Origin of the sequence: Spirosoma oryzae (assembly GCF_003002825.1) — a bacterium.
In the GTDB taxonomy this organism is placed as follows: Bacteria; Bacteroidota; Bacteroidia; order Cytophagales; family Spirosomataceae; genus Spirosoma; species Spirosoma oryzae.
The window spans coordinates 1-53,580 of sequence record NZ_PVTE01000035.1; the positions used below are offsets into that span (position 1 = coordinate 1).

Here is a 53,580-nt window from a genome sequence, read left to right on the forward strand (position 1 = left end):
CAGTATGAGGTTAGCCTGACGCCCCAGTACAGCGGCCTGAGCGGTTCACCCATCCGCTTCGGTATTACCAACGAGCTGGCTGTTACCACCGCTCCTGGTCCCTACACCATCCGGCTCTACACCGATAATCCGGCCATTACCCTGACGGCCAGCCAGGACGCCCAGCAGGCCAGCTACCGCTACAGCTGGCTGGCGGCTTGTACAACGCCAGCGAACGGTCGTCAGGCGGTGGTAGAAGCAGGCAGTCCGCTGTCGGTCGTCGTGCTGGGCAACCCGGTCGTTGGTGAATCGGTCGATGCGTTGATTGGTGGAGTGGCCGGTCAGGCGGTGGAATTGATTCTGACTGATCTGGCGGGCAAGCGGCTGCATCAGCAGTCGATTCCGCAGGTGTCTGGTACGGAGCGGGTGGTGGTTCCGGTCCCGGCTGGTCAGGCTATGACCATCCTGAAGGTGAGCACGGCCACGCAGCAGCAGACCGTCAAGCTGATCCGGCAGTAGCCAGCTGATTTGCCCAGGATGATACATAGCTCAAGGCTCAACTAATCGATAGTTGGGCCTTGAGCTTTTTGGTGGCAACTGCCCAAAGATGATGTAGGGTTGCCGTTCTGATCGCTCGGAGATCGTATTTCATTGATCGCCCGTTTTTTGAAGCAGACACTGAATACTTTTTTATCCCTTCGAGGAAGATTTTAGAAAACGCTGCTTGATCGGGCTACTTAGCCAAATTGGCTTACCTAATTTGTATTTACGCCAAATGGCATATATATTCGTGTCAAATAGCACACACTGTGGAACTAGTTGTCGAAACAGGCAGGGAAGATAACGGCTTTGGACTAGTCGAGCAGGCCCGTGCGGGTCTTAATCGCCATAAGGTGGACGAGGTCGCTCAGCTGATTGGCCTAACCGACAAAGAGATGGCCCCTATCCTCAACCTCTCCGAGCGAACACTGCACCGACTACGCCCCGATGTGCGGCTCGATAGTAATGCCTCCGAACGGCTCTTGTTGCTGGAAGCCCTGATTCGTCATGGCCTGGACGTATTTGATGAGCGAGCCGATGTGTTGAGCCGCTGGTTGAGAGTGCCCCTGGCCGAACTCCACCGCCAAACCCCACTGGCGTTGTTGGACACGTTGGTTGGCTTTGGGATGGTTCACACCGTGCTAGGCCGGATTGAGTACGGCATCTACGCGTAAAGTCAGCAATGAGTCATACCGTTTATCGCTTGATTAAAGAGCGGTTCCTAAGCACACCCTTGTCTGCGGAAGGCGCCCGTCTTCATAGTGGCCGCTGGCACCCCGCAGGTCGGGGGATTCTCTACACTTCAGCCAGCCCTGAGTTGGCCTTGCTCGAACAACTCGTTCACTTGCCAACGTTGGCTTATGAAGATCTGCCCCGACTGATACTATTAACATTGGCTATTCCCGATAATCGACGAGTGCTCAGCCTGGAAGAGCTACCCGTTAATTGGCGCGATGAAGCTAGCTTTACCGACAACCACCGTTTCATGGCTAGCTGGCTAGCCACCCCGGATGTGGTGGCCCTGGGTGTCCCTTCAGCGGTAGTGGCCGAATCCCATAACTACCTCTTGCATCTCGCTCATGGGTTGTTTACGGAAGTTGAGGTTATCAGTGCCAAGCCATTCCCCATCGATCCCCGGCTTTGGCGAAGCTCATAATGCCGTAAGCCTATCAAGGAAACCTATCGATAAATACTCCTTTGTCTCACGAGCGAGTGTTTGAAGAGACGGGTATACATGCGTATTTAATCAAAGTACAAAACTTCAGGCTAAATACGGTTTCTGAAAACGCCCGTGGCGGGTGTACCCCCTCAAATGATTACTTTTTAAACCATTCCTTAATGGTTTTAGGATGCGTTGCCTGGTAGCTATAACTGATCCCCAGTAGCACAAGCAGACTAAGACCAATGAGCCAGCCCGCTCGTCGACCATGAGCGTGGGTGGCAAAGGTTCCCATAAAGATGGTCCATCCCCAAACCAAGACCATACCGATGGTTAGCAGTATTTTAATGAGTTTAGCCATCTACTTGGTTGGGTTTACTTGTTGGGCGTTCTGGGGTCCTAACTAAATTGAAAACGGCATTAACTGAATCTTACTCGTCCAGGTTGTCTTTTTTTATTCGAGTGGAAAAAGCCTATGAGCCAATAACCTTGTGCAACAGCCAGGCTCGTTTTTCGGAGCAGATGCATGAACACTCTTTCGTATCACGGGCGAGCGTTTTGTGAGACGGATGATAGAAGGTATTTGTACTTTGAGGTAACTCAACAATTCAATAAACACTCCTCTATGAGACGAAGGAGCTTTCCTGAATATACTTCATAAACCGAGCGTTTTCGTCGATACGTTGACTCTTTGATAGGCAAAGCTCAAAGTGTGTGACACGCTTCCCAACTATAATTAACCAAGGGGACTGTAGCAAGAACTATTGATGGCTTGTCAGCCGCTACACTGATTGCCAATAACCAACCAATTATACCAGAGGCTAGATTAACGTTCGGAAATGGTGTTCCATGTGCAGGACGTAGTCGTTCACTAAGCAGGCCAACGTTTGTGTAGGGGCGTCAACTTCGCCAACGCGAATGGGTTGGTTGCGAAGCTGTAAGGACATGGCCTTAGTTACATAGACAATTTGGCGATTAAGGCTACTCCATAACCCTAGTAAATGATCTAATGGAAGGGTTTGATAAGTATTGGCAATCACGAGTTGATTTTGATTATAGCCTTGTACTTGATACAGCTGTCCGGCAAATTGAGCCTCGGTAAACCGCTTCAAGTTATGCAGCGCGGAATCAATCAAATGGCCTAGAATCTGTTTCCTCGACCACTTTTCAGGCAAATGTTCAGTTAGTTGATCTTCGGAGAGGGCCATCAACTGCCGGGGAACTTCGTCAATATAGCGCTCAAGTTTGTCGAGAACATTCATAAGTGGTTAGGCGACATAGCTGGTTGGCGGACGCCGGCACAATATAGCTTATTTGGGTTAAGTTCTTTTTTGCAGTAGAGCAAAAAGACCCTTCCCCCGTAAGCTGGACTAGGTCTAGGTAACAAAAACGAGCGATTTTCTAGTTTTCTTATTTCGCTGTAATACACTAATATACATTGGCTTACTGATTTAGTGTTGACTAAATTCAGTAGCATACGGGGAGAGAAAAGCCCCGGATTATGTTTAGCGATTATTCATATACCGCTCTGTTCATTTCCTTAAAAAGAGGGTAAGCCGTCCAGGGCCTGACGTTTCCACCGGGACGCCGGAGCGTTCGGTAATCATCTGAGCGTGAATACCAAATTCGCTGCTCAATTGAGCAAGCGTCTTTTGGCCCTTGAGAACTTCGAGGACAACTTTTGTTTCGAAGTGAGCATCGTGGATGCGCCGGGCGGGATTGGCCACTATTGGCCATTTTGTAGGTATGAAATTAACTGTTTCAAGTTATCATCCCTGTCCAGGTTTTGGGGAGCACTATAGTTCCCGTTAAAAAAGTAGGCCCGACTAGCGGGCCTACACAGGATCAAGCTGCCTTAGCAGGATTGTCCTTTGGTTAATTCAAAGATATTGAAAAAATACAAACCCAAAAGTTGTTTCTCACGACAGTACCAGCGGTCGTACTGCCTTCTGGTGGTTTTCATGGCTCACTAAGTTAGATCGTTCTTAACTTAATGTCCAGTCAACTGTAGCAGCTCCAAAAATCCGTGCAACATAATCCTAAACAACCTCGTAAGGCAGTTGAGAAGCTATCAACTAAAATTTCTTTAGATAAAAATCATGGCTTACGGCCGGTTCTCCTGATTCCATACGGTGAAACAGCTGGCCGGCCGGCATGGATCGAGAATCACGGATTCGCACTACCTGACGAACCGACGGTTTTTTGTATCGGACCGGTCAATAATGGCCAGCCAACTGAGCCCCTGCACGGTCAGTTGGTCCGAGTTTCGCTACTAGCCAATGCAGCGTTTCAGGGAACCTCCGTGATGGCACCCCGACGCTGCTCTAGCTGTTTTTCAACCAAAAAAGATTAATCCGGTAGCGTGCAGAAACAACTGCTGAGTTTTGGGCAGGCTTTATCATAGAGTGGTGGAACTGGGGCATGCTTCTGACATAGACAAGACTGGTAGCCCGGCTTCGCGCTTCACCAGCGCCGAGATATACATTAGTTGAGTCAGCCCGTAAACAACCCCGCAAATACTGGTTACATTTTTGTCTAAAGGCATTCTCAATGTTCAGCAGCCGGCACTGATACGCTTATGACCAATACGATCCAATTTATCGCTATTGATGACACCGGGCGTTATCAACAACGCCGCTGGGTCATGCCCAGTGTTGATACTAGTTTCAGTGTATTAAACATACTGGTCAACCAGGGATGGCAATTACGAGCTATTACGCTGACTGACGTGCAGGGGCACTCAATCGATCTACCCACCGATGCATTTGATGGTGCCCCTATGAGCTGGCATCTCGATCAACTCCAGCGACAATGGCAGGCCGTTTTAGGGCTGTAAATAACTAAGCTGACCACTCGGATCTTTTGGGTGATATACACTCAAGGTCAACAGGCAGGATTCTGTTGGAGCGTCCAGACAGGCTAATAGCTGGCCTGGCTAACAACGTAGCACTACTCCCACAAATTAACCTAACGTTTCTTAGCGGTACCAAAACGAAAAAACAGGACGTGAAATCACATCCTGTTTTCCAGATTATGCTTTATTCAACTGTAAGAAGCTGTTTGAGTTAGCGAAAAACACGTTTGATCGTTCGTCGAATGTGAGCAATCCAAATAAAGCTGCGAGCCGACAAAAGCGTACGTTCATAGTCCTTGGCCAACCGCCGATTGTTGCCTAACCAACTGATAGTCCGCTCAACAACCCACCGCCATTTGTGAATAACCAGCTTACCATCAGCCAAGTGATTACTAACCGGATTCGTCCAAATCACCACCCGCATGTCATAAATAGTCTCTAACTGCTCTTTAAAATGGCCTCCTAACGTCTTATCGGCGTACATCAGCACTAGGTCGTCCAGTAACGGATTGATATGCTCAGCTTCTTCCCAACAAACCACCCCCGCTTTACCATCAGCGACGTTAGCCGGTCGCACATGCGTCCCAGCAGGTGCCCCATTGTGTCCACAATCGGAAACCGTTTGCGGCCGTTACTGAGCTTGCCTCCATCAAAGCCAATCTGCTGGGTGGCAGTGGCCGAATTCTTCACACTCTGGGCGTCAATGATGGCCACCGTCGGCAGCGGATTTTTACCTGCTTTCTGGCGGTGCAGCATACTCAATTCATTGGCAATCAAAAGACATGTATCGTCCTTGCTCCACTTGCGGAAGTAGTAATAGACGGTTTGCCAGGGCGGAAAGCCTTCGGGCAAGTCTCGCCGGATGAGGCCATTTTTGGTCAGATAGAAGATGGCTTCCACAATCCGTTGAAGGGGCCAAATACTCTTGCGTTGGACGCAAATGAGTTTTTCAATACCGCTCCGGCGGTCCGGCTTGCCACTGAGAGGCCGTTAAGTCGGAGGAATAAGGTTGCTGCACACAATCTAACCCCGATTGGCGGCTTTCTCGTTTCCACCTGATCTAACTCAAACAGCTTCTAAGCTAATTAAGCCAAGGGCATGGCATTTTACTTTTTTTTAAAACTGTGTATACCAGTAGGGTCTATGGACCCGGCAGCGGTAAAAAATAATAATCATGAGACCGCGACGGTACATTCCTCGCAATTGGCCGGTACTTTCCTCGCAGATGCAGTATAGAGTAGCCGGACTAGCTGTACCATTGACCATATAGAATAGGGACCCACGCCTTTGTAGTCCGTTCAATCCGGCATGATTAGCCAATCTGATAGCACTGCTGGTAGTGATCAGGTTGCCCAGCGACGTACTTGCCGTACACATAGCTGAAAATCAGCTGCCTGTTGGTCATACGGCATACATGCTCGGTTTACCAATGGTTAGATACCCGGTATTACCTATGACTTTATACGATTGACCGTACCAATGGTTTAGAATTGATGTGGGCCTATATGTAGTTAGCTATGAAGACAACCGCAGACCGGTCAGTTTATCGGTCGCAAGCGTAGGATCGATAGATCCTGGACTTAGCATTGTACCGCTGTTCTGCGTCGCACCAATCAGATCAGGCGAAGAATAACGGCAGTAGTAAAGTAGTGAGCCCGGGGCCATGCACCCCCAGTACCGGATCGGATGTTCTCCAACCCGGTACTGGGGGTGTTTTCGGGTAGCTGAAAACACTGAAGATAGCCTACGGTTCATCGATACGATGAGGCCTCGGGTGGATGGCCTGATGAGCGTAATCAAGGTATAATTTCATCGTCACCAAGCGGGGTTTCCAGTTGGATAGTAAGGAAACCGGGCATTGCGTACGGCTCCCTTGTGCGCAACGGTTTATGAATGCGGACGGCCAATAGCTGGGTGAAACTCCGGGTTAATTCACTATACAGCTCTTGCAACTGGTACCGGCTGGTGCAAACAAACGTGCATTTCCGGTCAGGACTGATAACAAACAACGCTCCTGAATAGGTTATCGTGGAACTGCGGATACGCTGATCAGTGGAGAGTCGGCGGCATAGTGCCAGCAGCGTTTCCAACGCTACCATGCCCTGGCTGAGCAGATAACCTGCCTGCGTAGTGAACCAGATTTCGGTGCCGCATATAAGCATACTTGTCAAAAAGTCGGCCTTGCCAGGGTAAGTAGACAGAAAAATGGCGTTGAAAGGATTAAACAGATGGATGCGGGTCTGGTGAAGAGACTGCTTGTCCAGTACCAGGTTGGTGAGCACGCTGAGGCATTGATCCCGGAGATTGGCATGCATGTCATGAAGGTTGTTTACGCGGTATGGCATTGATAAATTGATTAGGCTATTGGTGGTGCGGTAAAGCGGACTAGGCTGAGGTAGCTTCTTGGGCTGTGAGTCATTCGTTATATTGCTGTATCTGTAGAATGCCGGGAAAACGAATACGGCTATTTCCCCGGCATTCTACAGATAGGGGACAGGGTTAGCCAGAGTTGCCAGTTACCGATCAGTTGGTCAATAGGGAGTAGATTGTCAACTGAGCCGGATTCATTGTTAAGCCGTTTCTATGCATTGACCGGCCCGACTCTGCGCAACCAGTAAGCATGCAGTGGTTATCAGTCATTCTGTACAGGTTCGGTCTTTGACGGTTTGCAGCGGCGGTTGTTTACCGGGTCCCTGCCGGATCAGTATAGGCTAAAATGTACACTAGAAGCAATGTAGAAGGTTAGTGCCAACCCATCGGACCGACCGTTGCGAAGACGGACGGAATCGGGTTGGGGGCCGCTGCGCAGCCGCTGGAAGAGAATCAAGCCAGTGTAGTCGTCAGATTTCAATCAATGTTTTCGTCATTTCGAAAAGAAAAGCTCCCGTTTTATAGGTTACGCATGCACAGCACAAGAGCGGAGTAGTGTAGCGTGCGAAACAGCCTGCTACGCTTACTGTACCTGTTAGACCACTGGACTCTTTCTTATCGGTTCGAGAAAAACGGTCTTCTTCGACTGACTAGCTGCCCGTCGACATAGACTGATCTGTCTTTAGATCAACTAACAGGTAGTAATTCATACGCTTCTTGTTCATATCATTGGCTACATCGAATGTGCTATAGTTGACCGTATTGTACCCAGTCAAGCAGTATAGTTTATAATTCATAAATTGGTAGATCATGACTTAATAGTTAGTATAGTCCGGATTACAGCAGTAGTTCAGCCGCGTTAGTTACACCAAATGACTACTGTAGCTGATCAGATTGTGGTAAAGGGGGAAGTTCAAAGTCAAACAAGTCCCTCAATGGAATATCCATTCTGCGCGCTATGAGAAAAATTATACTGAGGCTGGTATTGGTTTCCCCGCGTTCAATGTTGGTAATCTGATTCTGACCAAAGCCGCACAAAAAGGCTAGTTCAGACTGGGTTAACCCTCTCTGTTTACGAAGATTACGCAGTCTGTTTCCAAAGTAGACTAGTCCTTCTCCATCCTTGAAGTATTTCACACCCCAAAGAATTTAAAAGAATCTGCCATATAATAACCACAATTATGGTTATTGACAGCCGTGTAGCTAATGTTCCCGCGACGCGTGATTACGAATTATACCAGCTAAATAACTTGGTGTATCGTATAGTATGGGCGACTATTCATTTGAAAACTTAGCGCTGGTAGGGTATCTGACCTGCACAATAACCACTGGTTATGGCTGGCTACAGTACCGGTAGCGTGTATGTCATCATAGCGATCCGACTGGTCGGATAAGCCGGTTACAGAAATTTTCCTGTATCCCCCCATACCCTGAACGGATAGGATTACGTACGTGGCTGTAGCGTACAAACTGTCCCTGCATTCGTAGCAGGAACCTGCTTGCCTGCCCGTAACCTGCTACGAATGCAGGGACAGTTTAGTTATCCGTCGAGAGCGCATGACTAAGGCTAAACGACCAGCTGACGGCTTCGTTGGCAGTGCTCTTGTCTATGCACCTGTTCCTTCCCCCGTCAATGCCACTACCTTTTTAATAGTAGCTGTTGGTACTGATGTATCGGTTCACTTGTCCGGCGCGCGCTGGTATGGTACCAAGAGCAACACACTGATTCGATAAAAGCGTCAACAACACGATCAGTTTGTTACCCCGCTGGTAAGTCGTCGATGTATGCTTCACCAGTTGAAAAGCCGTTTGTGTATTAGCGTAAGGGTACAGGCAGCAAGCCTATGACCTGAGTCATTCAGCTGACTGACAGATAAAGGGCTGACTTTATCGCCGGTTCGTCGTCTCACGCTGATCAGTAGTTCTGTTTGTCATACCGGCTCAAGCCTTACCTGGCAGGTAGCCATATCCAGACATGATAAAAATTCTTACCCACATACTACGCGTTTCAATCGTCATTCTGTACACCCGATCGATGCTACTCGTTACCGCCATTCTAGCGCTTGTTCTGGAAGTGAATTGCCAATCCACTCGGTCGGTCAATCCAGCTAAACTGCTGCTGAACATTCTGCTGTGGCCAGTCGGTCAGATGCCTGATAGTAGCGGTGCACATGGACCCTTACAAATCAGTTCAACCGGGGACCTCAGGCTCACACTTAAGGGCTCAGGATAGTTTATGGGCGCGTTTTTGTCTTTGTAAAAGCCCTCCAAGGACGTCAGCGCAGTTAGGAATGGTAAATCCCACACCCGACTGGCCCAGGGAATGTGCAGGAGTACCATGACACTCATCCAGCAAAGTCCACTGCATTTTACGAAGTGATTGTCACTACTACGGACAGGGTCTCGATAGATGGCTCGTGCGGTGAGGTTGGCTCCCCATCGTCGTTTCAACGTCTCGTTAATACCGATCACCAGCGGTCTATCGCCCACTGAAGCAACAAGTATTTGCTGGAGAACAATCCGACCGGCTTCCAGTGCCGACCAGTTGGCGTGACTCAACACGCGGTGATACTTGTGGAAAGCCTTGTGGTCTTACAAGCCCAGAATGCGCAGGGCTGTTGTAATCGTCCGTTTGGCTGGCGTGAGGATAGCATCCACCAGCAAGAATTGGGCATGGACGAAAACACGTTTGGAAAACAGGGTGGCGTAGGGCGAAATTAGAGCGAGGAACTCGCTGGGCAGTGTTGGCTTGGTAGACTCAAGTTTGGCGACTCAAATCTACAGGCTACCAGTGAGTTCCTCTTCAAACAGCTAAAGCCAAGATCAGTTTTTAGTTACCACAAAACTGATTTGTTGTGAATGCGGACTGCCGGTCAACTAAACGGGTTAGCGGACAGCCTAAAAGACGTATCAAAGTCAGGAAACACGGAGCGCAGGGCTGTCAGCGGCTCGTTGGCGAACAAGATTGTATGCGTAGCATCCGACTCCAACCATTGGAAAAATACGTCGTTAATCGAGTGCAAATACTGAAGCGTTTGATTCAGCTGGTCCACCTGCGCCTCCTCCTGCACCCCATAGTCGCTGGCGGTGGGGAGTGGGTCGCCCATCGACAGAAACGACAATTGAACTGGCTGATTGGTCGCCAGGGCAACACGTCCGGTTGGTGGGGCTGAAATAGTCGTGCGTAGCTTCACTGCCCGTTGGTTAGTTGTCATCGCTAGTGTGTTTTAACTAAAGCCTGGATTACCACCTAGTTGAAGGGACACGTTCAGGCTGGCATAGGTTAAACTAAAGTCGGAACTGGCTGTCCACTTGATCGGCGCGACCGCATTGATCAGCAGCAGATCAATGGATGGTGATGTATCCGTATTAACGTCCTGAATCACGTCGGGCACAATCATGTCCGCGCCCAGTATCAACCCGATAATTAAGCCGCCAACCACTAGAGCCGCTCCTGCCGTGACTACCGTCAGAATGATCAGCGCAATGGCGGCAACGATGGCGATCACCAACTGCGTAATAATGGACCCTTCAGATTGATGAATAACGTGTTGTACATCGGCGGGTTGGGCTTCCACAAACTGCAACGTTTGCCCTTTGCTGGACGTACCCAGCTGCACTTTGTACCAGTTGGTAGTCGTGCACTGTGCCGTGATGCCCGCCACGATCTCCGTCTCGGTGTAACTCTGCAGCGTCAGGATGCTGCCGGTAGACTCCACGCTCAGCTGCTTCAGGACGGGATAGTACGTCGAGCCATCGTGATCGACGGGTTTCAGGTTGACGGTGACCCCGTCTTTCAGGTACAGCTCGGTTCCGGCATCGTTCAGCAGGAAGTTTTGGGCAGTCAAACCAGGATAAGCCAGTTCAATAGCGGGTCGTACCAGATCCGCCAGCGTCCGTTGCTGCGACACCAGAAAGCCCGCTCGGCTCTGGGCCGGAATAATGTCATTTGACAGCTGATTAGCCAGTTGGTCGCCGGTTCGATCACCTGTCATGGTGAGCACACCCAGCAGACTGCCCGCCAGATCGGTGCCGTCCAGGTAGGCGTAGCTGGTGTAGTTGGGCGTTACAAACCCCCACTGCCCCTGATCGATTTTCCGGTTCAGATCGACTACACTAAAAATATGATTGAACGTATCCAGGTGCCCATTCAGCCAAGTTTTCAACCCCTCCTGCATAACAGCCTGCGAGACCGTTCCCACATCGCGGCTGAGCGTCAGCGACACGACGACGGCGGCGGGTTGCGACGGCGAACTACTGGTGGCCTGGACAATCAGCGCGTGCGGATCACTGTCCACATCCTTCACCGCCGCCGTTGTATGAGGCACATAATGCATGTTTACCTCCATGACGGCCGTACCCGCCTCGCACGAGACCGACGTCCCGCTGGCGGTATAAGTCAGCACAATATTCTTTAGGGGGATGGCGAACCGGACGTTTTTGCCGGAACCGCCCTGGCAGATCTGCCAGTCCCCAAAGTCGCTGGCCAGCGTAAAGCTGCTTTCGGCGTAGGCGAACGAAGGCGGTGAAGACTTCTTGTCGACAATGGCCTTGTTGGCATCTGGCACTGGGATACCAAACGCGGTATCCCAGCCAAATGTATAGACGGCCTGCTCATTGGTTGAGGTCACGGCGCATCAATGTTTAGTTTGCAAACCAATCTGTAGCGACGAGGCCAGAGCCGCATTCTTTAAATCATACCCGCTGACGCCGGGCCAGCTGTAGGGCTCAATGGCGTCGTTGGCGAACTCGTCGAAGCCCGGCACTTTTTCCCATTCATCCTTAGCCATCGCTTCCATGATGGCTTCGACGGCCGTCTGCACGCCCACAGCGGCCCCGATCACGGCGGCGATGCCACCCAGGACTTTCCAGCGCGTGGCCGTGAACGCGTTCTTAAAGGCAGGCCAGCGGCCACCGGCCTGCTCGACGCCATTAGCCAGACCATTCGCTTCGTTCATCTGCTGCTCTACCAATGGCGTATTTTCGGTTGCCTCGGCGATTCCCTCCGCTGAGATCGCTGCCGAGCCTGCATCTTCAACGACTTCGCCAACCGCTACGGCGGCTCGGATGCCATCGATTAAGGGCGCTACTACGGCCAGCAGACCGATGACGGCGACGACGCAGTCTTCGACAATGGCCACGGTGATCGCCGTCTTCGTTTTGGTGACGTTGACCACTAAGTCTTTTGTGACCTGATCAAACCAGAAAATCTGTTTGCCGCCTAACGTTTTCAGGCCCAAAGCTACCTGTTCCGTATAGTTGATGTGTACATCATACTCCCAGCTCTCCGGGTAGAGCAGGTCGATAAACTGAATCTCCAGATAGCTGTTGTCCAGGCTCATCTTGAACTGCTGGGCCTGGATGGTAAACACCATCGAGTCAAACATGTTGATCTGGCTCGCATTGCTCTCGTTTACCTCAAGCAGGTATTCGGTTTGGCCGTCCGGGCTGGACAAGTACCAGTGACTCCCCTGGTTAGTCACGTGCGCGCTGTAGCCTGCCACCATGATTCCTGGATCCCAGTAACCACCGCCCTGTCCGTCTGAAATCCATTGCCCTTTCAGATCCGCCACCAGTTGATCCGGCAGTTGATTGTTGTCCAGCTGCGCTGCGTACGAAGCCGACACGGTGGCTTTTGCCGTATCATCTTTTTTAAAGCGGCCCCAGGTCAGTTGCTTGTTATTGGTTACGGTCAAGCCATCGTTGGTAATAGTAAAGGAGGTGTCGGGTTCATTGCTGAAGATAGTTCGGGCCCCGCCCAGCATCATCTCTTTCATGAATGCAGTACCACTGATGAGGAACCCGGCATTGGCACCATCCCTGTCGGGAATCGCATTTGGTGAGACCTGGTGGCTGGCCGGAGCCGTCCGCCCCCGGGTCATGGTCAGCACGCCAAATACGCTATTGTCTAGCGTACCATTGTCCGTCACCGCGTAACTGGTACCGGTCGGTTTGATCCATTTGTAATTGTCTTTCGTGTCCAGGTTCGGGCTTAAATCCAGCGAGCTGAACACGTGATTTAGCTCGCCGATATGGGTATTGAACCATTCGCTAAGCAATTCAGGCAACACCGCCGCTGCGATCCCCTGCGTCTGATCGTTTTTTATGGTGATGAGCACGACGGCAGGCTGATCCCCGCTCACCGCATCCTTGAGTAGCTGGAGGTTATTTTTCCAGGCATCCTCAAACTGATACACCTGCAGAAACTCATTCTGGTATTTGTCCGCGTTGTAAAATAGATAGTAGTTGGCCTTGCCATCGGTGATGAGCCAGTCCTGATCCGTCGTGATGAGCGTGACAGTCGCCGACGTCGATAGCGATTTGCCGTTTTTCTGGAACTCGCCGACCAGCGCCGCATTCAGAACGCTCTTGTTGAGATCCGTCTTGATCGTGTTAATCTCATCGTTACCGCTGATGGTAAAAGCGAACTGATCCGGATCGGGTACCCATTGCATGCCCACTTCGATGATCACCTGGTAGTTAGTGACGTCATAGCTTTTAGCGGCCCCGGCCTGGTAGGTACCGCTGATAAACGGACAGTTCAGGCGGATGTTTTTCCCGTCTCCGCCAACCGTCAGTTGCCAGGGTCCCAGCGTGCCGTTGAGTTGATAGGATGGATCGTCGCTGGCCGTCTGCGCTACATTTTTAGCTTTGTCACTGACGGTGGACCAGCTATTGGCGATAGCGGTGTTAGCATCATTAAAACGAATGGCAAACACCGTATCCCAGTCGTTGGTATCGGCAGTCTTGTTGACCGGCAGTTGCGCAACGACCTCCGGTACGGGCAGTTCAGTCGGGTTTTCTATAGTAAGCATAGTTGGGGAAGGTTAACCTGGTTATTAATTTATTTATTGATTTAGATTACCGTATACATACAGCACGCCGTTTAGCCCGGCAGCTGTGGCTGAAAAATGCTGTGCATCTTTTGTCGACCAGTTGACCAGATTAGCCAGATTGACCACCGAACCCGAGACGGCACCGCCCAGATTGGCGTTGATGTTGCCAATACCGACATTGTTAACCCCGTCCGAAAAGTCGTTGATGCTGTCCACGATCACCGAAATCAACCCCGGTAAGGAGGTGATGCCCACCGCCACCAGGATCACCCAGTCGTACCAATAGATGGTCTGGTCATGGTGCGTCACTGGTTGGGGATCGCTCAGAAAAGTCACGTTGTTGTTGGCGAACTGGAGCGCATTGGTGTTCTGGCAGCTCCACGAATAGCTGGCATCGGGCAGGTTGCCCAGTCCAAAGAAAAACTTAAGCGGTCCCCCACCTGAAGCGATTGTCTTCAGGCCATTGCCGCTGTCACTCGTGGTGAGCTTGAATGAATTAGCCGTAATGGTGCCGGCACTGGTCGCCACGGAGAAGTCTCCTGAATTACTGATGATACAGCTTTCATCCGCCTGAACGGTGAGCGAGAACGTCCCGCCGGGGAATGCCTTCCGGATGGCAGGTAGTACCACCTGGTCAAAAAACGACGCCTGAGAGATCAGAATGACGGCGTTGTTGCCGGGCATCAGCGCGCTGGAATCAAACGCAGGATTGGTTGGCCAGGGCTTATCGCTTAGCTGGCACAGAAAGCATAGCGCATCGTAGGTTGCCCCAGTGGCGTAGAAGTAAATCCATTTATAGGGGGTTAACCAAGAGCTGACCCCACTTGGCTTGGGGAAAACGTCCGCAAAGATGTAATTGATCTTAGCCCGGTTTTCAACCAGAATGGCAGCGGTGTAGCTGCGCAACAATCCCGTGGCAACGGTGTCCAGGTGTTTATCAGGATCCAGGATGGTGACCACCGCGACGTATCCTGACTGCGACGAATCTTGAGTCCCCGTGGGCGAGAAAACCAGTTGGGTAAGGCCGCCACTTCCCTGGGTCTCCTGCGTGTCACTGGTACCGAGCCAGCCCAGCGTTACCTCGACCAGCACCGACACACGGGTCAGATCGTACTGACCGGCCAGTGGTCCCTGAATGGTCAACTGGCCGGATAAAAAGGGCATCGCAAACCGTAGCAGCGAGTTTTGGCCACCTTTGATGATTTGCCAGGGGGCCATGGTTGCCGCCAGGTGAATAGTCGAACCGCTTTGCGGGTCACTCCCATTATAGACTATCTGCAGGTCAACGTTTTTGAGGTTATCCGTTAAAATCTTGTTAACCTCGTCCACAGAAACAGCAAAAGCGTAATCGTAACCATATGTTCTCATAATTGGTTAGTCTGTTTAGTAGCGATCGATTGACTTACTCTAGTGTCGAATCAGCTTGATGGTCTACTGTTGCGTCGACGCGCTCAATTTCAAGATGGTGATGCCCGACGAGACTGGTACCTCTACCCGTTCTGATCCAGCCGCCTGCAGAATCAGTTGCTGAAGCAGGTTGCCCGCCGGATCGAACAGACTTAGCGCTATGAATTTTCCTTTCACAACACCAATCAACATCTCGATCGATCAACCGACCACCGGATTACGCAGCACGACGATAAATAGTCGACTACCATCTTCAACGATGGTCTGATGCCCGTTCAGACTGCTTGCACAAGCCGTCAGCCAGCCATGGCGATAGCCGACAGAGTTCCAACCCCTACGTCGCCCTCAGGGCGATACTTGTCGGCGTAGCGCTTGAGCGAATATGGGTCTCGCGCGATGGTAGTGGTCGATACTACTGATGTACTCGTGCATAAAAACAGATAGAAAAAAGTGGAAAGGTTGTGGAGCGCGGCATTGGCAGGTGAAGTGGGGTCAGCATAAACACCTGGATGAACGTCGTGTCGGTATCGTCAACTGACGATCATTGATACTGGCTGATACATAGTAATCACGTTCGACTTCAGCATTGAAAATGATCCGTTTACTTGATGCGAATGTCTTCGTATATGTCATCTAATCATAGCCATATTTCTTAAATGGTATATAAAACTCACTTTTTAGTATGTGATTGTTCTTTGACTAGGCTATTCGTATACACGTTTGTAGACAACTATAAGAAGATTGGTAATTTGATGTTGGTTTGAATCAGATAAGATTTCATCCTGCGTAAACTGGTAGAAGAACCCCACTTACTCGGTGAGTTCATCCAGTATCAGCCCACTTACAATCCTGACTTCGAGAGTATTAGATCAAGTGTGTCAAGTTAAGTACTTGGACAAAAAAGATTATTTACTATACTAGCTTTGTGCCATGAGCCCTCGCTTTATCACATTGACGCCCGATGAAGAGCGTACCTTGTGGGACGCTCTTCAACATGGACCTCAGTACCAGTTTCGTAACCGGTGCTTGTGCCTATTACTAAGCCATCAGGGCCAACCGGTTGGCTGGCTGAAAGACCACCGCACGGGCGGCCCCGTTCAAGGTCTCACGACTGACCAACTACAACTGGTTGGACGCTTGGCAGGAGCAGGGCCTACGCGGCTTATACAATCAACCTGGTCGAGGTCATAAGCCCATTCTAACTCTAGCTGATGAAGCGTTTGTCAACCAGCACGTGGCGGCCAATGCCCAGCAGTTGAAAGTAGCCCGAACCGCTTCGCGCCAGGAATTACAGCGTGAGTTTAGCCACAAAACCTGCAACGGTTTTTAAAAAGCATCGTTGGCGCTGGAAGCGCATCCGGCGCAGCACCCGCTGCTTTCGGCCCGCTGACAAGGAGCAGCGGCTCGAGTTGCTGACGGAATTGCAGAGCTTGGAGCGGGAGGGCCTGATTGAATGGTCCGCCGTCGCGGCTGTTTTATGGCGATGAGTCGGGTTTTAGCCAGTTGCCGGTGGTGCCTTACGGCTGGCAGCAGACGGCTCGTGCGCTGGAGCGGCCGAGTCAGCACAGCCCCCGGTTGAACGTACTGGCCTGGCTCAGCGAAGCGGGAAAACTGGTTAGTTTCACCCACCCGCGCAGCATCAACAGTGAATTCGTCATCGCTTGTATTAATAGCTGGGTCGGTGGTCTTAGCCGGGAGACGGTACTGGTGCTGGACAACGCGCCCATGCACCGCTCGAAAGCATTCAGGGCGTGTTTGGCTGGTTGGCAGCAGCAGAGGTTGTATGTGTTTCAGTTGCCAGCCTACAGTCCCCACCTCAATAAGGTTGACTGTTTGTTGCGTAAGATGAAGTATGACCGGGTCGCCGGTGCGATGGCTGAGCACAGCGGCTTATGCCAGCTATCAAGCCCTGCGTGATGCCGTTGAGGACATTCTGGCTCGGTTTGGTCAGCGGTTCACGATTCAGTTTACACCCAAACATTGTCAAATTAATTCTGTCTGATTACTTACAAGGAACTAGTAGTGTCTAACACTGTCGATTATACCTTGTTAAGGGTAGAGGCAGGGCAAACGAATTGCCTTTTATTGGCAACACGCTTGGCTGTCGGTCTTTGGGAAGTAAGGGAGATATGCTTAGGGCCAGTACAGTAGGCAATACCTTCGATCAGGCTAGCTCAAAGGCTTGGGAAGCGGTGCGGTATGAAGTTTATGAGCGTAACGATGTCGCTTTCGATAAGCTTAGCTGAGCAGGCTGATTCATACGTATCCCTTAATGGTCGACAAGGCTTCCGGGCGGTAAAGCACCTGAGCCATATCACACACGAAACCACCATGCAGCGCTACCACTGCCAGACAATGTCCGGGTTAAAAAAATCGGCCAATTTTGTTGATAGCCTACAACTGTGACGACTGGTTGAAAACCTGGTTAAAGATAGCTCCGCATGTATCCGGCTGTACTAAGTAGCAAGCAAAGCAAACTACGTTTACTTAAGCCCCGACTCATTTTACGTTGGAACTACGTTTCTAAAAATGACAAGTGAGAATCTTCAAGTAGTCCTGTAAATACGGACACATATTAATCAATAGATCCATTTTTTAACTTTATACAATAAAATAGATAAAAAAAATTATATCAATTAACTACGTATGGCTTTTTGTTGTACTGTCCCTCTTTTGCGTAAACAATTTTATTGATGCATGCTCGATAGAAAGTTTATACATGAAAGAATATAAGTAAAGAATTCTATACGATTGTACAGGTTATACGGTAAAACGCTAGTAATATTGTTACTCCATATCGTAGGTACACTTATTTAATTTTCTCTCGCAAATTAGCTTCCAGGCAAGTACCTGGTCAGTTGGTTTGTGCGGACGATTCATTGCGAATGTGTCATCGCAATTTTAGTTAATTAGTCATTTTATTAAAGTCCCTATGAAACGCAGTCAATTTCTTATCATTGATGACAATGAGGCTGATGCCAAGCGCCTGCATGAAGCGCTCGAAAAGCTGCTTCTTTTCAAATCGATCGATGTAACGGCCACCTTGGAAGAAGCTACATCGATACTGGAAAACCAGTCTATCGACCTGATTTTTCTGGATATTTTACTGACCGATCAATCAGGACTGAAGCTATTAAGAAGTAATACCGATCTTCCCCCCGTTATCATCGTCAGTTCCTATCCAGATTACGCTATCGAAAGTTACCGGATAGGGAAAGCAGCTGATTTTATTGTTAAGCCGTTTACGGAAGAACGACTACTCATGGCGGTTAACCGCGCTATGAATTTCGAAGCCACACCGAATCATATAACTGGGGCTCATTTTACGTTTTTGAAAGTAGGGTATAAAGTTCAGCGTTTCGATTTTAACGCGATCGATTATGTAGAAGCATTTGGTTCGTACAGCAAGATCTTTGTTGACGGCCAATATACATTAATAAACGATCGTATCTCGGTGGTGAAGAAGCTACTGCCCGATCAACATTTTATTCAGGTTCATAAGTCCTATATCATAAACACGGATAAAATAGCAATGTTCGATCGTAATAATTTTTGGATACAGAAAACAAAAATACCGATAGGCATTTCCTATAGATCCAGTTTGGAAAGCTTTTTAGCAGTATTCGGGAAGGAAGAGGAAGAAAAAGAAAAATAACGTTTAATGATTTTTTGTACACCGTACCTTGACTTATAATGAAATCACTTTTACCGAAAAAACAACAAAAATCGCGTTGCTATGCGATCGTAGTTTGCGGGCTGCTTATGTTTATGGCTCAGGCGCAAGTTTCTCAGGCGCAGGAGGTTGCGATATGGCGAAAACAGTTTGCTCAGGCTAAAAACGATTCGGTACGAGCCGAGTTTGGTAATCGGCTTCAGCAGGCTTACCAGCCCTATGATAACGACTCATGTCGTTATTTTGCCGAGCTTACCATGCGGTACGCGAAGAACTTGAAAAATAAAGATATATACGTCAAGGCCTGCTCGGAACTGGCCGATACCTATGACAGGCAAGGTAATACGAAAAAGGCTTTCGAGATACTATCGTCGGCCGAAAAACTGCCCTTTTCCACCTCCCCGCCCGATACAGCACTTATCTATCTGAAGTATCGCATGGCGATTTTGCATCTTAGACGCAACGACATGGTGACATCGTTACCTTTGGCACTTCAGGCGTACCGGCTCTTTGAGCGCGTGCCGAATCGAGCGGCTGTTCCGATTCTTGATTTTAATCTTGCCAAGACGTTAGGTGTCCTATACAGTGAACTGAAAGATTATCCTAAAAGTAACAGTTATTACCTGCACGCCTACGAAGTGGCCAAAAGGATTAAACGAAAGACCGGACAGATTTTGGCGCTAAATAATATAGCTACCAATTATGTGAATGCCAACGACTATGATAAGGCAGAAGAATTGGTGCTGCAAGCACTTGCGTTGACGAAAGGTACGTATGACTTGCCCCGGATGCATGTGATGCCTGCTTACGTTGGTATTCTGATCTATAAAAAGCAGTTTGCCAAGGCGCTTGAATTTGCCCGGGAAAACCTGGCTCTTCAGAAAACACTGAGCGACGTCGTCAGAATCGCAGACGCTTACAATATGTTGTCCGAAATTCATCTGAACCTTAAAAATTACGACAAGGCGCTTATCTGCGCGAACGAGGCCGTTTGTTACATGGAAAACACGGCCTTTACTCGTAAAAAGGGCCAGAGTTACAAAGCCCAGGCCAATGTATTTGAGCAGACGGGGCGTTTTCAGGAAGCGCTGGCTGCTTTCAAGGTATCTAAAGCGATTGAAGATAGCCTGGCCGATATCGACAGAGCCAAGGAAGTGGCCCGCATTCAGGCCGGTTTCGATCTGGAACGCAAACAGAATCAGATCACACTGCTCAACAAAAACGTTGCGATACAACTCCTCCAGAAGCAGAAACAGCAAAGACAACTGCGGTCGTTGGCGCAACTCAAGCTGACGACCGAACTCAAAAACAAACTGCTGACCGAACAGCAGCTTGTCGATCAGCATCAGCTGGGTATTCAGAAACTGAACACCAAACGGCAACAGAGTCAAATTATGATTCAGCAGCAGCAGCTTGACTTCGCCCGGCAACGCCAGCTGCTTTACCTGACTATCCTGGCCATGCTGGCGATTCTGGTTATTCTTATCGGTTACTTCCTGCAACGACAACGCCGGGCCCGGCGTTTGCTGGCAACCCAGAAGGAAGAAATCCAGCAGCAGGCTCAGCAACTGGGTGAGCTTAACACCACTAAAGATAAGCTCTTTTCGCTGATCAGCCACGACCTGCGCTCGCCACTGGCTGCGCTCAAAACAAATGTCGATCAGTTGCATACGCTGCCTCAGAGTCAGAACCCGCTACTGGCTCAGGTGACGCAGCAGGTAGAGTACCAGCTGGACCGGGTGCTCGATCTGCTGACAAATTTGCTGACCTGGTCGCACTCCCAGCTTAAGGGGTTTCGAAGTATGACACAGCCACTGGCAGTGCGTGAGATTCTGGCGCAGGAGCTTGCTCAGCTTAGCCAGCAACTGGTTCGTAAGCAGGTACGGGTCATGAACCATGTGGATGCTGATTTACTGGTGGATGCCGATCGGCATCAGCTGGGAGCAGTGATACGGAATTTACTGATGAATGCCTTAAAATTCAGTTCACCGGGCGGGTTTATCCGGGTAAGCACTACTAGGCATGAATCGCAGGTGGAAATCCAGATACGGGATGGTGGTACAGGCATGAGCCAGGCGCAACTGTCGGTTTTATTTAGCCAGCCTCAGGTAAGCGTAGGTACGAACGGAGAGCAGGGAACCGGCCTGGGATTACGGCTATGTAAGGATTTGCTGACCCAGCAGGGGGGAAGCCTGGCCATCGAGAGCGAACTGGGGCGCGGTACTACCGCCCGGATCAGACTACCGCTTGCCCAAACGGAATTGCTTCCGGAATCACTGAACGTAACAACCGGCTGACCATCATAAATCATTATACCGGTACTGACGGGCAACCGACGGCTACGGCCTGTCAGTACCGGAAAATTCCGCTCAGGCTGCCCCTGACGTATACATCGCCCGGACAACCCATAAACAGGGGTCGTTCGGGCGATACATGCTTTACAGGTGTATGCAGACCAATAAACCCTGACTAACTCAACACAAAACGGCTCACCATAGCTGGTACCGCCCTCCATAAGCCTTGCCAGCATTTCCCGGAAATCGCGAAAAATGCCCGAATTTGGTGAGTCTAGAATCTTATTTTGGGCAATCAGAACGAAAATTGGAGTAATCAGAACACAAATTGGCGTGTTCAGCGGAAACAAAAATGACTCCCGCCAACCTTTTCGCGGACGTTTACAGCACAGATGGCGAATTCGTGTGTTTAAACGTACAGTTGGAGTGTACTACTCCGGAATTGGAGCATAGCCTGCTTAATCCGTAAGGTTTGTCACAACATTTGTTCGACTAGAAGCGTAGATGCGCATTTCCGTATCTGGCTCCTAACCGCTACTCCTGATGACAACTGACTACGCTACCCCCAAACTGCTTGCTGTTTACGTCACCGTCAGACGACGCCGGGCCAACCGCCCGATTCGGCGTGCGTGCGAATATGGTCGGCTGAATCTGCACCTGCCCAGTCTTATCGGTCATCGCGTGTGCGTCGATCTGACGACGTATATAGGGTAGCGTTAGCTATTGTCTGACGTTTAGTTACAGACCTGCCAGCCCGGCTTTTCGATTCTGTCCATTCCTGTTAACCTACACGTAACTTGCGCTTGTATCCAATGCAATCTCGTCTGCGCGCTGGCCATCTGCTCTGGCCGGTCTGGCTAGCGCCGGGCTGGATTGCGTTGTGGCTGGCGGTGAGTGTGCCCGTTGATGGGCAGGCCCCGCTGGAACGGACAACCGATGCCCAGCGGATGGATACCAGCCGGACCAGCCAGTTGCGTGGGCTCGGGATTTTTGGCAAGGCGCTGGGTATTCACGGGCAGGATAGCCTGCTGGTAGCGGGTGATCTGGTACTCGACCGGGCCGAGGTAGTGGGGGAGGGGGTACTGCTGCTCAAAAGCCGCGCTCCGCAGCAGCTGATTGCCCGCCATAGTACGCTCATCAACCTGGCCATCGACAACCCGACGCAGGTGACACTGCGGGGTGATTTACGCGTAAAACAAAGCCTGACCGTTAAGGAGGGCACATTGATCGATCGTGACGGCAACCTCACGCTCGATCCCACCTGCCAGACAACGTTGCTGGCAGGTGGTCAACTCAGGACCGGGCCGATCGTGCGCCCGGCCGTACCGCTAACCCGTCTGTTAATTGGTTACCCGGACAATGGCCTGACAGCGCAGACGCCTTCGCTGCCCGTTCCGCTTAGCCGAACCGGCAAACGGGGAGCCTACGCCAGACTGAATACAATTCGGTATGCCAGTCTGGCCGGTGAAAAGCCGGTTCCTCCGCCGGAAATGGCCGCGCTGTACCGGCATCGATAGCCGCGCACCATGCACAGCGCAGATGCCGGTAAAGTTAGAAGAGTAAGCGGGGTACGGGCGTGTATCGACGCATCGAAGCCACTACTGCTGCCCCGCTGCTTACGCTGAAAGTTACCCACCGACTCAATACCCACCGTTTCTTGTAATTAACAGGCGATTCTGCGGCATACGGATGCCGGAAAGACCACCGCTTGCGCTAGTAAAACAATGTGTACGAGTACGTACACCCAATCATTCACATTTTTTGAAACGAAGATTATGAAACTGAAACCTTTATTTTATTCCCTGCTGATCGCTTCGCTGACATCGACGGCCTATGCGCAGGTGAAAGTTGGAGCCAATCCAGGTACAATTTCGACAAACGCCGTGTTGGATGTAGAAGGCACCAGTGGTGCGCGTACCGTTATCCTTCAGAATGGGAACATGGGTATAGGTACAGCGACGCCCAATGCACCCTTGCAATTCCCTTCTACGATAGGGTCAAGAAAAGTTGTGTTGTATGATTTAAATAATAACGATCATCAATTTTGGGGCTTTGGTATAAATAGTAATACGCTACGATACCAAACTTCGTCATCAGTAGATGACCACGTTTTCTTCTCTGGAGCTAGTAGTACCTCTTCCACTGAACTTATGCGGATAAAGGGTAACGGTAATGTCGGCATTGGTACGAATGCTCCTGATGCAAAACTGGAAGTGGCTGGTCAAGTAAAAATTACGGGTGGCAGTCCAGGTGCGGGAAAAATACTCTCTTCAGATGCGAATGGATTAGCCTCTTGGGCCACACCTGCTGCTGTAACGAATATTTATAATGCAGATGGATCATTGACTGGAAGCCGTACTGTCACATTAGGGGCCAACGCATTGAACTTTTCGAGTACAACTGGTGGAATAAAAATTGTACAAACTACTGCTGGAAACCAGGCCTTTGGTATTGGTGGCTTAGGGATTTTTGGAATTGATGCAGCTGGTGTTGTTAATGGTCGATTTGCCGTTTTAGAGAATGGCAATGTTGGCATTGGTGTAGCAACTCCATCGCAGTCCTTGGATATCTCCGGTACAGCTCGGCTACGCAACATTCCCACGAACACAAGCAACAACCTTATTTTAACGGTTGATGCGAATGGTCTTATTGCGAAACAGAATGCCCAGGCAGCTCAACTTCCAACTGTTAGAGCTTCACTAGGGGCAGGCGTTGATCTTACATTTGCTGGAAATGCTGCTTACACAGGCACGACGATTACTTTACCTGCAAATTCACAATATCTTGTCTCCGCAACTATGCTACTATCTTCTAGTGCTGCAACTGCGGGCAACATGTGGGTAAGAGCTTATTTGTCTGATTCGCCTACAACTCTTAATAATACATCTGATATTGTAGGAACCACTAGTTTGCTTAGTGGTGCTCAAAGTATCAATCAGACTTTTAGCTTATTGACTGGAAGTGTCGCCCTGAAAAACACTAGCAGTTCACCCAAAACGTATTATTTCTGTGCAATTGCATCTTCTAACGGTATTGATCCCCCCGCTGGCACCACAATAGTAAGGTTTGGTGGGTCTGCTTGGTCGGAAAATCAGCTCTATGCTATTCCGTACAATTAAAGTAACCTTTAGCGAAAAGCCCTAGAAAGTGATCAAAAACCAATTCTACTACCCTACGCTTAACGGGGTAGTGGACCTATCGCAGGCAGGCGCCTGCCTGCAACCCGTTCTTTTTCGGCGCTTATTCACTGATTTCATCTGGCAACAAATTTTCCTTTTCAACACAATTAATATTTATGAGACGAACACTCTACCTCATTCCTCTGCTCGTATGCCTGGCGCTGCTGGCGCGGGCGCAGAGCCAGATCAATGGGACTGTCCAAATCAATTCTGGGGGCGATATAGGTATTTATAATGCCCTGACGTTCAATACAGGCTACGTGATAACCCCCCGCAATGCGCCCGCCAGCAACATTAGTTTTCAGGCAGGGTCGAGCTATGCAGGGGCCTCCAATACCAGTCACGTTAACGGCTACGCTGAGAAAGTAGGCAACACGGCTTTTACTTTCCCGGTCGGTGACGGCACCACGCTGCGGCCCATGGGTATATCGCCCCCCCCAACGCCATCGTCAGTTTACCAGGCAGCTTATTTTGGCGTTAATCCGGCCTCAGCTACCCTGCCCGCCGGAGCCCCGTTCAGCACCAGCTCCCTCGGGACGGGTGTAGCGCGCGTGGGTACCAGTGAGTACTGGGATGTGAATGGTAGCAGTGCTGTCGATCTTACCTTCACCTGGAATGCAGCCAGTAACCTGTCCACCGTTGTGCCCACGGGCATTATGAGCAACCTGATCGTGGTTGGCTGGAATGGGACGCAGTGGGTCAAGGTGGGTACCGGTACCCCCACTACTACCGGTACCCTGAGCGGTGCGGGCACCATTACCGTTAGCAGCGTTACCCCCGATACCTACACGGCCTATACGTTTGGTACCACCACGCTGCAACTGGCCGTAACAACCAACCCAAGCCCGGTAACCGTAACCAGCGGAACCGGCAACACGGTCTCGCTGCCGTCAGTCCTCAACCCAACGGGCGGTACGGGCCCTTACACGTATACGTCTGTCGATCCCACCACAGGAGTTGCCTCCAACACCACCGCGCACGGTATCGTCAACGTCAACCCCACCACCGGGGTAATGTCGTATACCTCCACCCCCGGCTATTCGGGGCCAGATCAGGCCACGATTAAAGTCTGCGACAGCAGTTCGCCAGCCCTGTGTAACACGGTTACCGTGCCGATAAGTGCCACCTTACCGGTAGGCAGCGGCTCACTCGACTGTTCAACGGCCCAGATCCTTGGGGTTACGCCGGGTACGGCCGGTACGGGCAATCTCAAACTGACCGTCAACGTCTCGGGCATCGGAACGTTCCCGGTCACTATCTCGGGTTCGGGTATGGCGGTCACTACCTCGCCCTACGTGCTCAACGTGACGGCCTCCGGCTTACAGACCTTCTTTATTCCCATTACCTACAGCGGGGCCGCTTTCGGGGCCACCACCATCACGGTTGGCAGTTCGACCTGTTCGCCGAACCTGACCGCCGTAACGCCCACGCCCCTCATCACCTCGGTGCTGAATCTGGGACCGGCCTGTGCGCCCATTACAGCGGCCACTTTATCTAAATAAGACTGTCTGGATTTAACCCCATCGCATCAACTATGATGAGTTATCTCACTTCCCGAATCCGGGCAGGCTCAATCGTCGTATCCGTACTATTCCTGTTGCTGCTCCTGCCGGGGTGGGCGCAGGCCCAGTTTCCGACGCTGCCCGCCGTGCCCACCACGTGTAGTTACACAACGGCACCGGCTACGGTTTCCCTTACGGCCAGCGCAGCATCGGCTGGCTTCAGTACGACCTACCTGCTGGTCGATATGAACTCGGGCGTCATCGTCAGGGCCAATACGTCGGCCCCGGTTTTCACGACCGTTCCGGCGGGTATCTACTACGCCGTCGCGGCTCACTACACGGGTGGCCTCAACAACGCATCGGCGGGTAACCTGATTTCACAGGTTTTCTCCTCGAACCAATGCCTGAGCTACGGCACGCCCCTGGCCCTGAAAGTCTGCGCTGCCGCCGGTAGCTGCGACTACCAGACGGCTCCCGCCAGTTTCTCCTTTACGGCGGCTAACGTACCGTCGGGCGTCAATACGACCTACGTGCTGGTCGATCAGAGTACCGGCAAGATTGCGCAGACCAGTGCAACGACCTCCTTCAGCGGGGTTGCCGTTGGCGACTATACCATCACGTCGATTCACTACTCCGGTTCGCTGACGGCCCTGGCCGCTGGCAACCGGTTATACGACGTGGTTAACAATGCGGCCAATTGCAGGGCTGTATCGCAGCCCCTGCCTTTGAAAGTCTGTAATGCGCCCTTGCTGATCACCGGCCCGGCAGCGGGCACGACGGTTGCCAGCCTGAACCCACCCATTAGCGGCACGTCTACACCGGGCAGCAGCGTCACCGTAACGGGTAGTGCTGGCAGCACGGGTGGCCCCTGTATTACAACGGCCAATGCGAGCGGTAACTGGACCTGTACAAGTCTGGTTTTCCCGGCTGGCCCCGCCAGCGTGACGGCAACCAATGGCGTGACAAGCGCCGTCAGTAGTTTCACGGCGGCTACGCCAACTACAATGACGGTGAACCCACCGGTACCTGGCCCCATCACCCAGCCCGTGAGTGGTACGACCACTCCCGGTAATCTGGTAACGATTACGGGCCCGGGCAACACCACGCTTTGTTCGACGACGGCCAGCGCCAGCGGAGCCTTCAGCTGCTCGGTAACCCTGCCCACGGGGCCATCCAGCATCACCGTGACGACGACGGGGCCGGGCGGCACCACCAGCACCCCCCTGACCGTGACGGCAGTAGCCGCCCCGACAGTAGCCATCAACGGTCCATCGGGTACGCAGACCTCGACCTCGCCAACGGTGTCGGGTACGGCCACGCCGGGTTCTGTGGTAAGCATCACCGGTCCGGGCAACGCGACGCTTTGTTCGACCACCGCCACGGCGGGGGGTAGCTTCTCGTGTACGGTAAGCGTGCCGACAGGTCCGGCTACCCTGACGGCAACCGCCAGCAACCCCGGCGGTACAGCGACGGCCACCACCAGCTTCACGGCTACCAGTGTGCCCAGCCTGACCGTCGCTACCAACAACACGCTGGCCAGTACCACACCCACCATCAGCGGTACGGCCACGCCGGGCTCGCAGGTGGTCATCACAGGCCCTGGCCCAACTACGCTCTGCTCGACCACGGCCAGCGCCAATGGTACGTTTGCCTGCTCACTGACCAGTCCGCTCCCGACAGGCCCAACGGCCATGACGGTAACGGCGAGCAATCCCGGCGGCACAACGACCCAGGCCGTAGCCCTGACGCTGGTCAACCCGACTCCGACGCTCAGCGCGCAGCCCGTTGCCAGCCAGACCGCCTGTATCGGCGGTATCGCTACCCTGTCGGTTTCGGCCAGCGCAGCTGTCGGAACAATGCTCTACCAGTGGCAGACGGCAACGTCGTCGACCGGTACATTTAGCAATATAACCGGTGCCACATCGGCCACCTATACCGCCCCGACCACCACTGCCGGTCAGTTGTACTACCGCGTCGTGGTCAGCAATAGCGAATCGGGTACGGCAACCTCCAGCACTGCCACGGTGACGACCGTCGGCGCACCCGCGATCAGCGTGCAGCCCACGGCCACCCAGACAGTATGTGCCGGTAGCCCGGTATCGCTGTCGGTAGCCACCAGCGGAGGCATTGCCCCCCTGACCTACCAGTGGCAGAGTGCTTCGTCGGCCGGTGGCACCTTTACGCCGATCAACGGGGCTACACAGCTTGCCTACAGCGTACCCACCGCCACCGCTGCGACTACCTACTACCGTGTATTGGTTAGCTCCGGCGGAGCGGGTTGCGGTACGGTAAACTCGTCGGTTGCCGCTGTCACTGTGAATGCCCAGCCCGTGATTGCCGGCGCTTCGCCCGCTAACCCGGCGACCTGCGCCACTACGACCGGGTCGATCACGCTGAGTGGCCTGGTGCCATCGGTGGCGCACACCATCAGCTACAGCAAAAATGGTGGCACAGCCATTACGGCCACACTGACCGCCAACGGATCGGGTAATGTCGTGCTGAACGGCCTGGGGGCTGGTACCTATACCGGCATCACTGCCACCGTCGGCAGCTGCGTGTCGGCTCCGTATGCCGCAACGATCACCCTGACCGACCCGGTTCCGGCGGCACTGACGGCTAGTCAGCTGACGGCGTACAGCCCCACCTCCTGCGGTACCAGTACGGGCCGGATCGAGATCACGGGCCTGCCCGCCAATACGGGTGGTATCGTGGTCGGTTACAGTAAAAACGGGACGGCCACAACCGTTACGGTAGCGACCGATGGTAGTGGTAAAGCGATCCTCTCATCGCTGTCAGCCGGAACGTATTCAGCCTTTACGGTACAAACCGGCAGCTGCACAACCGCACCGTTTGCCGGACCGGTCAATATCGCCGATCCCGGTCTGACAGCCCTGTCAGGTAATAACGTGTCGAGTACCAGCCCGACCGCCTGCGGAGCGACGGACGGATCGATAACGCTGTCGGGCTTACCCGCCAATACGGCTTTGGTGATCTCCTACCAGAAAAATGGTACGGCCATGACGGCCAGCGTAACGACCAGCAATGCCGGACAGGTAACGCTGGCGGGCCAGAGTGCAGGCGTGTATACGCAGATAACCTATGCGCAGGGTGCCTGTACGTCGACACCCTTCAGTGGTACGGTAACGATCGCCGATCCGGGCGTGACGCCCCTGACGGCGGCCAACGTAAGCAGTAAAGCACCCACCTTCTGTGGCGGCACCAACGGGCATATCGACATCACGGGTCTGGCATCGAACCAGGCGATCACCATCAACTACAAGAAAGATGGTGTAGCCCAATCGCCGATCAACGGTATCACCGACGCCACGGGTAAAATCGTTATCGGCAGTCTGGCGCAGGCCAACTATACGGACATCACCTACACGCTGGGTGCCTGTACGTCGGCGGCTTATACCGGAACGATCAACATGCAGCAGCCGGAACTATCCTCGTCGCAGGTGACGGGCTACAACCCGGCCGTCTGTGGAGCCAACACGGGTCGGATCGAACTGACGGGGCTGGGTAGCAATCAGTCGCTCAATGTCAACTACGTTTACAACGGAACAACGCAGGTCGTTGCCGTGTCGAGCGATGCCACGGGTAAAGCCACTATAACCGGTCTGTTTTCGGGTACGTACACCGCCATCAGCTACGCGCAGGGTGCCTGTACATCGACGGTATACGCCGGACCTCTGTACCTGGCTAATCCATCACCGACGGCGTTGAGCAGCAGCAACGTGCTGGGCATCAACCCAACGCAGTGCGGGCAGACAAACGGCCGTATCGAGATTACGGGACTGGCCGGTAGCGCGTCGACGACGATTACCTACAAGCGAAACGGGGTTGTTCAGTCGGCGAGTGTTACGGCTGATGCAAGCGGAAAAGCCACGATTGCCTCGCTGCTGGCGGGTACCTATTCGGACTTTACCTATTCGCAGGGTGCCTGTACGTCGGCTCCCTACATCGGACCCGTTACGCTGACGGACCCCACACCGACAGCCCTCTCGCAGGGTAACGTAGCGTCGTTCAACCCGACGAGCTGCACCGCAACGGATGGCCGCATCGAAATCACCGGTCTGGCATCGAACGTATCGACGACGCTGACCTACGCCAAGAACGGCGTATCGACAACGGCCGTGGTGACCACCGATAACAGTGGTAAAGCGACCCTCGCGGTTGGCGTCGGCAACTACTCGAACTTCAGCTACTTACAGGGTACCTGCGTCTCGAACCCGTATACCGCAACCCTGACCGTCAGTGCCACCGGTTGTGGTCGTCTTTACGTGAATGCTTATCTCCAGGGTGCTCTGATCGCCAACGGCGGTAGCGTCAGCTCGACGGGTAAACCGCTTATGCGCGATAACCTCCGCGCCGGTGGCTACCTGCCGCTCAGTGATCCGTATCGCACGGCGACCTACAGTAGTCTGTTCCCGCAGGTCAACAACGCGCAGAGCCAGTCGATTCCGGCTTCGCTGACGGCGGTAACCGGTGAGAAAGCCATCGTGGACTGGGTATTGGTCGAACTGCGGGATAAGCTGAATCCGGCGACCGTAAGCTACACCCGCTCGGGTCTGCTGCTGCGCGACGGAACGGTACTCGACACGGACGGACAAGCCGGTCTGACCTTCAGCAGCGCACTGGCCGACAACTACTACGTCGCCATTCGCCACCGCAACCACCTGGGTGCGATGACCCTGCAACCCATTTCATATGCCGGTACCAGTGCTGCCACAACCGTCGACTTTATTACGATGACCGATGCCCAGCTCTGGAATGCGAGCGGCTACGACGGTATGGAGCGGAGCACGACGACGGCCAGCAGCCAGACGGTTCGGGCGCTATGGGCCGGTAGTACGGCGGCCAGCGGTAAGGTCAAGTACAGCGGAGCAGGCTCTGGCCTGCCGACGCTGCTGAGCAACATCGTCAACTATCCGGGCGGTACGGCTGCGTTCAACTACACCAATGCCTACGGGTATCTGAACGGGGACGTTAACCTGGACGGTCGGTCGCTCTACATTGGCAACGGCAACGACGGGGCGATCATTCTGGGGAACATCCTGGCCTATCCGCTCAACAGCTCTGGTGTGTACAACTACAACCTGATGCTCCAACAGCTTCCATAATCCACCCACAGGTTGAACGCATAACTGGATAACCTCCGGCCACCCGGCCCTTGTTACACCGGACTTCCCACCGCAGCCAGTAGCTGCGGTGGCGATAGACCGGTCTGGTAACGGCGGCTGACGAACTCCGGGCGTGCGTTCAACCTGCCTCACGGACTAAACAAGTGCAATGATGAAAATAAGACTTACAGACTTGCTGATGTTCTTGCTGTTACTGGTGGGTTGGACCAGTCAGAAAGCCGTCGCCCAGAGCATCAACCTTACCCTCAAGTACAACACGTCGTCCAGCGTGTACGAAGTATATGGGCGGCCAACGTTTACCAATGTTAAATTTGGTATAGGTGCCGGGAGCCAGATCTCGATTGTCGTACCGGCTAGTGTACCGGACAATGCGCTGACTATCACTGCGGTCAATGGCGGTCCCTGGAGTGATGGCTCCCGAATCTATGCGCCGACGGCCGATCCTGCGCATGACTTCCACGGGATTGCCACGACGGGGGATTACGCGTCGCTTACCAGCGGTCAGGAGCTTCTGCTCTTCACCTTCAACATAGCGGGTGGTTGTATGCCCGGCATTCGCCTGTTCGAAAACAGCACCGATCCCAGCTCGAACGCAGCCGGTATGGGCGGAGGAGACTTTGCCAACTACCTGGGTGATGCGGTTGGTTTTGGTACGGATGTCTATGGCAGTAACTACGTAAGCCCCGGTGGCCTGTGCGGAACACCACCAACGCTGGCGATTACGGGACCATCGGGCACGCAGACCTCCACGAGTCCGACGGTGTCGGGTACGGCGACACCGGGCAGTGTGGTGAGCATCACGGGGCCCAACAACGCGACGCTTTGCTCGACGACGGCCACGGCTGGCGGCAGCTTCTCCTGCGTGGTGAGTGTAACGACGGGTCCGGCTACGGTTACCGTAACGGCGTCGAACGCCAGCGGGACAACGACGGCCACCACCAGCTTCACGGCGGTACCGGCTCCAACGTTGGCAGTCACCCCAACGGCACCGGGTCCGCTTACGCAACCGGTTAGTGGTACTACTACACCGGGCGATTTGATTGCTATTACCGATCCGACGGGTGCCACGCTGTGTTCAACGACGGCTAGCGCCAACGGTACCTTCGCCTGTACGGTTACACTGCCTCCGGGTTCGTCAACCCTAACCGTCGCATCAACGGGGCCGGGCGGTACGACTGCGGTAGCCCTGCCGGTAACGGCGGTGCTGCAACCGACGGTGGGGATTACGGGACCATCGGGCACGCAGACCTCCACGAGTCCGACGGTGTCGGGTACGGCGACACCGGGCAGTGTCGTAACCATCACGGGGCCGAACAACGCGACGCTGTGCTCGACCACCGCTACGGCCGGCGGTACTTTCTCCTGCGTGGTAAGTGTGCCGACTGGTCCAGTTACGGTTACGGCGACTGCTACGAACTTTGGTGGGACAGTCTCCAGCACGACCAGCTTCACAGCACTGTCGACGCCGGTCATAGCAATCAACCCAACGGTGCCGGGACCACTCACGCAGCCGATCAGTGGGACCACCACGCCGGGTTCAGTCGTGACGATTACCGGGCCCGGAGGTATAACAGCCTGCTCGACGACGGCCAGTGCCAATGGTAGTTTCAGTTGTTCGATCACCGTTCCTACGGGACCAACTACCTACACAGTTACAACTTCGGGTCCTGGTGGTACAACAACGGTCCCGGTTACAACAACGGGGGTAGCCGCTCCGACGCTGGCCATCAACGGTCCATCGAATACGCAGACCTCCACTTCGCCAACCGTGTCGGGTACAGCCACGCCAGGCTCTGTGGTGAGCATCACGGGACCGGGCAACGCGACGCTGTGCTCGACCACCGCTACGGCGGGGGGTAGCTTCTCGTGTACGGTAAGCGTAGCGACGGGGCCAGCCACCCTGACAGTGACAGCCAGCAATCCCGGCGGTACAGCAACCAGCACCACCAGCTTCACGGCCGCAGGTGCGCCAACGGTAGCGGTGAACCCACCGGTACCGGGCCCCATCACCCAGCCCATCGCGGGTACAGCCACGCCAGGTAGTGTGGTGACCATCACCGGACCGGGCAACACCACGCTGTGTTCGACGACGGCCAGCGCCAGCGGAGCCTTCAGTTGCTCGGTGACCCTGCCCACGGGGCCAACCAGCATCACCGTGACGACGACGGGACCGGGCGGCACCACCAGTGTACCGTTAACCGTGACGGCAGTAGCCGCCCCGACAGTAGCCATCAACGGTCCTGCTACCGGTAGCCAGACCTCCACTTCGCCAACGGTATCGGGTACGGCTACGCCGGGCAGTCAGGTGACCATCACGGGTCCGGGCAACGCGACGTTGTGCTCGACCACTGCTACGGCGGGGGGCAGCTTCTCCTGCGTGGTAAGCGTGGCGACGGGGCCAGTCACCGTTACGGTGACAGCCGCTAACGCTGGTGGTACCGTAACGGCCACCACCAGCTTCGTCGCAGCCGCCACCGCGCAGCTGTCGATGCGCGTACTGTTGCAGGGCGCGTTGACCAACAGTACCACGGCAGGCCGCATGCGCGACGATCTACGGAGCAAAAACCTGATTCCGACAACCGAACCCTATACCGCCCTGGGCTTTGCGCAGGCAGGTGGTGGTGGCGGTGAGGCTATCAGCAGCCCCGCAACAGTACTGGCGGTAACGGGGGCCAACGCGATCGTCGACTGGATTTTCGTCGAATTGCGGAGCGCAGCGAACCCGGCTCAGGTACTGGCAACCCGTTCAGCCCTGTTACAGGCTGATGGTGACATCGTCGGTGTCGATGGCGTGTCGGCGCTCAACTTTACCAGCAACGTTCTCAACAATGTGGCGACCTGCTACGTCGCGGTTCGCCACCGGAACCACCTCGGTGTAATGACGGCGAGTCCGGTATCGACGTCGGCCCTCTCGTCGGTTGATTTCACGAATGCGGCCACCGCTTACCAGTTGCCGGTTGGTAACGCCCTGCGTACGACGGCTCCTCAAGCGAAAGAAAGCGGGTACTATGCCCTTTGGGCGGGCAATACCTTAGCCGACAATCAGATTGTCCTGCAAGGGCCTGACAACGATGCCGATCCGGTCTTCTTCGATATCCTCTCCGATACGGGCAACACGGCTGGCTTCACCAATTTCATCCGCAATAACGTCTACTCGGGCAATGACATCGACATGGACGGCCGGGTGATCTTCCAGGGGCCGAACAACGAGATCGACTACATTTTCTTCAATGCATTAAACCACCCTGATAACGTAAAAGCCTATGCCAATTTCATAATCAAGCAACAACTTCCGTAACGCCTGTGCCCCCGCCTGAATAGGGTGGGGGCACATCTTCACGATTTTCCCACACGCCCACATGTACACGAAAATTCTACGAACCTGGCTAGCAATAGCCCTGCTGGTTGTTTTATGCCAGACCATCGCCCAGGCGGCCACCCCTGTAGTCAGCTACAAGCTGACCAGGGACGCTGGCGGGACTTATAAGGTTTACATGAGTTCCGTAACGTCGTATACCGGCGCGTCGGCCCGTATCGGCTCGGCGCAGGTAACCCTGCGGCTACCAACCGGTTCACTGTCCAATCTCAGCCAGGGGACCGGTTCTCCCACCGTAACCAGCTACCAGAACATGGGCTGGTCGGTCGCCACACGGGTCAATGCGCCCAGCGAGAATCCTGCGTTCGATTATCTCTCGTTCAACTTCAGCCAGAGCGCAACGCCCACCCTGTTCGACATTCCCGCTAACCAGGATATCCTGCTGTTTTCCTTCACGGACAATGGCGCTTGTCCGGGCTCACTGGCACTCTGGTCGACGTCCGATGCCTTTCAGGGTACCTCTACCAGTACCAACCCCGGCAACGCCATGACGATACTGGGCGCCGGTACGGGTAACGCTTACTTGGCGAACGCCGGTACTGCGACCAGTTGCGGAGCGCCGGACCTGACGGTCAGCACCGGACCGGTGCCGCCCCTGACGGCCGGTCAGGTTGCCAGTGTTCCCATCAGCGTCAGTAATGTCGGCACCGGTACCGCAGTCGGTCCGCTGTCCGTGGTAACCACGCTGCCGTCGGGTATCACCGCCCCGTCCAGTTTTTCGACCAGTGGCTGGGGTTGTACGACCTCCGGCCAAACCGTTAGCTGTTCCAGCCCGGCCTCGCTAAGTGCGGGCGCGACGAGTAGCTTTACGTTGCCCGTTACCCCGCTGGCTTCGGCAGTTGGCACGACGCCTACGTTTGTGGCGACGGTAAGTTCATCCACACCCGATAGCAATACGGCCAATAATACCTCCACGCCATCGAGTCCGTCGCGCTCGGTGAGCGCAGCGGGTGCCTGCGTGTCGGGTACCGACTGCGGAACCGGTGTTCGTTATGGTCTGAAGCTGGGTGCCGACGGGATCACCTACACGGTGTACATGAAGTCGGCAACTACCTACACCGGTAATGCCGCCCGCGTTGTTACGGCGCAGATTACGCTGAACGTACCGACGGGAACGCAGTTCACCAACCTGGTAAACCTGCAAACGGGGATGAACTGGGCGTTGAATGCCCGGGTCAATAGTCCCTCAGAAGCGCCCACGAAAGATTATCCGTCGTTCGGCTATAGTCAAAGCGCCAGTTCCAGTTTATTCCCGATCACGGCTGAGCAGGAGATTCCGCTCTTTAGTTTTCAGCTGGCGAGCTGCCTGGGCGAGCTAGCGCTCTGGAGCCTGGCCGATCCCTTCCAGGGCGCTTCGACAACAACCAACCCGGGCAACCAGATGACGGTGTCGGGAAATGGCCTGTCCAACGCCTGGTCGTGTAACTATACGTGCCCGGTAGGGTGCCCCAAACCCCTGCTGACGCTGATCAAGCAGGCTCCTGCCAGCGCAACGCAGAATACGCCCTTCGATTATACGTTCACTGTATCGAACACGGGAACCGGCGCAACGAGCGGACCAGTGACGGTAACCGACGTCTTGCCGACCGGCATGGTTTTCGTGTCGGGTGGTGGTAATGGCTGGACTTGTTCGGCCGTAGGTCAGAACGTAACCTGTTCGAGTACGACGCCGATTGCCATCAGTGCGAGTACGACCTTTACATTGCGCGTTAACCCTACCACGGCAGGTTCGCAGCCCAACAGCGCTACCGTGACCGGGGGCGGCTCGACGACGGCTACGCCATCGATCCCGTGTCAGGCCTGTACGACCGGCCCCAGCACCGTAACGGTAGCGGTGCAGCCGTCTGATCTGGCGATTACTATTCAGCAACCCAGCGTACTGGCGGCTGGTCAGACTAATCCGTTGCTGATCAACGTCACGAACATACTGTCAGGCGTTGCCGCAGGACCACAGAGTGTGACGCTGACCCTGCCCGCCGGCGTCAGTGCCCCAGCTACTTTCACCGCCACTGGCGGATGGGGTTGTTCGACGACGGGGCAACGCGTAACCTGCTCGACACCCAGTAGCCTGTCATCGGGCAATACGCTGTCGCTGTCAGTGCCGATCACACCGTCCAGCACCGTCATTGGGCAGCAATTACCCTTCAGTGCAACCGTTGCCGCTGCCAGCAGCGAAACCAATACGGCCAACAACGTGGCTGCTATCCAAACGTCGGGGGTGGTGCTGGGAGCTGATCTGACCGTATCGTTCGGCCAGTTTCCGGCCATGCAACCTGGTCAGAGTGCGCAGGTTCCGATGACAATCAGCAATGTCGGCCAAATCTCGGTAACCGGTTCGCTGACCCTGGCGGTAACGCTACCCGCCGGTGTAACGCTAAATGCCACCGGACTGCCTATAGGTTGGTCATTAGTCAATAGCACGACCGGAACGGGTGGTGCGACGACCGTAACGCTGCTTTATACCAATACAGGCGGGGTCAGTCCGGCGGGAACAGTACCGTTCAATCTGCCGGTCAGCATCGCGCCGACGGCGTCAGGAACCGCGACATTCCAGGCTACACTGACACAGGTAGCCTCGGAGAGTAACGTGGCGAACAATACCACCAGTGCGACCGTCTCGTTGGGGACGCCCGATCTGCAGCTGACCCTGAACGGGCCCAGCCCAGCCTTCGAAGTGACGAAGCCCTCGACACTGAGCCTGACCGTTACCAACGTCGGCACCGCCATCGCACCGGGTCCGGTAACGGCGCAACTGGTCCTGCCAGCCGGTTATTCCGCCAACCAACTGACGTTGACTCCGGGCTGGTCAATCCAGTCCAGTACGGCCAACGCGAATGGTACGACAACGCTGGTACTCACCAATCCGATCGCCAGTCTGTCGGCAACGCAGGGCATTTCGCTAACGGTCGCCCTGACGCCCAGTGCGGCCAACGCCAACGTAACGAGTACGATCTCGGCGAGTGTTGTTGCCGCTACCGGCGAGAGTAATACCGGCAACAACGCCGGTAGTCTGACCGTAACGCCCGTAGCGCCCAAAATCGTCACGACGGTAACGCTGCCCGCTCAGCTTACAGCAACGCAGCCCAACAATGCGACGCTGGTGTTTGCCAACACGGGAACGGCCCCATACGCAGGCCCGCTCACGACGCAAATAACGCTGCCGACCAGTGTAACGCTCGGTGCATTACCAGCGGGCTGGTCGATGACCGGTCAGCAGACAAACGGTAACGGAACGATTACCTATACCCTGTACAATCCATCGGTTAATCTGCCGGTTGGCGGCAGCAGCACCGTAATCGTACCCATCGTGCCGCCTGGTTCGTCCGCCGGTCAGAACTTGCCGGTGGTCGTTACGACACCAACGTTACCGACTGATCCGACTACCACGACAAGCGTAAGCGTAGTAACGCCCGTCGTAGCCCCTGCGGCCCCGAATGTCGTTGTGACGATCGGTGCACCGTCGCCCCAGCTGTCGGTTGGCCAGACGTCGATTTTCCCGATCACCTTTACCAACAACGGGAATGCCCCGGCTACCGGTCCGATCAGTACGACGATCAGCCTGCCCGCCGGTGTGTCGGTGCTCCAGGGACAGCTACCGACGGGCTGGACCATCGGTAGTAGCGTAGCTGGGCCCAATGGTAGTACGATCTACACGCTGGTCAACCCCACCGCGTCGATCACCGCCAACGGTGGCCAGTTGATACTGAACCTGCCTGTAGTGACCAGCCAGTCAGCCGCTGGTACGACGCCCGTCATTACCACGACGATTCAGCCAACGGGCCAGCCGTCGCCGGGCACCGCCACCTATACGGTGTCGCCTGTCACTGCACCCAACATTTTGCTGACGGTGGGGCAGCCCACCCCCGCGCTGGTCGCGGGTCAGACGTCGATCATTCCCGTGACGATCCAGAACGTCGGCAACGGTACGGCGCAGGGACCGCTGGTCGCTCAGGTTGTGCTGCCCGCCGGCGTGTCTCTCAATCAGGCGCAGCTGACCCTGCCTACGGGCTGGGTACTGACCGGTAGTACTGCCGGATCAAACGGCACCACCGTCGTGACGCTGACCACCCAGAACACGACTGGCTTCCCGGCCGGCAGTTCAGTTCAGCTTAACCTGCCTGTGCTACCAAACGCCAGCACCGTTGGCACGCAACCACCCTTTACGGTGACGGTACTACCCGTTCAGGGACAGCCGACCTCGACCACGCAGACCGTAACACCAACTACGCCGGTTCAGCCGACGCCGGTTCCTGACCTGACCATCAGCGGTAGCCAGCCGCAACCGACGCTGATGGTGGGTCAGACCTCGGCGCTGCCGGTTAGTATTCAGAACATGGGTAATGCCGCTGCTGCGGGGCCGATCACGTTCCAGATTTCACTACCAGCCGCGCTGACACTCAATACGGCCCAAGTTCCGGCTGGCTGGGTTGTTCAGTCGCAGGTACCACAGGCGAACGGTTCCGTCGTCGTTACGTTTGTCAGCAGCAGCCTTACCCTGACACCGGGACAAAGTACCACGGTCAACGTTCCGGTTACACCGAGTGCTTCGCTGACCAACGCGTTGATCACCATGGGCCTGTACGTCAATCCGGCTACCGGCGAAACCAATGTGGGTAACAACAGCGGGTCGATCGTAACGACCGTTCCGGTTATAGCCGCCCCGGCCCCTGATCTATCGGTGACGGTTCCGACGCAGTCGTTCAATCTGACGGTGGGTCAGCCCGCGACCGTAGCCTTCACGGTTGCCAACGTAGGAACGGCTGCTACGACAGGATCGCTGTCGCTTCAGTTTACGATGCCGGCCGGCTTTACGACCAGTACCTCCACGTTTACCACGAACACATGGGGCTGTTCGACAACGGCGAACGTTGTCAGCTGTACGAATGCGGCAGGCCTGGGCATCGGCGCTTCGTCTTCACTTTCGATTCCGGTCGTGCCTACGGGTACTACGGGTGGTCTGGTCAACCCTTCCTTCCAGATCAACGTTCAGCCGACGATCGGTGAAACCGTACTGCCTAATAACGTCGGTATCATCAATTACGCTGGTACGGTTGCGGCCGCTGATCTGGCTGTGTCGTTTCCTGCCCAAAGCGTTACGCTGACGGCTGGACAGCCCGCGACCATCACGGTGTCGGTTACCAACAACGGCCCGCAGGCTACCGCCGTCGGCCCGCTGTCGCTCACGCTCGCCATGCCGGCTAACTTCACTACGAGTAGCACTACGTTCACGACCAATGGCTGGACCTGTTCCACCGCGGGGTCGGTTGTCGGCTGCGTCAGTGCGGCCAACCTGACCGCAGGTAGTTCGTCGGCACTGCTTATTCCTGTCCTGCCACTGAACGGGGCCATCGGTTATGCAAATCTGAATTTCGGTGCGAGCGTTGCGCCCGTAACGGGTGAGACGGTGCTGGCCAACAATATCGCTTACCTCAACTACCCTGGTGCGGTACTGCCGGGGGGCGTGAGTCTGGCCATAAAAGTGCTGTTGCAGGGCGCTTACGAGCCAACGACGGGGCTGATGCAGGATAAGTTACGGCAGAAAAATTTGCTCCCCCTAAACCAACCGTACGGTGGGCCGCTGGGTGGTAATTCGACGTACACCTTTATCAATAGCGGTAACGAAACGACGACGGCCGCTATCCTGTCGGTTACCGGTGCCAACGCCATCGTCGACTGGGTGATGGTTGAATTGCACAGCGCCACTAATCCGGCAACGATTCTGGCGACCCGGCCTGCGCTGATTCAGCGGGACGGCGACATCGTCAGTGCGCTGGATGGCGTGTCGCCCCTCACGTTTACTTACCTGACATCCGGATCGTACTACGTCGTTGTGCGCCACCGGAATCACCTCGGGGTAATGTCGGCCCAGGCTCAGGCGCTGAGCGCGTCGGTAACCACGGTCGACCTGACCGTTCCGGCTAACCTCTATACGCTGCCCAACGCGGGTACCCAACCTGCCTACGTGAACAATGCGAAAGCCATGCTGTGGGCGGGTAACACCAACGGGGATAATCAAATCATCTTCCAAGGACCCAATACGGACATCGATCCAATTTTTTACCGGGTCATGATCGATACTGCGAACACCGGCTATGTCGCCAACTTCATTACCAGCGGCTACGACGTTGCCGATGCGAACATGGATGGTACGACAATTTTCCAGGGGCCTTCCAACGAAGTCGATATGATCTTCTTCAACGTCATCGGCCACCCGGATAATACGGGTGTACTGGCCAACTTCATTGTTCGGCAACACCTGCCCTAAGGTACAGGCCGGTCGGACCGCATAGTTCGACCGGCCTTTCTTACAAACTAGTTTAACCTTCATTTTTGCCATGAATACATCGCTAAAAACGTTTTGTCTGGCGCTCATCGTGAGCGGCTTCGGTTTGTCCGCGCAGGCGCAGGTAAAGTTTAAGCTGACCCGTTCGGACGCCAGTACATACACCGTCAGTCTGGTTTCTGACAAGTCGCTAGCCGCCCAGCAGGCCATCACCGGCACCATGCAGGTAAGCATGCGGGTAAAAGCTGCTGATGGCTTTGTCCTGGGCGCTATCAAGTCGCTGCAGCCTAGTGTGGAGTGGGACAAGGGAACGGTGATCAAGAGCCCGGATGGTTCCACGGACTACGATTACGTGTCGGTGGCGCTACAGTCGATGGCTACCCGCCAGTTAGCCTACGCAGCCGGGCAGGAGATACCCTTGTTCAGCTTTCAGAACACAGGCACGGACGCGGCTGAGGTGCAACTGATCGATAACAACACAGACCCGCTGGTACTGGATAAAGGCTCGAAATTCAATGTTCAGAACCACATCAGTGTTCTTGGTTTCGGCAGGACCAACGCGTACGCCGGCAATCTGAAGGACGAGGCCCCAAGCAGCCAGAAAGTGGGCCTGCGGCAGGTCTACCCGAACCCGGCAAAAGATCGCGTTACCGTGACCTGGGCTAACTACCTTAACGGTTTTGAGGGGCAGGTTACGCTGCTGATCGCCGACGCCGGTACGGGTAGGACCGTAAGCCAGGAGAACGCTTATATGCGCAGTGGTTCCAACACTAAAGAGCTTAGCGTCGAACAGCTCCCCGCCGGTCAGTACATCATTTATCTCGAGCGGGGCGGTGTACGCCTGGGATCAGGTCAGAAACTGCTGATTGCCCGGTAACCTAGCCAGACGGCATTCAGCGCGTCAGGGCATACATTCTACGATAATTAGGGGTACTATGAAGAAATTTTCTACGCTGCTGTGGACGCTGCTGCTCATCGCCCTGAGCAGCAGGTTTGCGGCCGCTCAGGTGAAATACCGCATTGGCCTGGACGCTGATAAACAGACGTACCGGGTTTACATGACGTCAACCAGTTCATACACGGGCAACGCGGGCCGCATCAGTACGGCGCAGGTGACGATACTGGTACCGCACGGTAGTGGTAGTGCGCAGTTCACCGTTACCAACCTACAGGGTAAGGTAGTTGGCAGTCAATCCATGACCTGGAGTCAGAACGCCCGGGTTAATGCGCCCACTGAAAATCCCGCCATCGATTATATTTCCTTCGGATTCAGCGGTAGTGCCAGCCCCGTCTTGTTTGACATCGTTGCCAACCAGGAGATCGAGCTGTTTTCCTTTAAAAATACGGGAAGCTGCCTGGGTGCCGTTACGCTGTTTGACAACCAGACGGATGTTTTTCAAACCCCTAATTCGCAGAACACGAACCCGGGCAACCAGCTAACTGTCCTGGGACGGGGTCCCGGTAATGCGTACACAGGTAACTACGGCACCGGGGCCAGCTGCAGTACAACCGTTGCGGACCTGACCGCCAGTATCACGGGGCCGTCGACGCTGACCGTAGGGAGTTCGGGAACCTACAGTGTGCAGGTTACCAATGCTGGCACTGCCAGCACCGCTGGTATAATTACCGTCACCGCCGGGATACCGACGGGCTTGTCGTACGCTGGTTCGTCGGGTACAGGCTGGGGTTGTAGTGTCGGCACCGCGTCGGCTGGTACAACCCCCGTCAGCTGTACCACCAGCGCCGTTCTGGCGTCCAGTGCCGGCAGCACGATCACGCTGTCGCTGATCGCTTCACTTGTCGCAACGCAGCCACTGACCATCGCCGGTTCAGTTAGCGGGGGTAGTGAGAGCAACACCAGCAACGATGCCTTCAGCCAGGCGGTAACGATTCAGGCTGCACCAACACCGGGTATCGCTGATCTTAATGCAGCTATTGTCGGACCTGCCTCGCTTGCCCCGGCAGCACCCGCTACATTGACGCTGACGGTTGGTAATGTGGGCAGTAGTCTTTACGCCGGGACAACGACTACCCAAACACTAGTGCCGACAGGACTTACCTACACGGGAGCCACGGGGACAGGCTGGACGTGCGGAACAACGGGCCAGTCGACGGGTACGTTGGTTACCTGCACATCAATACAGCCAGTTTCCGCTGGCGGCTCGCTGCCAGCCGTCTATATAAATGTTGCGGCAAGTACCGGGCAGACGACAGCTGTTCAACTGCCCGTTAGCGGTACCGTGACAGGAGCAGCAAATGACAACGTAGCCAATAATACGTATGGAATAACTATCGCCGTATCTGGCATGCCGACTGTCAGTATCTCCTCGCCGACCAACAACGGTACGACTACGACTAGTCCAACCGTATCGGGTACGGCTACGCCGGGCAGTCAGGTGACCATCACGGGTCCGGGTAATACGATTCTCTGTACAACCATGGCCAGCGCGTCGGGAAGCTATAGTTGTGCTGTGACCGTATCAGCAGGCCCCAACAGCATCACCGCCATTGCCTGTAGTGCAGGCAGTTGTTCCTTACCAGTGGTGAGCACTTTTACGGCCGCTACGACGACGCCCCCGGGGCTGACAGTGGCTCAGCCCCAACCAGGTCCGACTACGCAGCCTATTTCGGGGGCGGCTACGCCGGGTAGTACGATCATTATCACCGGTCCGGGTAACGCGACGCTGTGCACGACGACGGCCAGCACATCGGGCTCTTTCACCTGTTTAGTGACCGTGCCATCAGGCCCGTCGAGTGTAACGGTAACGGCCTGCAATACGGGTGGCTGCACCTCACAACCGGTGAACATAACGGGTATCAGTGCACCGGCTGTGAGTATCTCCTCGCCGACTAACAACGGTACGACTACGACTAGTCCAACCGTATCGGGTACGGCTACGCCGGGCAGTCAGGTGACCATCACGGGTCCGGGTAATACGATTCTCTGTACAACCATGGCCAGTGCGTCGGGAAGCTATAGTTGTGCTGTGACCGTATCAGCAGGCCCCAACAGTATCACCGCCGTAGCTTGTAGTGCTGGTGGGTGCTCTTCGCCGGCAATGGTCGGTTTTACGGCCGTTACGACAACTGCACCACCCAATTTGACGGTAGTACAGTCCCCGCCAGGCCCGACTACGCAGCCTATTTCGGGGGCGGCTACGCCGGGTAGTACGATCACTATCACCGGTCCGGGTAACGCGACGCTGTGCACGACGACGGCCAGCACATCGGGCTCTTTCACCTGTTTAGTGACCGTGCCATCAGGTCCGTCGAGTGTAACGGTAACGGCCTGCAATACGGGTGGCTGCACCGCGCAACCGGTTACGGTTACGGCGACATCCGGACCAACTAGCGGTACGGCTGATATTTCGACAACCATTAGTCTGTCTACCAAAGCCCCCAATCAGTTTGAGGCCATAACGGCTACTATTATCGTGACCAATAGTGGTCCTGACTCGGCTACTGGTATTGTCGACAAGATCACCCTACCGACCGGCCAGCCAGTTACCGCATCGTCAGCTTCGGTAGGCACGTTTAATCAGACAACAGGTTTGTGGAACATCGGCACGCTTGCCGCTGGTCAGAGCGTGACGCTAACGATCGGTCTGTCGGCGGCTACGGGTGGTGTGGCCACGGTACAGTCGGAAATTGTCGCATCCGGTCAGTATGACCCGGACTCGACGCCCAACAATCAGCAGTATGGCGAAGACGATCTGGCGGTGGCCTGCTTTTCGGTTCCTGTCGATCTATGCCAGGGCGAAACGTTTACCTTCTCCATCACTGGCTCGTTTACGTCGATCCAGTGGTACAGAAACGGGCAACCGATAGCCCAGGCAACGACGACTAGTCTGGTGATCAATCAGGAAGGGACGTATACGGTCAGTACGAACGTAAACTGCCCAAGTGGTGGCTGCTGCCCACTGATCGTTCGACTGCGGCCGGCCGGTAGCTGCTGCCAGCCCGCCCGTTGTGTACCATTTGTTATCACCAAGCGAACCCGTTGATGCGTATGTATAGTCCGCTTGGGCACTATGCCCGTATGTTTGGCGTCAGCGCGAATGGCATGTGGTATCAAGTCTACCTGCTAATGACATTCGTTCTGACCGGATTATCCGCCAGTGCGCAGGTTAGCTTACGACTTGTCCTGCATGCAGATGGTCAAACCTACGCCGTCTATATGCGCTCGGCAGTGGACTATACCGGCCGCTCTGCTTTGATCAGTACGACGCAGGTGACGCTGGCGGTGCCCCACGGGCTAGCCGCTGAACGCTTTGAGATCACGGACCTGACTTCGCCGATCCCAAACATGACCTGGCGGCAGGCCGACCGGGTCGATGCTCCGCCGGAAAATCCAGATCGCGACTACCTGTTTTTTAGTTTTATCAACAACAACTCGCCGACCGTTTTATTCAACATTCCAGCCGGGCAGGACATCCTTCTGTTTCAGTTCAAACGGAAGGGACCCTGCTCGGTCCAGGCCCAGCTGATCGACAACGGTACGGACGAGTTCAGAACACCTAATTCGAAAGGCATCAACACCGGCAACAGCGTCTCCATTCTGGGGGCGGGTGGGAATGTGTACGCAGGTAATATCAACCAGGGGCCGACCGTACAGATTCACGCTGCTGCCGACTCAGTTTGTGGAAAACAATCGCTGGAACTACAGGCTGAACTTACCAATCCAACGCCTGCTGTTACCTACCGTTATCAGTGGTTTGCCGATGAGCAACCCATCAGTCCGGTGCTCGACACGCCCGTGTTTACTTATTTTGTTCCTGGTAGCGCGACGGGGTATCAGGTTCGGATTCGGGTAAAGGTGACGACCACGGGCACGTTGCCCTGCGATGGTCAGCTGGCCACGGCAACTAAAAGCGTGTTCGTCAAGGCGGTCCCCACGGCCAAGCTGACCTACACGGGAGAAACCTGTACACCTTTACCGGTTACGCTGTCGGCCCAGTCTATAGCTAAGGCGTCCTATACATGGATGCTTAACAACCAAGCCGTCACTACGGGACCGCAGCCATCGTTTGTGGCCACGGTAGGTGGTACGTACTCAGTGGCGGTGACGGTAAACGGTTGCTCAGCCTCCTCCGACCTCCTGCGGCTAATTAATGTCAGCAAGGCCGAACGAACATCGGTTCGTATCGGCACCGTTGGTCCACTCGTCGCCGGGCAGTCAGTTCGATTAGCTCCTCAGATCAGCAATGCAACGTCGTTTACCTGGTCGCCGGCCGACCAGTTAAGCTCGACTACGGTAGCTGATCCGGTAATTACGGCCCAGCTACCGATGAGTTATACGTTAACGGTTCAAAGTGATCAGGGTTGTGTTGCAAGCGATACGGTTACGTTGATCGTAGTGCCCACTCTGTTTATACCAACCGCGTTCACACCAAACGGCGATGGTGTAAACGACACATGGGTCATACAGAACATAAGCTATCACCAGCCCTGTCGCTTACAGGTTGTCAACCGGTGGGGAGACATTGTTTATGACCAATCGCCCTACCGGACCCCCTGGGACGCTGCCGGTAATGGAGTACCGCTGGAGCCGGGCCTCTACCAGTACGTGCTAACTACGCTCTATACAGCCTACTCAGGTAGTGTACAGATCATTCGTTGAACAAACCCATATCCAGTTTTTGCCAATTTCTTCCTCTATGAACGAGATCAGCCAACTCATTGTGTCCCATTTAAATGCGCGTGAAGCAGTATTACGAGTTGTGAAACAAAAGCAGCTCAGGGCTTCCGACTTAGTGGAAGACATGCAGCTATCACTCAATATATTACGACGAAAGATAAAGACCGCAGACTGGCGGGCCGATGAACTGAGTCAGTTAGCGCGACTGTTCGGGATGACGGTTAATCTGGAAGTACCGCTCCGCCTGCTCAACGAGCAGTTACAGACGTTATCAGAGCATGACTGGAAACGGCTTGTCCGGGAAACGCATATTGGCAAGCAGCGTATCCAGTCGCTGATGAACGACTGCTGCCTGTGGCGAGATACTGAACTCTACCAGGTAAATAACTTTATGCAGAAATACGCACGAACTCCTGGTAGGAGTTTCTGAAATCATATCGTACTCCGGGCGACATGACTCCACTGATGACAACACCGTACGACAACTTTTTGCTACGTCTGTGTACGTCTCTTAACCCGTTCTCGTTTATGACTAACAGATTATGGAACTGGCTACTCAATGATCTGGTAATTCATAAACTGATACCCCACGATAAGCGATTGTGTTGGTTGTGGGCAATCGGTTTTTCGGTGATTGGGATAAGTGCACTACTGACATTCGCACTAATCAAACTGATTGTTAAGAGTGACAGGCTTTCGTATACTTTCGACTCACCAGACTTCTGACCTACACAGCAGCCTACAGACGTCAAAAATCCTGGGCTGGGGAGCTATAACGCCTAGAGTGGCCGCCACGGTGACCGTATTCTACTCAGTTTTATGGCCAGTAATCGTTAACTGGGCACTGCGCAGACAAGAGCCTCCTGAGGGAAAGGCAAAATACAGTCTGACCGCGCGCAAACCGACTGACTTCGTATCAATCAGACCGACCTTCAACTGGCAGGGAAAGCCTGCCAGTCGTAAAAACCACCCATACAGAATTACCCTTACCGGGACGGGAAAGGGTAAATGGACAACCAATGAATGGATTACAACTATATCAGAAATATACAGCCTTGGGTAGAAGCGCTGGCTGGAATTCTGGAGAGCAAGCTTACGCCCAGACATTAGACGAGGTCTTTTGGCTAATAGGATGTACCCGATTGTTCGATCTCCTTGAAGAAGCTGAAGCTACGAATCAATGGATTGCAGTTACGTACCTCCCCACGTTTCCGGGTCAACATCCCAGTCTAAATTCGTTCACAATCCAACTCAACTGTCGGCAGTCTGAAATCCCTACTCCTGGTACGTTACCCTTGTATAAGTGGCTCGTGCGTTTACCCTGGTGGTGAGAGCCGTCGATCCTGTAAAACACCGACGTTAAGGGATATTACGAGTACGCTGCTATTGTAGACTCAATGCGTATTTATCATACATCGATTATGGCTGATGATACCCATATTACGTGTTAACTGGGGTAATATACCATTGTAAAATTGGTTCATGAGTAGTGCCGGATTGGTCCAATTAACTATAATTTTGAGTGATATTTTGCCAAAAAGTTGCTTAATAATTGAAATAGACAACTGTTTTTCAAGGCGGCGACAAATTGCATGTTGACAAATAGTTTTTCTGACCTAAAGAGAAGTTAAAGTTTAGTTTATGACAGTTCTTTCAGCTCAAGAGCAGCAAATAAGTTTTATTGTAAAAAATCGCCATGCATTGGCCAGAGATTTTGACAAGAAAATAAGAATTCTCGACTCGTTAACAGCTGTCCTCGATGCAATGGATCAAAGACGCAATGAAATAGTCAATTCGATTAGTAACGAAAATGTTAAAAACAAACTGATTGCAATCGACCTTGACGGTATTTTAAATGTAATCACTCTGGAGAAACAGAAGCTTTGTAGTTATCATGGTATATTTTCCAGAAATACAATAAATATAGGTGTAGTCGGTTTGGCAAGACAAGGAAAAAGTCAACTTTTACGCAGTTTATCAGGGCTAGATGATACGATAATACCCACCGGATCGTATGGACATTGTACTGGAACCAAAAGTATATTTATCAATGAGAACTCATCAAATCCCCACGGGGAAATTCATTTTTACAATGAAAGTGAGTTCATCGAAAAAATTATCAATCCATACTACAAGGAACTGCTCGCATCAATCACTCCACCCAGAACGATTGATGATTTCGAGAAGAATTCACTTCCTCCCTTGCCTGTAGAAAAGCAGCACAGTGTAAGTGATAAAACTAAGTACAACCAGCTGGAACTGTACAAAAACAATATTGGTAAATACAAGCACTTTTTATTCTCAGCCTCACCAATTACGGTTTCCGTAGACAATATACGGGAGTATGTCGCACAGGATGATGTATCCGGAGAAAGAAGTTCATTTAGGTTTATGGCGGTAAAGGAAGCCCATATTTTTTGCCGTTTCCCTCATGAGACTATGAGTAACATTGCGTTAATTGACATGCCTGGACTCGGTGATACTGGACTTGTGGCAGAGGAATGGCTTGATAGAACACTACTCGATGAAATCGACGTTGTTCTGTTTGTTAAAAAACCCTCGGGACTAGGCGAGGTATGGAAACCACAAGAACTTGGTCTGTATGATGCGATAAGAAGTGCGCAGCCTGAAATTCCGATGAATTTACGCTCGCTGCTTATCATGAATCGTGTTAATTCGCCCTCCCCTAACGAGAACAACGTAAAAAACTGTGAACGTATGGCTCGGGAGTCAATCGATAAAATGGCGTTTGCAGATGTGCTCATTGCTGACTGCGCTGATGCTGCTGACGTAAACAACGTCGTCCTGCTTACTCTTCTCACCCATTTAACGAAAACGGCTACTCAGATCAATAGTTCGTTCGTACTTGACGGTGATAATGCACTAAAACGTATACATGCTCAGATCAAGATAGAATTGCACAAGGCTGACGAGGCTATAGGTATCCATGAATCATCTGTACTTAACTTTAATAGTTTCAATAAGCTTTTTAGAGAGACTATAAAGCGCGTTTATAGTGGTTTAGAAAAATTGACTAATGACCTTAAAGCCAAGCGCGATATGCCCGATCTCTCTTTTGAAAAATACGTAATAGATTCAAAAGAGAGCGCTTATATAAACGCTGGCATTCCGAGCCTGGATAAGATAGAAGAAACTCGAAATTTATTTGGAGGCTACAAGTCTGCCTGCGAGTACTACCTGAATTACATCAGAACTCATCTGACGCAGCATTTCGAACAACTGGAGGAAGGTTTAGCAGAATCGGTGGAGTCTGTCAAATCGCAACTTGCTATCATTCTGATCAGCGTTGAGAAAGGAAGTTTGACTAACATCAGCGCAACAGGCGGCTCAGCTTTTCTAGGCGAAGTATCAACGCTTCTGGGAGAACAATATCCCGTTCTTGATCCGGCCTTTAAAACACTCGTGAACTTCAAACTATCTTATCAGGGCTTTTTTTATTACCGACTTCGTAAACACCTGGACTATCTGACGCCTGACACGGGAATGGCGGAGTTGAGTGCAAAGCCTTCTGCGCAGGAAATTTATGATTTACTAACCGCCATGCACAAAATAGCCCTGGAGCGAATTGAGAGCGAAATTAACTACTGGTCAGTAGAGATTAACCACGCTATTTTTGCTACTGTTGAGCAGTTCGTTGATAAAGTACTTCGATCCGAAAATGCAATGGATGAATGGCAATCGTTTTATATGAGCAATCGAGGTAGAATATGGCCAGAGAGTTTTCCGGAATTTTTTATCGACAACAGACTCAGATGGCAGTGGATAGATGTTGTTGAGCGGCTGAGAACAATAAATAAATCTATCGTGGAGAAGCAGTAGTACAAAGACTTCTTAACTCCATTCATCTAATACATCTGCATTCATGGTTCTTAAATTTAGTATTACCGTACTTGGTGCACCACGCTCTGGTAAAACTAGCTTGTTATCCTCCATCTACAAACAGTTTGATAAAGTAGTAGATAATAGTACTACCCTCGAGATAAAGCCTGCTCATCTAGAAGCAACCCAATTAAGCAACGAAATTGATAACTTAAAAAGTGCCTTCAACAGCATAACAAAAATGCCACTCAACAATGCAGATGTGGTCCCTTCTACAACCTTGATTTCACAGGATACTGATACAGATGTTTATGAAAAAAATATTTTTACTAATGTTGTGAATTTCCTTTTTCTTGTTAAAGGAAAAGAAGAGAAATCGTTGACTGATAGAGAGTACAGATTTAATCTGGGCAAGAAAAGCCATAAGCCCAAATTGCAATTAGTGTTACGGGATTATCCTGGGGAGCAATTAATAGAAAATACAGAAGATGTAATTAACAGGGTACGAGAGTGTAACATAACGATCATTACAATAGATACACCATCGCTGATGGTAGAGAATGACCAAGCCTATAAAGCTACTTACCCATGCGAGAATAACAATCTACCTGAGCACATAGCGCAAATAATTGACGAAGCTTATACCGATACAGTTGATAAACGATTAGTGATAGTAGCACCTGTCAAGTGTGAAGAATGGATGAGCACTTTTGATAAATCCAAAAAACTTACTGACCGTATAAATGAAAAGTATAAATGTCTGTTTGATGTCTTGTCCAGTGACGAGCTACATGAAAAAGTCGCCGTTGTGATTACACCTGTTGAAACGCTTGGTGGTATCGTCTACGCATACATGGATAATAAAGAAGGGTATTCACCAAGATTTATAAAGAAAAATCTTTCATCTACCTACGATCCCAAGTACTGTGATCAACCATTGCGCTATATACTACGCTTCGTTATAAAACGGTTTTTGGAAAATTCAGGAGCTTGGTTTACTCTTTTTGGTGATAGTAAATCGTTTACTAATGCTATTGGTAATTTTACAAAAGAGTGTCTAGGAGATTCCTCTGTAGATGTTAAGGCAAACGGATTTTTGGTTGTGCAGGGGAGTAATCTTCTATGAGTAATCGTTACGAATTTTAGATGTTAGAAGCTAATTTGTTATCATATTTTACAATTAAAATTTTAATTTTGGTATGATTGAAATAAATATGGAAATGTAACGGTATAATGTCTTGTGGTCAGTCGTATCGTACTCTTTTGATTAAATATCGTTTCTTACAAACAACAGAATAGCATGAAAGTCACCTATTATAGAGCTGATCGACATCTTAATAATTTGTGTTGTCGTATTAGCGATGAGATCTCTTCTGTATTCTTTGACTTAGGATACAGCATCATTCCTGAAAATTGGAATAGCGACTATGAAGAGACTAGCTACGATGATCCGTATCATCACGTACTACTACAATTCAAATTATATCTGGACGAGCGGTATCATGAACTGATTGAGTTAGGAGTTTTGCCCGTAGATGTTCTCGTGTCGCTAAAAAATGAAGCTGAAGAAGCCATTAAGAATGCGGGTGTTGATGGACTAGCCTGTAAATTATTCGATAGAATAAACCAGCCGTCAAATATCCCTGCTTACAATCAATTTATTCAAGCTTTTGAGCAGTTTTCATGCTTAAAGAGGCTAGACTACAACGTCTCGGCGTTAACGAGTGTTGTTCAATTTTCAACTGCTGGTGGAAAAGTATGGGAGATCGATACGCACGCTGGGTTGACTACTCGATTGAAAGAATATGTTGAAGGGCGACTTGTTAGCGAAATAAGAGCTGAAACAGCAAAAGACATATGGAGTAGGATTTATGCGAACAGAAATATTGAAAAGTATGTGTTTATACCAAAATTTGTCGCTGAATGGGAACGATACTGGTGTGATGAGTATGCTAGTTTACAGCAAATGATGGGGGAAGGAGACCATCTTGATCAACTAAAGCAAGTTTCTTGGAGACGGGTTCAGGTATTTATGAGTTGTTACGACAACACATGTGATATTATCAACCTGGCTCATCAGATTAGCAGTGAAGACCTATATCCGCTGGTAGTACTGACAATGCTGGCACTACTTGATTCTACCACTTGTTATGCTCTCTACTGTAAGTTTGAATTTACCGCAAGAAACGGTTGGAAACTCATACGGCTGAGGAAAAATGCAGTGGAGAGTAATAAAGTAGGTACGTCAGTCAGAAAACAATCGTCTGTATTTTTTATTAGGGAGACCATGTCGTAGTAAATTTTAGCGAATGGGAATATTGATCAGGGTGTAACTAGGGTAATTGCATCAAACGTTTAGCTGGCTCAATAGAGTCATTAGATAAGCATCGTCTCGGGCAGCTTTCTTTCGCTTTAAACTGGACTTGTAACAGTACACTGGAGTGACTAATATGGTCCTAAAAACCTGGACACGAAACTTAATTAATTTCGTGTCCCATGAATCAATCCCAACGCCCTAAACGAAAGTACACTGCCGAGTTCAACGGGGCCGCCCGCGCGGGCCGATGTGTTGCGGCTAGTCGCTAATGCCGGGCCGCCCTTTAGGTTTGTGGACTGGTAATATGCCGAGATTTGGTCTTTTGCCAGTAGTCAACCAGAGAGGGCTACCCTAGCGGGCCGCCCAGGAGTCAGACCTATGCACCGATTCAGGTTCCTCTCTGTTTTCCCCACTCTGGCTCGGCCGGGTGGCCGGTGCCAGAGTAAATCGGGTTCGCGGCCCACAAAAGGGTTTGAGCAAAAGCGAGGAGTTGACTACACCGTCAAAACTAATCAGCATCATGGACTTTTACCACTTCGTAGGTATTGACATTTCTAAAGACACCCTGGATTGGGCCGTTTATACTCAGCAGCAGGGCATCAGCTTGAGTATCCAAACTGACAATACCCTCAAAGGGATCAAATCAGCCTTGACTCAGTTGAAAGCACTGCCCGACTGGAACTCAACTCTGGTTGTGTACTCCATGGAGCATACCGGTATCTACAATGCTCATCTGTAAGCTTCCCTTGAAAGTAGGCCAGTGAAAAGTAGAGGATTCTATTTATCTTTTCACAAAGGGGAGGAAGCATGAAAGCAAATCGATTCAGTGAGGCTCAGATCGTAGCTATTATTCAGCAACAGCAGACAGGGACCACCGTCGCTCACATCATCCGTGAACACGGCATCAGTGAGGCCACCTTCTACAATTGGAAGCAGAAGTACGGGGGGATGCAGGTTTCCGAGGTCAAACGCCTGAAAGACTTAGAAGCGGACGCCGCGCGGATGAGAACCGACGGCTTAAAAAAATGTATGCTGAGCGTAGTTTAGAACATGAAGCGGTTAAGGAGGCCTTGCGAAAAAAGTGACGGTCCGCCGCTCATATCTTTGTTTTGAGTCGAGGTTGTGATAAAAAGTGCAATTTTTGAGTAAGACCTGACAGGGGTTACCAGTACCTCGGGTCCGCGGCTGA

The 53,580-nt window shown here is 52.7% G+C and carries 32 protein-coding genes and 2 pseudogenes; 23 read left to right on the forward strand and 11 right to left on the reverse strand.

The genetic code is table 11. The annotated features are described in order from the left end of the window. The 3 genes and pseudogenes from CLV58_RS28545 to CLV58_RS25090 all read left to right on the forward strand — a co-directional run. Window positions 1-498 (forward strand): annotated as a pseudogene (locus tag CLV58_RS28545) (PQQ-dependent sugar dehydrogenase); the annotation flags it as partial. Window positions 499-788: 290 nt separating this feature from the next. After that, window positions 789-1,193, forward strand: coding sequence for a type II RES/Xre toxin-antitoxin system antitoxin (parS, locus tag CLV58_RS25085; RefSeq protein WP_106140621.1), 405 nt, complete (start codon window positions 789-791; stop codon window positions 1,191-1,193). A gap of 8 nt (window positions 1,194-1,201) precedes the next feature. Next, on the forward strand, window positions 1,202-1,675 hold the full coding sequence (locus tag CLV58_RS25090; RefSeq protein ID WP_106140591.1) for an RES family NAD+ phosphorylase: 474 nt from the start codon (window positions 1,202-1,204) through the stop codon (window positions 1,673-1,675). A gap of 160 nt (window positions 1,676-1,835) precedes the next feature. Here CLV58_RS25090 and CLV58_RS25095 read toward each other — a convergent pair whose 3' ends face one another. Continuing rightward, entirely contained in the window at window positions 1,836-2,039 is a 204-nt protein-coding gene (locus CLV58_RS25095) for a hypothetical protein (RefSeq protein ID WP_106140592.1), read from the reverse strand. Between the two features lie 460 nt (window positions 2,040-2,499). Continuing rightward, a complete protein-coding gene (locus CLV58_RS25100; RefSeq protein ID WP_106140593.1) occupies window positions 2,500-2,940 on the reverse strand; it encodes a hypothetical protein in 441 nt (146 codons plus the stop codon). A 1,316-nt stretch (window positions 2,941-4,256) separates the two neighbouring features. Between CLV58_RS25100 and CLV58_RS25110 the strand changes: the two genes are divergently transcribed. Further along, a complete protein-coding gene (locus tag CLV58_RS25110) occupies window positions 4,257-4,514 on the forward strand; it encodes a hypothetical protein (protein WP_106140595.1) in 258 nt (85 codons plus the stop codon). A 507-nt stretch (window positions 4,515-5,021) separates the two neighbouring features. Here CLV58_RS25110 and CLV58_RS25120 read toward each other — a convergent pair. The 9 genes and pseudogenes from CLV58_RS25120 to CLV58_RS28550 form a co-directional block, all read right to left on the reverse strand. Continuing rightward, window positions 5,022-5,486, reverse strand: coding sequence for a transposase (locus CLV58_RS25120; protein WP_106140597.1), 465 nt, complete (start codon window positions 5,484-5,486; stop codon window positions 5,022-5,024). 842 nt (window positions 5,487-6,328) lie between these two features. Beyond that, a complete protein-coding gene (locus CLV58_RS25125; protein ID WP_106140598.1) occupies window positions 6,329-6,847 on the reverse strand; it encodes a hypothetical protein in 519 nt (172 codons plus the stop codon). Between the two features lie 931 nt (window positions 6,848-7,778). Beyond that, window positions 7,779-8,039: a helix-turn-helix domain-containing protein gene (locus tag CLV58_RS29295; protein ID WP_211300904.1), complete on the reverse strand. Its 261-nt coding sequence runs from the start codon at window positions 8,037-8,039 to the stop codon at window positions 7,779-7,781. Window positions 8,040-9,047: 1,008 nt separating this feature from the next. Continuing rightward, a pseudogene (locus CLV58_RS25135) lies at window positions 9,048-9,470 on the reverse strand (hypothetical protein); the annotation flags it as partial. Window positions 9,471-9,775: 305 nt separating this feature from the next. Then, the gene (locus CLV58_RS25140) at window positions 9,776-10,117 is read right to left on the reverse strand and encodes a hypothetical protein (RefSeq protein WP_106140600.1); all 342 of its coding nucleotides are present in this window, start codon (window positions 10,115-10,117) and stop codon (window positions 9,776-9,778) included. A gap of 12 nt (window positions 10,118-10,129) precedes the next feature. Then, complete coding sequence (locus CLV58_RS25145; RefSeq protein WP_106140601.1) at window positions 10,130-11,533, reverse strand: TULIP family P47-like protein; 1,404 nt, start codon at window positions 11,531-11,533, stop codon at window positions 10,130-10,132. A 6-nt stretch (window positions 11,534-11,539) separates the two neighbouring features. Then, window positions 11,540-13,717, reverse strand: coding sequence for a TULIP family P47-like protein (locus CLV58_RS25150; protein ID WP_106140602.1), 2,178 nt, complete (start codon window positions 13,715-13,717; stop codon window positions 11,540-11,542). Window positions 13,718-13,750: 33 nt separating this feature from the next. Beyond that, the gene (locus tag CLV58_RS25155; RefSeq protein WP_106140603.1) at window positions 13,751-15,106 is read right to left on the reverse strand and encodes a TULIP family P47-like protein; all 1,356 of its coding nucleotides are present in this window, start codon (window positions 15,104-15,106) and stop codon (window positions 13,751-13,753) included. Window positions 15,107-15,169: 63 nt separating this feature from the next. Further along, the gene (locus CLV58_RS28550) at window positions 15,170-15,337 is read right to left on the reverse strand and encodes a hypothetical protein (protein WP_170108798.1); all 168 of its coding nucleotides are present in this window, start codon (window positions 15,335-15,337) and stop codon (window positions 15,170-15,172) included. 1,257 nt (window positions 15,338-16,594) lie between these two features. Between CLV58_RS28550 and CLV58_RS25160 the strand changes: the two genes are divergently transcribed. From CLV58_RS25160 to CLV58_RS25240, 19 genes are all read left to right on the forward strand, one after another. Continuing rightward, a complete protein-coding gene (locus tag CLV58_RS25160; RefSeq protein WP_106140604.1) occupies window positions 16,595-17,062 on the forward strand; it encodes a transposase in 468 nt (155 codons plus the stop codon). A gap of 1,015 nt (window positions 17,063-18,077) precedes the next feature. Next, window positions 18,078-18,800 (forward strand): LytR/AlgR family response regulator transcription factor, encoded by a 723-nt coding sequence (locus CLV58_RS25165; RefSeq protein ID WP_106140605.1) that lies wholly within the window; start codon window positions 18,078-18,080, stop codon window positions 18,798-18,800. Window positions 18,801-18,913: 113 nt separating this feature from the next. Next, entirely contained in the window at window positions 18,914-21,115 is a 2,202-nt protein-coding gene (locus CLV58_RS25170) for a tetratricopeptide repeat-containing sensor histidine kinase (protein ID WP_170108799.1), read from the forward strand. A gap of 540 nt (window positions 21,116-21,655) precedes the next feature. Next, a complete protein-coding gene (locus CLV58_RS28555; protein WP_170108800.1) occupies window positions 21,656-21,826 on the forward strand; it encodes a hypothetical protein in 171 nt (56 codons plus the stop codon). Window positions 21,827-21,924: 98 nt separating this feature from the next. Continuing rightward, window positions 21,925-22,629 (forward strand): hypothetical protein, encoded by a 705-nt coding sequence (locus CLV58_RS25175; RefSeq protein WP_106140607.1) that lies wholly within the window; start codon window positions 21,925-21,927, stop codon window positions 22,627-22,629. Between the two features lie 258 nt (window positions 22,630-22,887). Continuing rightward, window positions 22,888-24,231: a hypothetical protein gene (locus tag CLV58_RS28200; RefSeq protein ID WP_146141541.1), complete on the forward strand. Its 1,344-nt coding sequence runs from the start codon at window positions 22,888-22,890 to the stop codon at window positions 24,229-24,231. Between the two features lie 176 nt (window positions 24,232-24,407). Next, complete coding sequence (locus CLV58_RS25180) at window positions 24,408-25,793, forward strand: hypothetical protein (protein ID WP_106140608.1); 1,386 nt, start codon at window positions 24,408-24,410, stop codon at window positions 25,791-25,793. Window positions 25,794-25,825: 32 nt separating this feature from the next. Next, a complete protein-coding gene (locus CLV58_RS25185) occupies window positions 25,826-30,916 on the forward strand; it encodes a beta strand repeat-containing protein (RefSeq protein WP_146141542.1) in 5,091 nt (1,696 codons plus the stop codon). A 199-nt stretch (window positions 30,917-31,115) separates the two neighbouring features. Then, complete coding sequence (locus tag CLV58_RS25190) at window positions 31,116-34,235, forward strand: beta strand repeat-containing protein (RefSeq protein WP_146141543.1); 3,120 nt, start codon at window positions 31,116-31,118, stop codon at window positions 34,233-34,235. Between the two features lie 61 nt (window positions 34,236-34,296). Then, entirely contained in the window at window positions 34,297-40,578 is a 6,282-nt protein-coding gene (locus tag CLV58_RS25195; protein ID WP_106140611.1) for a beta strand repeat-containing protein, read from the forward strand. A 70-nt stretch (window positions 40,579-40,648) separates the two neighbouring features. Beyond that, the gene (locus CLV58_RS25200; protein WP_106140612.1) at window positions 40,649-41,473 is read left to right on the forward strand and encodes a T9SS type A sorting domain-containing protein; all 825 of its coding nucleotides are present in this window, start codon (window positions 40,649-40,651) and stop codon (window positions 41,471-41,473) included. 58 nt (window positions 41,474-41,531) lie between these two features. Next, window positions 41,532-44,600, forward strand: a complete 3,069-nt coding sequence (locus CLV58_RS25205; protein WP_106140613.1) for an Ig-like domain-containing protein — start codon at window positions 41,532-41,534, stop codon at window positions 44,598-44,600. A 5-nt stretch (window positions 44,601-44,605) separates the two neighbouring features. After that, window positions 44,606-46,216: a T9SS type B sorting domain-containing protein gene (locus tag CLV58_RS25210; protein ID WP_170108801.1), complete on the forward strand. Its 1,611-nt coding sequence runs from the start codon at window positions 44,606-44,608 to the stop codon at window positions 46,214-46,216. A 37-nt stretch (window positions 46,217-46,253) separates the two neighbouring features. Next, window positions 46,254-46,664, forward strand: a complete 411-nt coding sequence (locus tag CLV58_RS25215) for a hypothetical protein (RefSeq protein ID WP_106140615.1) — start codon at window positions 46,254-46,256, stop codon at window positions 46,662-46,664. 1,211 nt (window positions 46,665-47,875) lie between these two features. Beyond that, window positions 47,876-50,074, forward strand: a complete 2,199-nt coding sequence (locus CLV58_RS25220; protein WP_106140616.1) for a GTPase family protein — start codon at window positions 47,876-47,878, stop codon at window positions 50,072-50,074. A 43-nt stretch (window positions 50,075-50,117) separates the two neighbouring features. Continuing rightward, complete coding sequence (locus CLV58_RS25225; RefSeq protein ID WP_106140617.1) at window positions 50,118-51,200, forward strand: hypothetical protein; 1,083 nt, start codon at window positions 50,118-50,120, stop codon at window positions 51,198-51,200. Between the two features lie 174 nt (window positions 51,201-51,374). Next, window positions 51,375-52,370 (forward strand): hypothetical protein, encoded by a 996-nt coding sequence (locus CLV58_RS25230; protein WP_106140618.1) that lies wholly within the window; start codon window positions 51,375-51,377, stop codon window positions 52,368-52,370. A 541-nt stretch (window positions 52,371-52,911) separates the two neighbouring features. Further along, window positions 52,912-53,130 carry an IS110 family transposase gene (locus tag CLV58_RS25235; RefSeq protein ID WP_106140619.1) on the forward strand — a complete coding sequence of 73 codons (219 nt, stop codon included), beginning with the start codon at window positions 52,912-52,914 and terminating at the stop codon, window positions 53,128-53,130. A 68-nt stretch (window positions 53,131-53,198) separates the two neighbouring features. Then, complete coding sequence (locus tag CLV58_RS25240; RefSeq protein WP_106140620.1) at window positions 53,199-53,438, forward strand: transposase; 240 nt, start codon at window positions 53,199-53,201, stop codon at window positions 53,436-53,438. Window positions 53,439-53,580: the final 142 nt, after the last annotated feature.

Bases quoted from the DNA above. Each gene is read 5' to 3' on its own strand.
- CLV58_RS25090 (WP_106140591.1), top strand. From the start codon at position 1,202: ATGAGTCATACCGTTTATCGCTTGATTAAAGAGCGGTTCCTAAGCACA.
- CLV58_RS25095 (WP_106140592.1), bottom strand. From the start codon at position 2,039: ATGGCTAAACTCATTAAAATACTGCTAACCATCGGTATGGTCTTGGTT.
- CLV58_RS25100 (WP_106140593.1), bottom strand. From the start codon at position 2,940: ATGAATGTTCTCGACAAACTTGAGCGCTATATTGACGAAGTTCCCCGG.
- CLV58_RS25110 (WP_106140595.1), top strand. From the start codon at position 4,257: ATGACCAATACGATCCAATTTATCGCTATTGATGACACCGGGCGTTAT.
- CLV58_RS25125 (WP_106140598.1), bottom strand. From the start codon at position 6,847: ATGCATGCCAATCTCCGGGATCAATGCCTCAGCGTGCTCACCAACCTG.
- CLV58_RS25140 (WP_106140600.1), bottom strand. From the start codon at position 10,117: ATGACAACTAACCAACGGGCAGTGAAGCTACGCACGACTATTTCAGCC.
- CLV58_RS25150 (WP_106140602.1), bottom strand. From the start codon at position 13,717: ATGCTTACTATAGAAAACCCGACTGAACTGCCCGTACCGGAGGTCGTT.
- CLV58_RS25155 (WP_106140603.1), bottom strand. From the start codon at position 15,106: ATGAGAACATATGGTTACGATTACGCTTTTGCTGTTTCTGTGGACGAG.
- CLV58_RS28550 (WP_170108798.1), bottom strand. From the start codon at position 15,337: ATGTTGATTGGTGTTGTGAAAGGAAAATTCATAGCGCTAAGTCTGTTC.
- CLV58_RS25165 (WP_106140605.1), top strand. From the start codon at position 18,078: ATGAAACGCAGTCAATTTCTTATCATTGATGACAATGAGGCTGATGCC.
- CLV58_RS25170 (WP_170108799.1), top strand. From the start codon at position 18,914: ATGGCTCAGGCGCAAGTTTCTCAGGCGCAGGAGGTTGCGATATGGCGA.
- CLV58_RS28555 (WP_170108800.1), top strand. From the start codon at position 21,656: ATGACAACTGACTACGCTACCCCCAAACTGCTTGCTGTTTACGTCACC.
- CLV58_RS25175 (WP_106140607.1), top strand. From the start codon at position 21,925: ATGCAATCTCGTCTGCGCGCTGGCCATCTGCTCTGGCCGGTCTGGCTA.
- CLV58_RS28200 (WP_146141541.1), top strand. From the start codon at position 22,888: ATGAAACTGAAACCTTTATTTTATTCCCTGCTGATCGCTTCGCTGACA.
- CLV58_RS25180 (WP_106140608.1), top strand. From the start codon at position 24,408: ATGAGACGAACACTCTACCTCATTCCTCTGCTCGTATGCCTGGCGCTG.
- CLV58_RS25185 (WP_146141542.1), top strand. From the start codon at position 25,826: ATGATGAGTTATCTCACTTCCCGAATCCGGGCAGGCTCAATCGTCGTA.
- CLV58_RS25190 (WP_146141543.1), top strand. From the start codon at position 31,116: ATGTTCTTGCTGTTACTGGTGGGTTGGACCAGTCAGAAAGCCGTCGCC.
- CLV58_RS25195 (WP_106140611.1), top strand. From the start codon at position 34,297: ATGTACACGAAAATTCTACGAACCTGGCTAGCAATAGCCCTGCTGGTT.
- CLV58_RS25200 (WP_106140612.1), top strand. From the start codon at position 40,649: ATGAATACATCGCTAAAAACGTTTTGTCTGGCGCTCATCGTGAGCGGC.
- CLV58_RS25205 (WP_106140613.1), top strand. From the start codon at position 41,532: ATGAAGAAATTTTCTACGCTGCTGTGGACGCTGCTGCTCATCGCCCTG.
- CLV58_RS25210 (WP_170108801.1), top strand. From the start codon at position 44,606: ATGTATAGTCCGCTTGGGCACTATGCCCGTATGTTTGGCGTCAGCGCG.
- CLV58_RS25215 (WP_106140615.1), top strand. From the start codon at position 46,254: ATGAACGAGATCAGCCAACTCATTGTGTCCCATTTAAATGCGCGTGAA.
- CLV58_RS25220 (WP_106140616.1), top strand. From the start codon at position 47,876: ATGACAGTTCTTTCAGCTCAAGAGCAGCAAATAAGTTTTATTGTAAAA.
- CLV58_RS25225 (WP_106140617.1), top strand. From the start codon at position 50,118: ATGGTTCTTAAATTTAGTATTACCGTACTTGGTGCACCACGCTCTGGT.
- CLV58_RS25230 (WP_106140618.1), top strand. From the start codon at position 51,375: ATGAAAGTCACCTATTATAGAGCTGATCGACATCTTAATAATTTGTGT.
- CLV58_RS25235 (WP_106140619.1), top strand. From the start codon at position 52,912: ATGGACTTTTACCACTTCGTAGGTATTGACATTTCTAAAGACACCCTG.
- CLV58_RS25240 (WP_106140620.1), top strand. From the start codon at position 53,199: ATGAAAGCAAATCGATTCAGTGAGGCTCAGATCGTAGCTATTATTCAG.